This window comes from Xanthomonas nasturtii (assembly GCF_001660815.1).
GTDB classification, from domain to species: Bacteria; Pseudomonadota; Gammaproteobacteria; order Xanthomonadales; family Xanthomonadaceae; genus Xanthomonas; species Xanthomonas nasturtii.
In genome coordinates this window covers 57672-101995 of record NZ_LYMI01000007.1, presented here as the reverse complement: position 1 = coordinate 101995, position 44324 = coordinate 57672, and the positions used below count along the sequence as shown (strand labels likewise).

Annotated in this window: 35 protein-coding genes and 2 pseudogenes (1 of these 37 only partly in view); 15 read left to right on the top strand and 22 right to left on the bottom strand. The window is 66.2% G+C overall.

The annotated features are described in order from the left end of the window. A partial coding sequence (locus A7D16_RS03780; protein WP_153043120.1) for a transposase occupies nt 1-206 on the top strand: 206 nt, incomplete at its 5' end. A 437-nt stretch (nt 207-643) separates the two neighbouring features. On the opposite strand, the gene A7D16_RS03775 is transcribed toward A7D16_RS03780, so the two are convergent. The 3 genes from A7D16_RS03775 to A7D16_RS03765 all read right to left on the bottom strand — a co-directional run bounded on the left by A7D16_RS03775 (nt 644) and on the right by A7D16_RS03765 (nt 3992). Next, nucleotides 644-1645: an arabinogalactan endo-1,4-beta-galactosidase gene (locus A7D16_RS03775; RefSeq protein WP_064629974.1), complete on the bottom strand. Its 1002-nt coding sequence runs from the start codon at nt 1643-1645 to the stop codon at nt 644-646. A gap of 425 nt (nt 1646-2070) precedes the next feature. After that, the gene (locus A7D16_RS03770) at nt 2071-3396 is read right to left on the bottom strand and encodes an XVIPCD domain-containing protein (RefSeq protein ID WP_064629972.1); all 1326 of its coding nucleotides are present in this window, start codon (nt 3394-3396) and stop codon (nt 2071-2073) included. Beyond that, nucleotides 3393-3992, bottom strand: coding sequence for a hypothetical protein (locus A7D16_RS03765; protein ID WP_064629989.1), 600 nt, complete (start codon nt 3990-3992; stop codon nt 3393-3395). Before A7D16_RS03765 ends, A7D16_RS03770 begins: the two co-directional genes overlap by 4 nt. 137 nt (nt 3993-4129) lie before the next feature. Between A7D16_RS03765 and A7D16_RS03760 the strand changes: the two genes are divergently transcribed. From A7D16_RS03760 to A7D16_RS03745, 4 genes are all read left to right on the top strand, one after another. Beyond that, nucleotides 4130-6238 carry a SpoIIE family protein phosphatase gene (locus tag A7D16_RS03760; RefSeq protein WP_064629970.1) on the top strand — a complete coding sequence of 703 codons (2109 nt, stop codon included), beginning with the start codon at nt 4130-4132 and terminating at the stop codon, nt 6236-6238. After that, entirely contained in the window at nt 6235-6666 is a 432-nt protein-coding gene (locus A7D16_RS03755; protein ID WP_064629967.1) for an ATP-binding protein, read from the top strand. Before A7D16_RS03760 ends, A7D16_RS03755 begins: the two co-directional genes overlap by 4 nt. Continuing rightward, nucleotides 6663-7082, top strand: a complete 420-nt coding sequence (locus tag A7D16_RS03750) for an STAS domain-containing protein (protein ID WP_064629965.1) — start codon at nt 6663-6665, stop codon at nt 7080-7082. Before A7D16_RS03755 ends, A7D16_RS03750 begins: the two co-directional genes overlap by 4 nt. A gap of 92 nt (nt 7083-7174) precedes the next feature. After that, a complete protein-coding gene (locus A7D16_RS03745) occupies nt 7175-7807 on the top strand; it encodes an HAD hydrolase-like protein (RefSeq protein WP_064629963.1) in 633 nt (210 codons plus the stop codon). A 146-nt stretch (nt 7808-7953) separates the two neighbouring features. Here A7D16_RS03745 and A7D16_RS03740 read toward each other — a convergent pair whose 3' ends face one another. From A7D16_RS03740 to mdcA, 9 genes are all read right to left on the bottom strand, one after another. Further along, nucleotides 7954-8673, bottom strand: coding sequence for a GntR family transcriptional regulator (locus tag A7D16_RS03740; protein WP_064629961.1), 720 nt, complete (start codon nt 8671-8673; stop codon nt 7954-7956). A gap of 79 nt (nt 8674-8752) precedes the next feature. Then, on the bottom strand, nt 8753-10108 hold the full coding sequence (locus A7D16_RS03735) for an SLC13 family permease (RefSeq protein ID WP_064629959.1): 1356 nt from the start codon (nt 10106-10108) through the stop codon (nt 8753-8755). Between the two features lie 87 nt (nt 10109-10195). Then, nucleotides 10196-11116, bottom strand: coding sequence for a malonate decarboxylase subunit epsilon (mdcH, locus tag A7D16_RS03730; RefSeq protein ID WP_064629957.1), 921 nt, complete (start codon nt 11114-11116; stop codon nt 10196-10198). A 226-nt stretch (nt 11117-11342) separates the two neighbouring features. Further along, the gene (gene mdcB / locus A7D16_RS03720; protein ID WP_064629953.1) at nt 11343-12212 is read right to left on the bottom strand and encodes a triphosphoribosyl-dephospho-CoA synthase MdcB; all 870 of its coding nucleotides are present in this window, start codon (nt 12210-12212) and stop codon (nt 11343-11345) included. Then, nucleotides 12209-12850 (bottom strand): malonate decarboxylase holo-[acyl-carrier-protein] synthase, encoded by a 642-nt coding sequence (gene mdcG / locus A7D16_RS03715; RefSeq protein WP_064629951.1) that lies wholly within the window; start codon nt 12848-12850, stop codon nt 12209-12211. Before mdcG ends, mdcB begins: the two co-directional genes overlap by 4 nt. Before the next feature lie 2 nt (nt 12851-12852). Then, nucleotides 12853-13557, bottom strand: a complete 705-nt coding sequence (mdcE, locus tag A7D16_RS03710) for a biotin-independent malonate decarboxylase subunit gamma (protein WP_064629949.1) — start codon at nt 13555-13557, stop codon at nt 12853-12855. After that, nucleotides 13548-14450 carry a biotin-independent malonate decarboxylase subunit beta gene (locus A7D16_RS03705; protein WP_193395432.1) on the bottom strand — a complete coding sequence of 301 codons (903 nt, stop codon included), beginning with the start codon at nt 14448-14450 and terminating at the stop codon, nt 13548-13550. The genes mdcE and A7D16_RS03705 overlap by 10 nt, the downstream gene beginning before the upstream one ends. Before the next feature lie 127 nt (nt 14451-14577). Then, nucleotides 14578-14895 (bottom strand): malonate decarboxylase acyl carrier protein, encoded by a 318-nt coding sequence (gene mdcC, locus A7D16_RS03700; protein ID WP_064629945.1) that lies wholly within the window; start codon nt 14893-14895, stop codon nt 14578-14580. A 9-nt stretch (nt 14896-14904) separates the two neighbouring features. Further along, nucleotides 14905-16551 carry a malonate decarboxylase subunit alpha gene (gene mdcA, locus A7D16_RS03695; protein ID WP_064629943.1) on the bottom strand — a complete coding sequence of 549 codons (1647 nt, stop codon included), beginning with the start codon at nt 16549-16551 and terminating at the stop codon, nt 14905-14907. Nucleotides 16552-16737: 186 nt separating this feature from the next. Between mdcA and A7D16_RS03690 the strand changes: the two genes are divergently transcribed. Together A7D16_RS03690 and A7D16_RS03685 are read left to right on the top strand one after the other, a co-directional pair. Continuing rightward, a complete protein-coding gene (locus tag A7D16_RS03690) occupies nt 16738-17283 on the top strand; it encodes a PadR family transcriptional regulator (protein ID WP_064629941.1) in 546 nt (181 codons plus the stop codon). 590 nt (nt 17284-17873) lie between these two features. Next, entirely contained in the window at nt 17874-18662 is a 789-nt protein-coding gene (locus tag A7D16_RS03685; RefSeq protein ID WP_064629939.1) for a siderophore-interacting protein, read from the top strand. Between the two features lie 398 nt (nt 18663-19060). On the opposite strand, the gene A7D16_RS03680 is transcribed toward A7D16_RS03685, so the two are convergent. Then, complete coding sequence (locus A7D16_RS03680; RefSeq protein ID WP_082925715.1) at nt 19061-19789, bottom strand: YceI family protein; 729 nt, start codon at nt 19787-19789, stop codon at nt 19061-19063. A 225-nt stretch (nt 19790-20014) separates the two neighbouring features. Next, a complete protein-coding gene (locus A7D16_RS03675; RefSeq protein ID WP_064629938.1) occupies nt 20015-20605 on the bottom strand; it encodes a malonic semialdehyde reductase in 591 nt (196 codons plus the stop codon). Between the two features lie 134 nt (nt 20606-20739). On the opposite strand from A7D16_RS03675, the gene A7D16_RS03670 reads away from it, so the two are divergent. Genes A7D16_RS03670 through A7D16_RS03660 form a run of 3 tightly spaced genes read left to right on the top strand, consistent with a single transcriptional unit; the run spans nt 20740 to nt 23095 of the window. Then, complete coding sequence (locus A7D16_RS03670; protein ID WP_064629936.1) at nt 20740-21702, top strand: mitochondrial fission ELM1 family protein; 963 nt, start codon at nt 20740-20742, stop codon at nt 21700-21702. Nucleotides 21703-21719: 17 nt separating this feature from the next. After that, complete coding sequence (locus A7D16_RS03665; protein ID WP_064629934.1) at nt 21720-22589, top strand: DUF2145 domain-containing protein; 870 nt, start codon at nt 21720-21722, stop codon at nt 22587-22589. After that, nucleotides 22586-23095, top strand: a complete 510-nt coding sequence (locus tag A7D16_RS03660; RefSeq protein ID WP_064629932.1) for a hypothetical protein — start codon at nt 22586-22588, stop codon at nt 23093-23095. The genes A7D16_RS03665 and A7D16_RS03660 overlap by 4 nt, the downstream gene beginning before the upstream one ends. 295 nt (nt 23096-23390) lie before the next feature. Here A7D16_RS03660 and A7D16_RS03655 read toward each other — a convergent pair whose 3' ends face one another. Then, nucleotides 23391-25265, bottom strand: coding sequence for a S53 family peptidase (locus A7D16_RS03655; RefSeq protein ID WP_064629929.1), 1875 nt, complete (start codon nt 25263-25265; stop codon nt 23391-23393). A gap of 879 nt (nt 25266-26144) precedes the next feature. Here A7D16_RS03655 and A7D16_RS03650 point away from each other — a divergent pair. After that, nucleotides 26145-26702 (top strand): VUT family protein, encoded by a 558-nt coding sequence (locus A7D16_RS03650; RefSeq protein WP_064629927.1) that lies wholly within the window; start codon nt 26145-26147, stop codon nt 26700-26702. A gap of 87 nt (nt 26703-26789) precedes the next feature. On the opposite strand, the gene glnE is transcribed toward A7D16_RS03650, so the two are convergent. Further along, on the bottom strand, nt 26790-29615 hold the full coding sequence (glnE, locus tag A7D16_RS03645) for a bifunctional [glutamate--ammonia ligase]-adenylyl-L-tyrosine phosphorylase/[glutamate--ammonia-ligase] adenylyltransferase (protein WP_064629926.1): 2826 nt from the start codon (nt 29613-29615) through the stop codon (nt 26790-26792). A gap of 448 nt (nt 29616-30063) precedes the next feature. Between glnE and A7D16_RS03640 the strand changes: the two genes are divergently transcribed. Both A7D16_RS03640 and A7D16_RS03635 read left to right on the top strand, forming a co-directional pair. After that, complete coding sequence (locus tag A7D16_RS03640; protein ID WP_064629924.1) at nt 30064-30582, top strand: cupin domain-containing protein; 519 nt, start codon at nt 30064-30066, stop codon at nt 30580-30582. Continuing rightward, entirely contained in the window at nt 30582-31502 is a 921-nt protein-coding gene (locus A7D16_RS03635; RefSeq protein WP_064629922.1) for an SMP-30/gluconolactonase/LRE family protein, read from the top strand. Before A7D16_RS03640 ends, A7D16_RS03635 begins: the two co-directional genes overlap by 1 nt. Before the next feature lie 286 nt (nt 31503-31788). Here the strand turns inward: A7D16_RS03635 and A7D16_RS03630 are convergent. The 5 genes and pseudogenes from A7D16_RS03630 to A7D16_RS22880 form a co-directional block, all read right to left on the bottom strand. Beyond that, nucleotides 31789-33621: pseudogene (locus A7D16_RS03630) on the bottom strand (hypothetical protein); the annotation flags it as partial. A gap of 200 nt (nt 33622-33821) precedes the next feature. Beyond that, nucleotides 33822-34197 (bottom strand): annotated as a pseudogene (locus tag A7D16_RS24385) (hypothetical protein); the annotation flags it as partial. A gap of 201 nt (nt 34198-34398) precedes the next feature. Then, nucleotides 34399-36576, bottom strand: coding sequence for a translocation/assembly module TamB domain-containing protein (locus tag A7D16_RS03625; RefSeq protein WP_064629918.1), 2178 nt, complete (start codon nt 36574-36576; stop codon nt 34399-34401). A 684-nt stretch (nt 36577-37260) separates the two neighbouring features. Beyond that, nucleotides 37261-38334, bottom strand: a complete 1074-nt coding sequence (locus A7D16_RS03620; protein WP_064629916.1) for a 3-deoxy-7-phosphoheptulonate synthase — start codon at nt 38332-38334, stop codon at nt 37261-37263. 27 nt (nt 38335-38361) lie between these two features. Further along, on the bottom strand, nt 38362-38571 hold the full coding sequence (locus A7D16_RS22880; protein ID WP_147308500.1) for a hypothetical protein: 210 nt from the start codon (nt 38569-38571) through the stop codon (nt 38362-38364). 229 nt (nt 38572-38800) lie between these two features. On the opposite strand from A7D16_RS22880, the gene yjjJ reads away from it, so the two are divergent. Continuing rightward, nucleotides 38801-40213: a type II toxin-antitoxin system HipA family toxin YjjJ gene (gene yjjJ, locus A7D16_RS03615; RefSeq protein WP_064629914.1), complete on the top strand. Its 1413-nt coding sequence runs from the start codon at nt 38801-38803 to the stop codon at nt 40211-40213. An 87-nt stretch (nt 40214-40300) separates the two neighbouring features. Here yjjJ and A7D16_RS03610 read toward each other — a convergent pair whose 3' ends face one another. Further along, the gene (locus tag A7D16_RS03610; RefSeq protein ID WP_064629911.1) at nt 40301-43114 is read right to left on the bottom strand and encodes a TonB-dependent receptor plug domain-containing protein; all 2814 of its coding nucleotides are present in this window, start codon (nt 43112-43114) and stop codon (nt 40301-40303) included. A 501-nt stretch (nt 43115-43615) separates the two neighbouring features. Here A7D16_RS03610 and xopX point away from each other — a divergent pair. Beyond that, nucleotides 43616-44324, top strand: partial view of a XopX family type III secretion system effector gene (gene xopX / locus A7D16_RS03605; protein WP_064629909.1) — the 5' end (the start) only. 1397 nt of this gene lie beyond the right edge of the window; the window shows 709 of its 2106 coding nt (coding positions 1-709); its start codon is at nt 43616-43618; its stop codon lies beyond the right edge, outside the window.

Sequence of the window (44324 nt, the reverse complement as noted above, 5' to 3'; positions counted from 1 at the left end):
GGGGAGGACGCGCCTGCGTGCGGCAAGTGCTGTACATGGCGGCGCTGGTGGCGGTGCGCTTCAACCCGGCCCTGCGCGAGTTTTACCAGCGGCTACGCACGCAGGGCAAAGCGGGCAAGGTCGCCCTGGTGGCGGCGATGCGCAAATTATTGGTCATCCTCAACGCCAAGATGCGAGATCAACTGGCGGCTAGCGCCGCCAGTTGATCAAGACAGTTGCTCTCCCGGCGGGAGAGGGGCTTCGATACCAGCTTCGAGAGCTTCCCTTCTCCCGCTGGGAGAAGGTGCCCCGCAGGGGCGGATGGGGGTACGTGCGAAGCCTCGTGCAGCTGGAGTCACCCGAAGGCTTCGCCCCCGCACCCTCACCCCAACCCCCGCTCCGCGCCCCGGCCCGCGCTTACGGCGCGGGCGCTCCAAGGCACGCGCGCCGGTGGCGCGCAAGCCGTGCCTGCTCGCCCCGGCGGGAGAGGGGCTTTTCGCCGCTGACTGTGGGGTGCAGTGCGTGCTTCCCTTCTCCCGCCGGGAGAAGGTGCCCCAAAGGGGCGGATGAGGGTACGGGCGAAGCCTCGTGCGTTTTGAATGCAAGAGGGCTTCGCCCCCGTACCCTCACCCCAAAGGCGGGAGAGGGGCATTAGGGACACCAATCAGAACGCCTGCAGCGCTTCGGTCAATTGGCCGTTGTTGTTGACTGCGCCCATGGTGTAGCCCTGCCAGCCGGGGTGGGCGTTGGGTTCCCAATAGAACACGCCGAGCACGCGCGAGCCAATGGCGTTGCTGCGGCTGAGCAGGTTGGTGAGCATGGCGCGGGTGGTGGCCGCTTGTTGCCAATCCATGCCGACCTCGGCCACCACCACGTCGCTGCCGTAGCGGGAGATCATGTCGCGCATGTTGGTGTCCAGGCGGTTGTTGTAGTCCTGCCAGCTGCCGACCGGTGGGTAATGCGACATGCCGATGACGTCCCACTTGCCGCCGGCCGAGCGCAGGTTGTCGAAGAACCAGCGGAAGTTGGCGTTGTCGTAGCCGTTGGCCAGATGCACGATGACCTTGGCGTTGGGATACACCGCCTTGGTGGCGTTGTAGCCGCTGTTGATGAACTGGCCGAGGTTGGCGAAGTTGGGCGTCTTGCCGTCGTTCCACAACATGCCGCTGTTGATCTCGTTGCCCACCTGCACCCAGGTGACGGTGATGCCGTTGTCCTTGAGATATTTGAGAATGCCCTGGGTGTGGTTGTAGACGTCGGTATTGAGCTGGGCCACGTTATGCCCGGCCCAGGCGGCTGGTTTGTTCTGTTTGCCGGGGTCGGCCCAGCTGTCGCTGTAATGGAAGTCGATCATGATGCGCATGCCTTGGGCGGCGGCGCGCTTGGCCTTGTCCAGGGTGTCGCGGCCGTCGTTCCAGCCACCCGACGGGTTCACCCACACGCGCAGGCGAATCGCGTTGCCGCCCACGTCCTTGAACAGCTTGATGAAGTCGGTGGTGTTGCCGGCCGCATCGCGAAATACCTGCGGCGGATTGTTCGCGGCCTGTTGGTTGAGCCAGCTGACATCGGCGCCCTTGGCGATGCCCTGCGCGCTGACGCCGGCGCTGCATAGGCACAGCGCCAGCACGAGCAGCACGCGGTGGTAGTGGATGCGAAAAATAGTCATGAAACGCTCCTTGATCGATGGATGTCGCGCCGGGTGGCACCTTGCGTGATCCTGCGTTGCGGTGTGCATGCGGCCACGGTGCACGCACGCGTTGCTGCCTCACCGTGTGCCGCTGCGCAGCGGGTGAGATTCAAACACGGCAGTACAGGGCGGTTGAGGCCGCTATAGGTGCAGGGGTGTTGCGGCATATCTTGAGGCAGGAAAACATTGAGTCCGCCCGCGTTGTGCAGGCGCGTTGTTGTGCGGGTGCAGCAGCACCCGTGCGCGTTGTTGCGCGATTGAACGCGAAAACGCCGGGCAAGCCCGGCGTTTCGGTGGAACACGCGATGGTGGTGGTGTGCAGGCTCGGCGCCGTGACGCACCGCGCGCGGGGTGATGCACAACCGCGCGCGCATCCGCCGCGGCAGCACAACACAACTCATCCCTCAGCCCATGGCGCGCGCCCCTTGCTGCTGTTGCTGGCTCTGCGACTGTTGCTGCTCCAATGCCACCGACTGACGTGCGGCGTTTTCGGCAACACGTTGGCTGCTCTGCTCCAGCGGCGTGTTCATGGCGGTCACCGTCTCCACGCTGACGCGCAGTTGCGCCGGGTCGTCCACGCGCCCCTGCACCGCGAAGGTCCGTGCAGCGTCCGGGCTCATCATCACCGCGTCGATGCGTTGACCACCGGCGGCGTGCATTTCCGAGGCGAGCGAGCCGGATAGTTGCGCGCTCTGCTGATCCGGCGTGCGGCCAGCGCGGGCATCCTGCGCATGCACGCCGCGCTGGGCGTCCTGGAACAAGGCATTGCCTACGTGCCCCGGCTGATCGATACGCAGCGAGGTGTGGTCGTTGCCATGCTCGCGCGCGTCGCGCTTGGCCGGCTCGCCCGGCGCGAGCGGGCCACGGATGGCGTCGATGGCGTCCTGGCCGAGGCCCTTCGGCCCCCGACTCACCAAGGTGATGCCGGCACGGATCTCGTCCAGATCAGATCGATACTCGTCGATCATTCTCTTATTTTGATCTGCGAGTTGCCGCGCCTGCGGGTCATTGAGCGGAGACCGCTCATCCAGGAAGTTTTTGATGGTGTGCGACCCCAACGAATTCACCGCAGAAGCCACAGGTGAATCGGGAATCAGAAAATTCACTCTGCTGTTGCTGTAGCCCATTGCACTCAGCGTTGCGATCTCGTTAGGTCTGGCATAGACGCGCACGTCCCCGTAATGCGGAGATGCTGCACTCACCGGATCGGCAGCCATCACATGATTGACCACGCTGTGGCCACCTTCTGGAATGCGATACGCCAGGCTCGCTGCGCCATAGGCGTTGAAGGTTTCACCTTTCAAATCGAAGTGGTGTGCGCTGACCTGCGCAAGCGCTCCGCCTAGCGAGTGGCCGGTCACAGTGACCTCGGGTGCGTGCCCGGTGCGCTGTTCCTGCTTGGCCGCATAGCCAAGCGCACTTTTTGTCAGAGCGATCGCATCATCGGCCTGTGGGTTGATACGCTGCAACACCATGGAGCCATCTGCCTGCACCGCGTCACGCAGAATTTCCTCGGTGCCCCGGTGAGCGACGACGATATCTCCACCGCTGACGCGTTGATAGATCGTTCCCTGATAGCCCGTCTTTGGATTGTTGACGTGCTCCAGAATTTCATAGCTCTCGCCGCCAACATCCACTCGCTCACGGTCACCAGGCCCACGCTTACCGACCTTGTGATCGACGTAGCCCTCGTTAGAAAGAATGGCGTATTGCTGCGAGGTCGGCTTCACGGCGAGACCTCTTTGGCGACAAGGGTGACGGAGAACAATTGGTCGCGCAGCTCCGGCTTGAATTCCGAAGCGGATGGCAAACCGTTATCGGCGTAGTCTGCGATATCTTCCTTGGGGTAACCGCCCTTCCAGAAATACAGCGTGACCGGTTTACCCGCAACGACATCCTTGGCCTCAATGAACGGCAGAAATGCGGTTTCCTCTTTTTTCCCGCTGGCCTTCAGGGAAACCCGCGCACCCGTCATCGCCCAATGACAGACCCCACGCCCGTAATAATCTTCATCGAGCATCAGATCAAGGTAGATGACTCCTTGATATTGCTGCTCGGAGAATTTTTTAAGCGCAACCGGCTCGCTGCTCGTGATGCGCTGTCCGACGCCTGTTTGAGGATGAATCTGGCCGCATTCGCTGTCGTTGCTGACGTCGTACTGTGCATACCCATTCACTGCCGCGAACGGACCCGGCGCCTTATCCAAGGTAAGCGTCAGCGCGTACGCCTTGCGCGGGCTCGGATTCAACTTGGCAAGGCCGCGGCCGCCGGCCTCGACGTCGGCTTCTGCGGTGGCCTCGGTGGCGGGGGAAAGGGTCTGGGTCATGCTGGTCTCCGGGGCGTTACAGGCCGTAAGCAGTAGGGCCAGCAGGCTTGGGGTCAGAATCTGGCGCAAGGCCGGCCTCCGTGGCAGTGGGGCAGCCAATCTAGTCCGCCTGCGTTCGGGCGGTCAATCGAGACCACGTGAGGATGAGGCCGCTGCGCAGGGTTGTGCATGGCAGCAAAGCTGCCATCATCGAACGCAGCCGCCGCTGGGGAGAGCGTGCCACGACCAGCCATCCGCACTCACTGCCGCAACAGACGCCGGTCGCCGCGCGCGTGCACTGGCGCAACAGCCTGCGCATGCGCGTGCTGCTGGCGGCCACCGCGGTGCTGGTGATGTTGCTGGCGGCGCTGGGAACGGTGTTCTACGTGGGCGCACGCGCCGAGTTGGTGGAGGCCGCGCGCACCGAGGTGGATGGCTTGACCGAGCAGACCGCGCTCAGCCTGGCGGCGATGCTGGATTCGGTGCAGGTGAGCGGGCGCACCTTGGCGGCCAGCAGCGGCGGCGTGGGGCTACAGCCGTTCAATCTGCGCGCCTTGCTACTGGCCACGCTGACCGGCGACCCGGATATCGGTGCGGCGCGCCTGATCATCGAGCCGCGCACGCAGAAGGCCGGCGACAGCGGATTTGTCTGGTACGTGCATCGCAACGGCACGCGCGTGGTGGAAAAATCTGCCTTGGAACTGGGCTACGACTATCACGCGATGCCCTGGTATCTGCGCACCCAGCGCGAGGGCCGCGCGTGGTGGTCCGAGCCCTACCTGGATGCCAATGGCGGTGGCCTGTACACCAGTTACAACCTGCCCATGCGCCGGCCCGGCGATGCGCCCGATGCAGCGCCGGTGGGCATGGTCAGCGTGGAGCTGCCGCTGCAGCACCTGCGCGCCATCATCGACGAATTGCCGCGCGATATCGGCATCCAGCCGATGCTGTTGTCGCCGGAGGGCATGCTGGTCTTCAGCCCCGACCCGGCGCTCAATCTGCACCATTCGCTGGATGCCTATGTGGCCCGGTCACGCCCGGACCTGCGCCCGTTGCAGCGCGCGGTGGCGGCCGGCCAGCCGATTTCGTTTGCGCACACCGCGCCCGATGGCGAGCGCTTCCTGACCCATAGCGCGGCAGTGGGACGCAGCGGCTGGACCTTCGTATTGTCGGCCTCGGAAGGCTATGTGCTGGCCGGTTTGAACTGGCTGGCGGCGTGGGTGGCGCTGGCGGCGCTGCTGGGCGCGGTGGTGTGGTGGTGGTTGATGCGGCGGATCACGCGCAAGTTGACGCGGCCGATCGAAGAGCTGACCGATACCGCCGAGCATTTTCGTCGCGGCGAATTCGAATACCCGTTGCAGCACATCGAACGCGACGACGAAGTGGGCGTGATGGCACGCGCCTTCGACAGCGCACGCGATGCGATCCGCCACCACATCGCCGAGATTGGCGAGATGACCGCCGCACGCGAACGCATGCACAGCGAGTTGCAGATTGCGCGCGAGATCCAGCAGGCGATGCTGCCTTCCGGGCGCACCTTCGACCGCGCCAGTTCGCATCTGGAAACCTGCGCATGGCTGGAGCCGGCCAAGGCGGTGGGCGGGGATTTCTATCACTTCATCGAGACCGAACCGGGGCTGCTGTGGTTCGTGGTGGGCGATGTTTCCGACAAGGGCGTGCCGGCCGCCCTGTTCATGGCGCGCGCGGTGAGCGTGCTGGAAATCGCGGCGCGCCGCTACACGCGCCCGGACGCCATCCTGATTGCCGCGTCCACCCGGTTGGCCGAAAACAACGAGACCTGCATGTTCGCCACCGTGCTGTGCGGCCTGATCAACGTGGTGAGCGGCGACTACTGGCTGGCCAGCGCCGGGCACGAGCCGCCGCTGTTGATCGATATCGACGGCAAGGCGCACCCGTTGCCGCTGGAAACCGGTGCGCCGCTGGGGATCGAGCCGCAGGTGTCCTACCCTGTGCTGCAGGGCCGCATGAGCGCCGGGCAGACCCTGCTGGGCTACACCGATGGCGTGACCGAGGCGATGGACGAGCGCGGTGCCAGCTACGGGCTGGAGCGCTTGCTGGCCGCGCTGCACCCGCGCCGCAGTGCGGCGGCGCAGTGCAAGGCGGTGATCGCCAATATCGCCCGCTTTACCGGTACGGCCGACCCGTACGACGACATCACGCTGCTGGCGATCCGGCTGCGCCAGGAGCATGCTGGGCGGGTCGCAAACGCTGGCCGGGACGCGCCCGGAAAGGCAACGACTGCATGAAGCTCGATCTGGCCATCGCGCCCTCGCTGGCCCAGCTGGCCGGCGCCAACGACGCGCTGGAACATTCGCTCACGCGCGAGGGCCTGCACGCCGAACGGATCGGCCAGGTGCGGCTGATCGTGGAAGAGCTCGGCTGCAACGCGCTCACCCACGGCCGATGCACCGCGCAGCCGCTGCGCCTGCAGCTGCACCTGGACACCCAGGCGCTGGTGCTGGAAATGCACGACCCCGGCAGCGCCTTCGACCCCTGCGATGCGCCCATGCCCGACGTGACCGGCGCGCTCGACGACCGCGCCATTGGCGGGCTGGGGTTGTTTTTGGTGCATCAGTTCGCCGATCACATCGACTACCGCCGCGATGGTGCATATAACGTGGTGCGCGTCACCCTGCTTCACCCGTACGCCCCTGTCCCCGAGGCCTTGTCATGACCACGCTCGCCATCCAGATCGACCCGCCGCAAGACACCCGTCAACGCGTCATCCTGACCGGGCGGCTGGACACCCATACCTACCAGGACCTGGACGCGGCGCTGTCGCCATTGCTGGGCACCCGCATCACCACGCTGGTGCTGGACCTGAGCGCACTGGAATACATTTCCAGCGCCGGCATCCGCTGCATCTTCAAGGCGCGCAAGGCGCTGGCCACGCGCCAGGGCAAGGTGTTGGTGAGCAACCCGCAGCCGCAGATCCGCAAGGTCTTCGACATGGTCAAGGCGGTGCCGCTGAGCGATGTATTCGCTTCCACCGAAGAGCTGGATGCCTACCTGGCTGCGATGCAGCGCAAGGTCATCGAACAGAGCGCGCAGAGCGATGCGCCGATCGTGTCGCACTTCGCCGAAGCGTAAGCCGCATCGCCTGCGCGCACATGTGGGGACGTGTGTGCGTGGGCGCGGGCGCAATCCTGGTTAGGCTATGACGCCCTGCCCTGCGCGTTGCCATGCCCGCACTGATCATTTTCGATTTCGACGGCACGCTGGCCGATTCGTTCGGTTTTTTCCTGAGTACGCAGCAGCTGCTGGCCGAACGGCACGGCTTTCGTGCGGCGCAGGCGCACGAGGTGGACGATGCCCGTCGCTTGACCACGCGCGAGCTGCTCAAGCAATCGGGATTGCCCGCCTGGCGCGTGCCGCTGGTGGCGGCAGACTTCATCCGGCTGATGCGCGCAGCGCCGCCGGTGGCCCTGTTTGACGGCATTGCCACGGCGGTGACCGAATTACACGCAGGTGGCACGCGCCTGGCGGTGGTGTCGTCCAACTCGGTGGAGAATGTGCAGCGCGCCTTGGGCGCTGCGTTGAGCGCGAAGTTCGCGGTGATCGAAGGCGGCTCGCACCTGCTGGGCAAGCAGCGCGCCTTGCGCCGGGTCTTGCGCGCAACCGGCTGTAGCGCCGCGCAGGCGGTGTATGTGGGCGATCAGGTGGCCGACTGGGAAGCTGCGCAAGCAGTGGGCCTGCCGTTTGCTGCGGTGGCGTGGGGCTATGCGCATCCGGAGGTGTTCGCGGGGTTGGCCGGGACGCAGTTGATCGAGCATGTGGATGGGTTGCTTGCGTTGAAGCCGGAGGAGCTTTTCTGACGGTTGGGATTGCGGATTGGGGCTTCGCTGGGGCGAGGACTTTCAACTGCTACGTGCCGGCGTACCCTCATCCGCCCTTCGGGCACCTTCTCCCGATGGGAGAAGGGAAAGCTGCGCAGCGTAGCGCTGCGGCGACGCGGCAGCGCCTACACCCCACCCACCCGTGGCAACGGTGCCGGCACGTTCAACATGCCGCCCGCGGCCACGTACGCCGCCAAGGCCTGGCCCTGGCTCAGCAGATGCCCGTGCATGGTGCGCTCGGCGCCTTCGGCGTCGCCGCGCCGCACGCAGTCCATCAGTTCGCGATGTTCTGCCAGCGATTGCGCCATGCGCCCGGGGGTCAGCAACTGCCGGCCACGGTGCATCTTCAAGATGCGGTGCAGATCGTGGGTGACCCGGATCAACCACGGATTGCCGGCGTACTGCTGCACGGTTTCGTGGATCAGATAATTGTTGCGGTAGTACTCGGCCAGATCGCCTGCCGCCGAGGCGGCTTCCATCGCCGCATGCAGGTCTTCCAGCCGCTGTACGCCGGCCGCATCCAGGCGCTTGACCGCATCGTGCGCGCAGCGGCCTTCCAGCATCGCCATCACCGGGAATAGCTGATTGAGGTCTTCCAGCGTCAGCCGCGTGACCCGGCTGCCGCGGCCGGCATCCAGCTGCACCAGGCCTTCGGCGGCGAGCAATTTGAGGCTCTCGCGCAGCGGGGTGCGGCTGATGCCGAGCTCCTCGGCCAGGGCCGGTTCGTCGATCCATTCGCCTGGCGGCAGCGCGTAGTCGTAGATCTTCTGACGCAGGCGCTCGGCCACTTCCTCGTACAGCGGTACGCGCTTTTTGGACAGGCGCGAATCAGGGGCGAGGGTCATGGCAGGCAGGTCGTCGGCATCGGGTCTGGGGCGCCCATTCTAGCGGGGCGCCCCGTGCCACTGCCCGACGCCGCCACCCTCACAGCCAGCCCGGCACCACGAACAGCAGCCACGCCGCCAGCGGCCCCAACAGCACCACCAGCCCGCTGTAGACCAGGAAGCGGCGGAACAGGCCGTCGCGCTCCTCCTTCGCAGCCGAGGCCACCACCAGCGCGCCATTGGTGGAAAACGGGCTGACATCGACGATGGTGGACGACACGGCGAGCGCGCAGATCACCCCGGCGGCGCCCAACTGGCCCTGCATCAGGAACGGCACTGCCAGCGGGATGGTGGCGCCCAGCACCGCCGCAGACGACGCGAACGCGGACACGATGCCGCCCACATAGCACACCAGCAAGGCGCCCAGCAGCGGCATGCCGATGTGCGACACGCCGGTGCCGATGTAGTCCACCGCACCGGCCTTTTCCAGCACCGCGACATAGGTGACCACGCCGCTGATCAGCAGCACCGTGGACCAGCTGATGCCATCCACCGCGCCCTTTTGTGCATTGGGCGAGATCAATGCCAGCGCCACGGCGACGGTAATCGACACCAGCCCGACGTTGAGGTTGTAGACCAATGCCGCAACGCCCAGGCCGAGCAGGCCGACCAGGGTGATGACGCGGTCACGGGTGATGGAGACCGCCTCCAGCGCCAGCGGGTCGGTGGACAAGGTGCCGCCGCCGGCCGCCACCAGCGCGCCATGGCCCTCGATGGCAAAGCGCCGCTGCGAGGCCTGATCGCCGCTGACCGGCACGTATTGCGCATCGGCCAGCGAGACCTCTTGCCGGCGCATCAGCTTGAGCCCGCCGAAGGCGCAGAAGCAGATGATCGCCATCATCAGGTTGAAGCCCAGGCTGGTGAGGAATACCGCCGTTTCGGTGACGTCCAGCCCGGCTTTTTCGACCACCTTGTTGGTGATGCCGCCATACACGCTGATCGGCGAAAACCCGCCACCCTGCGCGCCGTGAATCACCAGCAAGCCCATCATCAACGGGTTGATGCGGTACTGCTTGGCAAAGCGCAACGCCACCGGGCCGATGATGGCCACCGCCGCCGGCCCCAGCGCACCGAAAGCAGTGAGCAGACCGGTGATCACGAACATCACCCACGGGATGGCGACGATGCGCCCGCGGACCGCGCGTACCGCCCAGTGCACCAGCAGATCGATGGTGCCGTTTTTCTGCGCGATGGCGAACAGATAGGTAATGCCGACCAGGGTGAGGAACAGGTCGCCGGGAAAGCCGGCCAGCACCTCCTTGCCATCCAGCCCCACCCACACGCCGCCAACGATGAACGCCAGCGCGAAGGCCACCGCACCCATGTTGATGGGCAATGCGGTGGCAACGATGAACATGATCACCAAGCCAAGAATCGTTGCAATTTGCGGGGTCATGCGCCCTCCCAGACACCTGATACGCGTACAGCACGGATGGCCACCCGCCACCCCGGGGTCACGCCGTGTGCAGCACCTGCCTGATCGTCATGCCGCACGCTCGCACGCGGCGTTGACCCACTCCACAACACCCTCGGTGCTGTGGAAGTCGTCCACCGAACGTGCTTCGCACGCCGGCAAGACCTCACGCGCCATGCGCGCCAATGCGCTGCCGGGCCCGAGTTCGAGAAATACGCGCGCGCCGCGTTCGGCGGCCTGCACCAGCACGTCGTACCAACGCACGGTCTGTGCGATCTGCCTGGACAACGTGTCGATCACCAAGGCTTGCGTGCTGACGGCACGCGCGTCGATGCCTGCCAGTACACGCAGTGTGGGCGCGATGGGTTGTGCGGTTGCCAGTTCAACGGCGAAGCCGTCTGCAGCCGCGCGTAACCAGGGCGTATGCGCGGGCACGCTCACCGGCAACAGCGTGACACGCGCACCTTGCGATGTTGCAGCATCGCCAAGCTCCTGCAACGCATCGCGCGAGCCGCCGAGTACGGCGTGGTCATCGCCATTGATGATGGCCAGCGCTGCGCCGTGTGTCTGGCATAGCATTTCCACCACGCGCAACGGCAGCCCGACCACCGCCATCAGCCCTGCGTGCTGTGGGCTGGCGGCATCCATCAACCGGGCGCGTGTTGCAGCCAACTGCAGGCAGGTCTCGATGGACATGCTGCCGGCCACCGCATGCGCGGCAAGCTCGCCGACGCTGTAACCAAGCACCAGTAGCGGCGTGGGCAGCTGCGCGCGCAGTACCTGCCAATGCGCAAGCGTGCCAGCGCACACCAACGGTTGTGCGATGGCATTGGCGTAGCGGCCCGGATCTGCGGCTAGCGTCTGCGGCGCGGTACCAAGCACGCTGTGTGTGGCGGCGATGACGGCGGCGGCCGCAGGCGCATCGGCAACACGCGCGAACATCACGGCGTGCTGGCCACCTTGGCCCGGACAGAGCACGGCCAGGCTCATGCGGTGCCCTGCCCGATTTTGTAAGACTGCCTTGTACGCGCACTGCCGTGCGCCGTTGCGTGGCCTATGCGCCCGGATACATCGATGCGCGATTCTGCTGATGGCAAACGTACATAAGTCGCGGCGAATGCCCGACGCACAGCGTGCACCGCATCTGCGTTCAAACCGGCGCTGCCGTGCATGCGCAACTGCAGCGACGGTTCGGCAACGATCAGGCGCACAGCGCTCATACCATCGCCTGCCGATGCAGGAACCACGCGCACGCCAGCAGATCCGCGCTGCCGCCGGGGCTGAGGCGACGTGCGACGAACTGCCGGCCGATGGCATGCAAGCGCGCGCGCCACTGCGGTTGGGTAATGCCGCCATCGGCCAGGAACGCGGCTGCCTGCGCTTTGGCAAATGCCAGCCCCTCGGCCCCACCGCGATGCAGCAGATTGAGATCGTCCACCTCGGCGACCAGCTGCAGCAGGGTCTGTGCCAAGGCGGCTTCCTGCGTGGCGCCACCGTCCAGCGCAGTGCGCAGCGTGGGCAGCGCGATCTCGCGCAGCAACGGATATCCTGCGGCGGCTTGTTCGCGCACGCCGCTGATGCGGTACTGGGCACGCACGCGCTGGCCATTGCTGTGCGGGTTCAGCGGCGCAGCCTGCAATGCCTCGCGCCAGCTGCGCACACCCTGGCAAACCTGCTCCGCAGTGGGCGGCCGCCCGTGCGCAACGCGCAGGCGTGCCGCCTGTGCAGTGAGCAAGCCCAGGCTGAAGATCGCACCGCGATGGGTATTGATGCCGGCAGTGGCACGCAGCATTGCCGCCTCGGCATCGAGGCCCAGCTGACGCAGCCGCTCGAACGGCGCGTAATCGATACCCGCTTGCGCGATGGCGACAAAATAGCCACGCAACGCGAACAGGCTACGCAAGAAGGTGGATGCATCCATGTCGGTATGGCTGCCGCTGTCGAACGGCGTCACCAGCCCGGGCTTGGGCGCGCACGCCAGCTCTGCATGCAGGGCGCCAACCGCCAACCGACCGAGCCGATACGCGGCCTCATGCGGTGCTGCAGGCGCGTCGGCAACGCATGTGTCTTGCGCCTGTGCCCTCATGCTGCACTCCAGACCGGAAACAGCGCAGCACGCGGCAACAACCGGCAGCCGTGATTGGACTTCACCAACACCTGTGGCGCGTTACCGGCGTATTCGCGCCAGTTCACTGCGTTGTCGTCGGGCAGCAGCAATTCACCATCGGCGCGCAGCCCGTGCCGCTGCTCCCAGCGCTGCACCAGCGCGATGACCGCGTGTGCCTGCTCGGGCGTTTGGATGGACCACAACAGATCCAGATCCGACTGCGCGTGCACGTAGGTCAGGCCCGTCAACGCCTGCCAGGCGAAGCTGCCGAACACGCGCGGGTGCAATGCATGCGCGCGGGCCTGGGTGAGCAAGGCCTGTAATGCCGGCTGCAGCGCAGCAGGCGCATGTGCCAGCACTGCATCCAGTGCCAACGGCGCGGTGCAGCGTGCGATCTCGCCAACGTGGGTGTGCAGTGCCAGCCGCTGCTTGTCCTCGCCGGGTGGCAACGGCACCCCAAGCCGCAGGGTGCCCGGCGCCTGGCTGCCATCGCCGCGCGCCACCACCGCTGGCAGGCCCGCGCCGAACCACTGCTGCAGCCGTGCTTGCGCGCCAGGCGTGACTGCCTGCCACTGCGCATCATCGCGCAACCACACCAGGGCGTGGCGGCCGGCCATGCTCAGGCCTCGCCCGCTGCCACGGCGGCAGCGACATCGCGCGCCAGGATGCGGCCCCCGCGTTGCGCGCCGAGCGCGCGGCGTTGGTCGCCATCGGTGGGCGCGGCCAATGCATCGAGCAGTGCCTGCGCCAGATCGCCGTCCCACAGCGATTCCACCGCCCCCATGCGCACGTAATTTTCAACGCCCGGCGCGAACACCGGCGAGCTCTTGCTCAGCGCCTGCAAGGTGTCTACCGATTGCTTGGTCACACGCGCCATCGCGCGCAGGTCCATGACCCGAATCTGCGCATCGGGCAATGCGTGGATGTGGTCGGCCATCAAACCGAACGACAGAAAGCCACCACTGACCGACTCGCCATAGACCAGCGTGACCAGCTGCGCGCCGCGCTTGCGTGCCAGATCCAGCGTGCGTGCCAGGTGCGCGAAGTAGCCGTTGATGCCGAGCAATTCGTCGCGCCGCGCCAGCCGTTGCCCGGCAGTATCGGCCAGCATCACGATGGGCCGCTGCGGGTGCGCGCGCGTGCTCGCCAACACGGTGGCGGCCAATGCCAGCGCATGATCGACACCCACTTCGAGCTTGTCGGCGGTGCCGATCACGGTGACCTCGCCGGCCGCGGTGGTGGCGCTGCCGGTAAGTACATCGTCGTTGCGGGTGATGGTGTGACCGAGCGGGAACAGCTGGTCCAGCAAGCGACTCAGTTGCATGGGATGCTCCGGTCTGCGGTCGCGGCGAGGAAGGCTTCGGTGTCCAGCAGCGGCAAGCGTTCTGCATCGACAATGCCCTGGCGCTTCCAGATCTGCAGCCCGTCGCGGCAATCGCCGTAGGCGTCGACGCGTGCGGATAATTGCTGCTGCGCGTGCTCCAGCGCCTGCAACGCAGCCTCGCCAGTCGCTTCGTTGCAGGCATCGAGTGCTGTCAGCGCGGCATCGGCAAAAGCGCCGATGCGGTCGGCCACCAGCGTTTGCGCCTCGCCGAGCAGATAGCGGTGTTTGCCGCCGGTCACGCGCCACACCAAAGCACGGTCGCGCGCATCGAATTCTTCCACGCCACGCACGGTTTCAATCACGTCCGGGCCGGACAGCGATAAGCGGCCTTCTTCGGACATGATCACCGCGCTGCAGCAGCGCGCCACGATGCCCATGCCGCCGAAAGCGCCGTTGCCGCTGCCGATCAAGGCCAGCACCGGCACGCCGGCGGCGCGCGCGTTCAAGGTGGCGCGCATGATTTCGGAAATGGCGATCAGGCCGGCGTTGGCTTCATGCAGACGCACACCGCCGGTGTCGAGCAGCAGCAGCACCGCATCCGGCTGGGTTTTTGCAGCGCGTTCGAGCAGGCCGGTGAGCTTGGCGCCATGTACCTCGCCAACGCCACCGCCCATGAAAGCACCTTGCTGCGCGGCGATCAGCACGTTGCGGCCACGCAACGTACCTTCGCCCACGACAATGCCGTCATCGAACGCGCCGGGGGTGTCGAGTTGCGCCAGATGCGGGCTGATCAAGCGCCGACGCGGGCCGACGAATTCGCGAAAGCTGCCGGCGTCCAGCAGGCCGTCGATGCGCTCGCGCGCATCGGCTTCGTAGTAGCTGCGCTCGGCCATGGGAATGGTGGTGCTCATGCGCGGCTCCGGCTGACTTGCGTAGGCGCGACCGAGGCGTTACTGGCCGAGCGCGTCGCGCCCGAGTGCGCGCCTACGCGATGGGTGGGGTGCGCTGGATAGTGGCGGCTCATGCCTCGGCTCCTTGCAGTACATCCATCGCCTGCTCCAGGCGCAAACGCACCACCGCCGGCGTGGCGCCGACATCGTTGATGCTGATGCGCACATCGCGCAGTGGATGGCGCGCAGCGAAATCGTCCAGCACCGCCTGCCAGATCGCGCCGAAGCCGCGTGCGGCGGTGAGAATCTCGATCTCCATCGCGCCATCCAGCGGCACGCGCTCGACCAGCACTTCCAGGTTGCCGGAGGCGACCACACCGACCAGCGCGTGTTCCAGCCCGGCGCGTGCACCGTGCTGGCCATCAAAGCGATATCGCAGGGTTTCCATGCTGAGCCCTTACCAATTGCGAAAACGTTTCGGCGGGTCGTACAGCCCACCGGACCAGCGCACCAGATCCTTGACCGTGCGCGCAGCGAGCAGGTCGCGCGTGGCATCGCGCGGACGAATGCCCAGGTCTTCCGGCCGCTTGATGACGCCGCGATCGCGCAGGTTTTCCACCATGCGCTTGTCGCGTCCCAGGCCCACGGCGGTGTAGCCGGACACGCCACGGATCGCCTGCTCGCGTTCTTCCGGCGTGCGGCACAACAACAGGTTGGCGATGCCTTCTTCGGTCAACACATGGCTGACGTCATCGCCATAGATCATCACCGGTGGCAGCGGCATGTTGGCGCGTTCGGCCAGTTCCCACGCATCGAGCCTGTCGACGAAGGCCGGCGCCATGTGCTCGCGGAAGGTTTCCACCATCTGCACCACCAGCTTGCGCCCGCGCGGCATCTCGCCCGGTTTTGCCGCTTCGCGCCCGGCCTTGAGCCAGGCGGCGCTGGCATGCCGGCGGCCGCGCGCATCCGAGCCCATGTTCGGCGCGCCACCGAAGCCGGCGATGCGGTCGCGCGTGGCGGTGGAGCTATTGCCCTGCAGATCGATCTGCAAGGTGGACCCGATAAACATGTCGCAGGCGTACAAACCGGCGGTCTGCGACAACGCACGGTTGGAGCGCATGCTGCCGTCGGCACCGGTAAAGAACACATCCGGGCGGGCGGCAATGTAGTTTTCCATGCCCAGCTCGGAGCCGAACGAATGCACCGAGTGCACGAAGCCCGATTCGATCGCCGGGATCAACGCCGGGTGCGGATTGAGCGCCCAATGCCGGCAGATCTTGCCCTTCAGCCCCAGCGATTCGGCGTAGGTGGGCAGCAGCAACTCGATGGCTGCAGTGTCGAAACCGATGCCGTGATTGAGCCGGTCCACACCGTATTCGGCGTAGATGCCCTTGATGGCCATCATCGCCATCAACACCTGGATCTCGGAAATCTGCGCCGGGTCGCGGGTAAATAAAGGCTCGATGTAATTGGGCTTGGGCGCCTGCGTGACGAAGTCCACCCAGTCGGCCGGAATATCCACGCGCGGCAAGGTGTCGAGGATCTCGTTGACCTGCGCAATCACAATGCCGCCCTTGAACGCAGTGGCTTCCACAATGACCGGCGTGTCTTCGGTATTGGGCCCGGTGTAGAGATTGCCGTGGCGGTCGGCGGCCTGCGCGGTGATCAGCGCGATGCGCGGCGTGAGGTCGATGAAATAGCGGCCGAACAATTCCAGATAGGTGTGGATTGCGCCGATTTCGATGCGGCCTTCGCTGACCAGGCCAGCAAGGCGCGCGGCTTGCGGGCCGGAGAACGAAAAATCCAGGCGCTTGGCGATGCCGCGTTCGAACACATCCAGGTGCGAGGCCAGCGACAGCACCGACTGCACCATGTGCAGGTCGTGCACGCGTGCGGGATCCACCTCGGTGAGGCAGCGCGCCAGGAAATCGGCCTGCTTCTGATTGTTGCCCTCCAGGCAAACGCGGTCGCCGGGTTCGATCACGGCTTCGAGCAACGCCACCACATCGTCGGCAGCCACCACGCGCCCCTGCGGCGCGAGCGCGGCGGCGCGCTGCAAGCGCTGACGCCGGCTCTCGGCCTGGGTGTCCCACTGTCGACTCATCGCATTGCCTCAGCGGGCCGGGCCCGTAATGTCGAAGTAATTACATCGTAATTATGGGACTCGTTGATGTCTAGTCGCGTTGCAGCATCGGCGCTTGCGGCACGATGCCGGTCAGCGACGCGGCACCGAAGCACTTGCCCGCAGTCACGCTTCGATATATCGTTTCTCTATGCTTCGATATATCGAATGAAACCGCGCACGCGCCGATCCGGCCCTTTGGCCGATCTCGATCCGTCTCCGGCAGACGCACGCGGCCGCGCGGCGAGCGGTCGGGCGCGGCCGCTGGAGCACGGCGATCTGCGTCTGCTGTTGCTGGCACTGATCGACGAGCGCCCGCGCCATGGCTACGAGTTGATGCGGCAGATCGCCGCTCTGTTCAAAGGGCTGTACACCCCAAGTGCCGGCGCGATCTATCCCGCGCTGGCGCAGCTGGAAGCCGATGGGTGGGTGCAAATTTCGCTGGATGCCGGCCGCAAGCGCTATCAGGTCACCGACGCCGGCCGCGGGCATGTCGCCCAGCAACGCGATGCACTCGATGCGGCGCTGGCACGCACGCATCGGCGCGCACGCGAATTGATCAAAGCACAGACGCCGGCACCGATTCGCGATGCGATTCACCGCATCAAGCACGGCCTGTTTGCGCGCCACGGGCAGTGGAGCGAAGCGGAAACTGCCCGCATTGCGGCATTACTCCACGCCGCCGCCGACGGCATGGAGCGCGATGACGGCTGAGTGGGTGTGCTGCGATGGATCTCAGGAAAGGCGATGCCAGCGTGACTGTGCTTGGCGACGACAACCATGTCACTGCAGCGACGTCACTACGACAGGTTGCGTTGCTACTGCGAGTGGCGTGCACGAATGGCGGTGGATGCGCCGTTTGCGCGTTCGCCACTCTGCAAATTTTCCAGGGCAGTCGTGTCTCGCTGCAGTGGCCTGGTTGTCTGTCTTGAGCAAAATGCAATTTCAGAATCTCCAAACAATTCAGGCGCCGGCCATCAAGCCCCTCTCCCGCCGGGGCGAGAAGGCACGGCTTGCGCGCCACTGGCGCGCGTGCCTTGGAGCGCCCGCGCCGCAAGCGCGGGGCGCGGAGCGGGGGTTGGGGTGAGGGTACGGGCGAAGCCACGCGGTATTGCAACTGCGCGCGGCTTCGCTCGTCCCCTCATCCGCCCCTACGGGGCACCTCCTCCCAATGGAAGAAGGAATCGCCAACAGCCGCTTTCCGTCACTGATTACTGACCTGTTTGTTACCTCGTCGGTTTTGCTCCTAACCTCCCACCTCCACCACCACGCATCTGCAACGTCTCTCCAGGAACTGCACCCCCATGGCACTGCACACCAGCACCCAAATCCGTCGCGACCCGCGCCTGCGCTCCGCACAGGTGGTGCGTTGCGAAGCGATCACTCCACAGATGCGCCGCATTGTCTTTGGCGGCAACGAGTTGGCCGGCTTTCAAAGCGATGCGCCCGACGATCACGTCAAACTGTTCTTTCCCAATGCCGATGGCGACTTCGTGCTGCCGACCATGACACCGGAAGGCCCGCGTTATGCCGAAGGTGCGCTGCCCTCGCCGGGCCGCGATTACACCCCGCGCCTGTTCGACCCGCAAACGGGTGAGCTGAGCATCGACTTTGTGTTGCACGGCGACGGCGTGGCGTCCAGCTGGGCCGCGAACGCCCAAGCCGGCGACCCACTGAAGATCGGCGGACCGCGCGGCTCGTTCCTGGTGGCCGACGATTTCGATCATTACGTGCTGATCGGCGATGAAACCACACTGCCGGCGATCAGCCGCTGGCTCGAAGCGATGCCCGCCGACCTGCATGCCGAAGTCTTTATCGAAATTGCCGATGCCGCCGAACGCCAGGAGCTCTTGAGCGCCGCCGACGTGGACGTGTACTGGCTGGAACGCAACGGCTTCGATGCAGCCAGCAGCACCTTGCTGGAAGACAGCCTGCGCGATTACGAGCCGCATGACGGCGACACGTTTTACTGGATCGGCACCGAGTCCATGCGCGCGCGTGCGATGCGCAAGTTCCTCGAAGAACACATGGGCGTGGACAAGGAATGGGTACGCGCCAAAGGCTATTGGAAGGCAAACCCGGGCGCCGAATAAGGCATATCGTTGCCGGTCGTGCGTGCGCACAGGTAGGCGCGTATCCGTGTGCGGCGGAGGCCTGCTCGACCGAAAACCTGCCGCCGGGAACGCGGTCGGCAGTGCATCGCGGCCAGGTCCGCTGCTACCCATCCGTGCTTTCTTACGTGAGAAGACCACACGCCTGTAAGCGGACCTGGGCGCGATGCGCCTTGCGCGAGCAGCAGACTTACCGCTGATCATCTTTCGACAACGCATCAAGGCTTAGCCCCTACATGCGCATGACTGTCTACATGCGCATGACGGTGCGCCGAGGCCGCACCCCGCCACATAACGCAAAAGCCCGCCAATCGGCGGGCCTGCTTGTGCTTTTCACACATCGCCGCATCACGCGGCGATGCGATCAACTGCGCAGCGAATTATTTCGCAGCAGCAGGCGCGTCGCCGGCCTTAGCCTGCAGGGCTTCGGTGGTGATGCGGATCTTCACTTCGTCGCTGACATTCGGGGCGTACTGGCCCACGCCGAAGTCGCTGCGCTTGATGGTGGTGGTGGCGTCGAAACCGGCCGCCGGCACCTTCTTCATCGGGTGCTCGCCGGCACCGTTGAGGGTGACGTCCAGCACGACCGGCTTGGTCTGACCCTTGATGGTCAGATCGCCGGTGACGGTCAGCTTGTTGGTGCCGGCCGCTTCGACCTTGGTGCTCTTGAAGGTGGCGGTCGGGAACTTGGCCGCGTCGAAGAAGTCGCCGCTCTTGAGGTGTTCGTCGAACTTGGCGGTGAAGCTGTTCAAGCCGGACAACGGCAGGGTGACCTGCACGGTGGACTTGGTCACGTCGGCCGCGTCGTACACCAGCATGCCGTCGACATTGCCGAAGTGCGCGGTCGGGTTGGAGAAGCCGAAGTGGCTCCACTGTGCCAGCACGTCGGTGTGGCTCGGGTCGAGCGTGTAGGTGCCCGACGCCACTTCCACGGCCGGGGCGGTCGAAGCAGCAGCAGCCGGTGCCGGCGCAGCAGCGGCGTCGGCCGGTGCGGTGGCAGCGGCCGGGGTTTCGGCGGCCGGAGCGGCGGCGTTGTCGGCCGGCTTGGAGCAGGCGGCGATGGCAACGGTGAGGGCGAGCGGCAGCAGTAGCTTGTGGGCGATTTTCATTGAAACTCCATGTGATGAGAGACGCGTTGGATCAACGCGGATGGGACCAAACGCAGACGGACGAGGACTGCAGGAAAGCACAACCGAACGCCGAAGCAGGCACTGCCCAGCGCGTGATCTTGATTGGTACGGCCGTGCACAGGAACCGGAGTGTACGTGGGGACACGGCACCTGCGTGCCGGTTGCGCCCGCTTGGCGGTGAGCGCAACCAGCGGGCAGCCGCGGTTAATCGATGCGTGCGGCTTCGTCGAAGCTCAGGCGTGGCGAACGCGGGAACAGCCCGGCCGGGTCGCCGTAGCCGAGATTGACCAGGAAGTTGGACTTGATCGGGGTACCGGCAAAGAACGCCGCATCCACCTTGGCGTTGTCGAAGCCGGACATCGGGCCGGCATCCAGTCCCAGCGCGCGCGCGGCAAGGATCAGGTAGGCGCCCTGCAGCGAGCCATTGCGGAACGCCGATTCGGTGCGGCCCTCGCGCGGGCCGTCGAACCAGCTCTTGGCATCGGCATGCGGGAACAGGTACGGCAGCTTTTCGTGGAAGTCTTCGTCATGCGCCACGATCACCGTCACCGGTGCGGCCAGCGTCTTGGCGGCATTGCCCTCCGACAGCGCCGGCTTGAGCTTGGCCTTGCCTTCGGCGCTGGTCACGAACACAAAGCGCGCCGGACAGCTATTGGCCGCAGTGGGGCCCCACTTCACCAGCTCATACAGCTCACGCAGCACCTCGTGGCTGACCGGCGTGTCGGCAAACGCATTTTGCGTGCGGGCGGTGCGGAACAGCTGATCCAGTGCGGTGGCGTTGAGCGAGTCGGACATGAGCACTCCAGGGGAAGGGGTGGTGCGACGGTAGGCTGCGGCGTCGGCGCCAGTGTGAAGACCCGCAGTGTAGAGTGGCGCGATTGCCGCCACACGCGTTCAATCTGAAACAAATCTATGTCGGATCTGAAACGATGGCGCTGACCTGGGCACTGAGCGACGGCCGTGCCGGCAATGCGCGCCAGGCCGAGGCGCTGGCGCGTGCAGTCCAACCCGATGCCTACCAGCCCCTGCACCTGCAGCCCACTGCGCCGTGGCGTTGGGCGGCGCCGCGGCGGCTACCCGGCGCACGGCAGGCCTTTGGCGCAGCATTTGCCCGGCAACTGCGGCAGCCCCCGGCGCTGGCCATCGGCTGCGGCAGGCAGGCGGCGCTGGCCACCCGATTGCTGCGTGCCCACGGAAGCCGCAGCGTGCAGATTCTGGATCCGCGGTTGGACCCGCGGCACTGGGACCTGCTGATCGTGCCCGAACACGATGCACTGCGCGGCAGTAACGTGCTGACACTGCTCGGCAGCCTGCACCCGGTGGACGATGCGTGGCTGGCGGCCGGGCGGGTGGCCTTCCCCGCAATCGGCCGCTTGCCGGGCCCGCGGCTGGCCCTGCTGGTGGGTGGGCCCACCGACCAGGTGCCCTGGACGCCACAGGCGCTGGCAGCGCTGTGCACGCGCTTGAGCGCCCAACTGCGCGCGCTGGGCGGCAGCCTGCTGGTGACCACCTCGCGCCGCACACCGGGCGATGCAATCGCAACGCTGCGCGCGGCCTGCGCCGGCCTGCCGCATCTGCTGTGGTGCGACGAACGCGATGGGCCCAACCCGTATGCCGGTCTGCTCGGCTGGGCCGATGCCATCGTGGCCACCGCCGATTCGGTCAACCTGCTCTCCGAAGCCTGCGCCACCCGTGTGGCGGTGGCCGCCGCGTTTGCCGAGCAGGCGAGCGGGCGCGTGGGCAGCTACCTGCATGCGTTAGGACAACGCCAGCGCCTGCACCCGGTGGATGAAGTTCTCGCCGGTGCTGTCGATATCGTTGCAGTGCGCGAAACCGAGCGCATCGCCATGCAGGTGCGCTCGCGCCTGCTGCCGTGGCCCCAGGGCCACTGAGACTAAGAACGCTTCGCATGACAGGGACAATTAACGCGCGATGGATGGGGCACACCCGGCGCCGGGCAATCGCGCTGCTGGTCCTTGCCGCATTACCGCTGGCTGCCACCGCAGCAGCACCGCCTTGCGTGCCGCGTTACCCCTCACCGCAAGCCACCGCCGCGATGTTCGACCTGGCCAGCTCCACCGCGCAGGCACTGGATGCACTGCCTGGGGCACGGGTGGCGGTGTTGGCGCGCGGTGGCCAGGATTTGAGTCGCTATGGCCTGAAACACAGCCACCTGGCGTTCGCCATGCGCGACGACGATGGCATCTGGCGCGTGCGCCACCTGCTCAATCGCTGCAAGCGCGACGCCTCGCAACTCTATGTCGAAGGCCTGAGCAATTTCGTCGGCGAAAGCGCGGTCAGCCACGCTCTGCGTATCGGCGTCCTGAAGCCCGCGCTCCAACAGCGCCTGCAGGCATTGTTGAGTGACGCCGGCGAGCTCGCGCATCGCCTGCATGAAACGCGCTACAGCATGGTCGCCTATCCCTTCTCCACCGATTACCAGAATTCCAACCAGTGGGTGCTGGAAGTGCTGGCCGCGGCGCTGGCAGCCGATGCGCAACCACCGACGGTCATCGGCGATCGCCGCGCAGCGCAGGCCTGGCTGCAAGCGGCGCGGTATCACCCCAGCATCCTGCATCTGGGTGTGAAGCAGCGCGTGGGCGCACGTTTTGTCGCCGCCAATGCCACCACCACCGATCATCCTGTCGGCGAGCGCGTTTCAGGCAACTATTCGGTGGTCACCGTCGAATCGGTGTTCGATTTCCTGCATCAACGCGACGCCCTTGCACAGGAGCTGTCGATCCCGCCCGCCACTGCCACGACTGGAGCCACGCCATGACACGCCTGCTGTCTTCCCGGGTTGCCGCTGCCCTGTTGCTTGCCGCCCTGTCACCAACCTGCGTGCAGGCCGGGGAGATGACCACCCCGGGCGAGAAGTCGCAGTTCTATTCCGCCCTGGCGATGTCTGTCCCGGTGGTCGTCGGCAGCGCTATCGTCGCTTCTCCGTTCGTTGCCTCCTCCACGGCAGTAGACGCGATGCGCAATGGCAGCGGTCAACCGCGCACAGGCACGCTGCCACCGATGCGGGTCGATGCGGTGCAGACCTTGCCCGCGGGCGAACGCGAGGTCAGGCTGCAGGATCCGCAACAGTCTGAGGCCACCGTGATGCTGCGCTGGCCCGCGCGCCAGGACGACCCGGCAGCCGGGTTTCGCGTCGGCGACATGGTGTCGTTCCAGCCCAGCCCGGCCGGCAGTGGCGGGACCGTGCATGCGCCGCAGGGCCAGGCCCTGGCGTTCCTGCCAACCAGCGACGCGGCGGTGTACAACAGCAGCCGCAGCTGGTGATTTCAACGCGCTGAGCAACAACGCTGCCTGCACGGCGATCACCTGCACGCGGGCGCGCTGCGGGGGCAAGCGTCGGCCCGCAGCGGCCACCGCCGTGGACCAAGGTGCTGTCTATTCGAGTCGCGATGCGTGCGTGTTGCCTTGCTGCGGGCGGCGGTGACCTTGCATCGCCCATCGGTCGCGCCCCCAACCCTCGAAGCGGAGCAAGAGCGCACAGCACTACCACGCACTGTGCGCTCTCCCGCTCCCTCACCGCACCGACAAGACCCGCCCGCCAGCGCAGCGACACTGCCCGTTACGGATTGCTTGGAGAACGCGGAATGCCTGCCGGCGCCGCGTCCAGCGCGCCGATCATCAGCCGCACGATCGGGGTTCCCAAGCCAGTGGTGTAGTTGTACTTGCCGGCCATCGGCACGTTGTTGCCGACGACCCCGTTATTGCCGGGGATGCCGCGGTGGTAGGCCTGCGGGCCGTTGGCGGCCAGGCGATACAGGTAATCGTTGAGATTGCCCTGCCGGCCCTGCTTTTGCACCAGCAACGCGGCCACGCTGGCGAACTCCGGCGCCGCCACGCTGGTGCCGATCAAATTGGTGATGGCACCGGCCACGTAGATGGACACCGAGCTGGTGCCCTGCTGACAGGGATGCACGGCGATTCCCGGGCAACCACCGACCAGCATGCCGACATCGGGCAATGCGCGCATCGAGGTGCGTGTGCCGCCCAGCGCGCGCAGCTGATACGCCGGACGCTGGAACAGCGTGCTGACGCCGCCACCGGCACCCCAGTAGCCGCCGCTGAGCAGCGCGCCCACGCCATACGGGTCCTCGGCCTGCAACGGGTCGGCAAACGCGCTTTCGCTGAGGTAGCTCGCATCCAGGCTGCCCTTCTTGTAGGCAGTGAGCAGGTTGCCACCACCGACCGCGGTCACATACGCATCGGCGGCAGGCCAATGCACGCTGGGGACGTACCGGCCGTTCTTGCCCTCCACCAGGTATTGCGTGTCCGGGCAATCCAGGCCGGCATTGTCGCCGCTGGAGGCCACGAAGCTGATGCCCTGCGCGTTGCCTTGCTTGAAGACCGAATCGAACACGCCAAGGATGGAGGTGGCGTCCTTGCCGTTATAGGCTGCGGTGAAAACCTGTTCGCAGAGCCCGAACGAGGAGCTGACCACGTCGGCCTCATTGTCCTGCACGATCTGTCGGTAGCCGGCCAGGATGGAATCGATGGAGAGATCGGGGATCACGTACAGCAGCACGTGCGCGCCCGGCGCGCCGCCAAGCGCCATGTCCACATCGAGCGTTGCCTCGCGCGCCGCAGCGCGATTGCCATCCTGCACTCCTGGTTTGGCACCGGCCACATAGCGGCGCGCATACAGCGTGGGATTGGCATGGTTGCCGGCATACCGGCTGAAGCGCTCGTGGTCGAACATCGCGGCGATGTCCGTGTCCAGCACGTCGCTGCCGATCAACACGGCGATCGTGCTGCCGCTACCGTCGAGCCGCTGCTGCTTCCCCGGCGCACCAATCATCGTCTGGTAGGACGGATAGCCGTAGGCCTGCTTGAGATCGTTGTACCAATAGCTGGTGGTGCCATCACCAGAGCGGTTGCCGGGGTCGGCAACCAGCATGCGCGAATCCATGTGCGCCGCCGGCAGCCCGCGGCTCAGGCCGGTGACGGTGACACCGTTGGCACGCAGCGCGGCCGGCAGTTGCAGCGGAGCGGCGGCCGCCAGGCGCACCTGCTGGCCGGCCTTCAGATCGGCGACCAACGGCGCGGCAAACAGCCGCTCCACGCTGTCTGCATTCGCGCTGACATGCAGGGTTGGCCCCTGCTGCACCACGGTCATGTGTGCGGCCTGCAGGGCGGCGCGCACCTGCGCGAGCTGTGCAGGCGCTGGACCAAAACGCCGCTGGAATTCGGCCGCCGACAGCCACTTGTGGTACTGCGGCGACAGCGGGTCCTGGATGTCGGCCAGCAGCGCATCCAGGGCCGCCTGGTCGCGTGATGGCAGATGCACGTCGAAGGACATGGGCGCTGCGCGCAAGCTGGCCGTCATGGCGTCAAGCCTGGCATCGGGGACGGTTGTGGCAGCGCTGGCGCTGCCGAAGGCGAACAGCGAAGCGGACAACACGGCAGCCAGCAGCGGCCGACAGCGGATGCGAGTAAGCATGGATCTCTCCGGGGGAAAAACAGTGAGCGAGGCGCAACGGCATCGCAGGGGCGTGCACAAGCGCTCGCGGACCAACGGCGCGCGCATGTCGACACGGAAGCAGGAGGCAGGTGCCGGCTGCGCTCGATAGCCGCGGCGGCCGCACTACGCACGCCTGGCCGCTGCCACAGACGACAGCAAGGCCAAAAGCTGCCAGTGCATCATCGCGACACTGCGCATTCGGCGGCTATCTCCATCGGCATCGGCAGGTCGCGTGGCGTGCAAGGGCCGCCATCAATCAGACGACGGGGTCAGGAGCCGGAACGATACGTGCGATGTCTACAGCTGAATTTCCAGCGGGCGAGATTGTGTCGCCACCAGCGAGGTGCGCGTGTCTGCGGCTGCAGGTGCCGCGGCATGCCAGCTCACCGCGCGTGGATGTCTCAAGCTGCACGCCGTTGCCGCGAGCACCTGCAAGCCCCCATTGCGCGCACATGCGCCCGCTCACACCACCCATGCATACGTCGAGGCCTGCCGCGCGCTTTGCGATCACCACGTGCTGCCGATGCGGGTGGGCGGGCGTCATGCGCACACGTACCCGATGACGCGCCGATGGCGTGGTGCAGGCGTGCCCCCTGTGCACATCGCGTGCCGACACTGCCGCCGAGCGTATGCGCCACCACGAACGCAGGCGCACGCACTTTTCGATTGCGGCCGCGATGTGCGCACGCGTCAGCTCGTTCGCCGCTCGCGATACAGGCACGGCCCGCCGGCAGGCGCTTGCGCAATACGGGATGCGGATCGTCGCGTGCCGACGCCATGGCCGGCGAGCGCATCGCTGCGCTGGTCCATCCCTGCCGTCGAAGCGATAATTGCGCGCCCCATCAACACCGTGCCGCCATGCGTCTTGCCTCGCCACCTGTCTTCGCCTCGCTCACCGCCCGTGCATTGACCTGGGCGGTGTTGGCGATGGGTGCGGTGGTGCTGTTGTCCAACATCCTGGTGCAATACCCGATCAACGACTGGCTGACCTGGGGCGCATTTTCGTACCCGCTGGCGTTTTTGGTCAGCAACCTGATCAACCGCCGCTTCGGGCCACGCGCCGCACGCCGTGTCGCCTGGTGCGGGTTTGCGCTGGCGGTGCTGTTGTCGTTCTGGCTGGCGACGCCACGCATCGCGGTGGCCTCGTGCAGCGCGTTCATCGCGGCGCAGTTGCTGGATATCCGCGTATTCGATCGCCTGCGCAACGGCAGCTGGTGGCGCGCGCCGATCGTGGCGACCACCTGTAGCGCCACGCTGGATACGGCAATCTTCTGGAGCATTGCGTTTGCCGGCGCGGCGCTGCCGTGGGTGAGCTGGGCTGCCGGCGATCTGGCCGTGAAACTCGGCATGGGTGTGTTTCTGCTCGGCCCCTTCCGCGCCCTGCTGTGGCGAAGTGCCCCGCGGGCGAACCGCTGACCTCGCGATAGCGAGCACATGATCGGTCCGCTTGCTGCGCAAAGGCCTCGCAGTGCAGCGCAACTTGGCGACGCTGCACACGCGTCGCTACAACGCCACCGCATCCTTACCGATGGGAAAGTCCAGGCCTTGCGCACGTGCGGTGTCGAAGACCACCCTGCGCGCCTGTTGAATTGCCGGCGTGGGCGCGATCAACCGTGGACGCCGATCCAGCGTGCAGGCCAGCCCTGCATCCACCAGCGTGGCGTGCGCGTCATGCAGCGGCGGCGCGGCAGAGGCGGGCAACCACTGCGCCAGCACCAGTGCATCGATCAATGCTGGCGTATCGCAGCACGCCAGCAAGTGCGGATGGTCCGCTGCCAGCCCCAGCACGCCGGCCTGCAGCACGAATTCCAGATCCACCAGGCCACCGGCGCCTTGCTTGAGATCCAGCCGGCCGGCATCGCTGCGATCCAGCTCGGCGCGCATGCGTGCGCGCATCTTGCGCACGTCTTCAAGCAGCTGCGCGGTGTCGCGCGCCCGCATCAACGTGTCGCGGCGCACCTGTGCGAAGGCATCGCACAGGGCAGCGTCGCCAGCAACTGCACGCGCACGCACCAGCGCCTGATGTTCCCAGGTCCAGGCGCGTTCGCGCTGGTAGTCGCGGTAGCTGGCAAGCGAGGACACCAGCGCGCCCTTGCCGCCGTCCGGGCGCAGCCGCACGTCGATGTCGTACAGGCGGCCGGCGCCGGTTTCGGCCGCCAGCAATGCCATCACTTTCTGCGCAAGCCGCGCAAACCAGCGCCCGGCGTCCAGTGGCCGCTTGCCGTCGGAGGCATCCACATCGCGCGGGTGATGGTAGAGAAACACCAGATCCAGATCCGAGCCGAATCCCAGCTCCAGCCCGCCCAGGCTGCCGTAACCGATGATGGCAAAGCTGCCGCCGGGCACCTGCCCGTGCGCTGCCACCATGTCGCTGCACGCCAGGTGCAACACGGTCTGCACCACCGCTTCGGCAAGCCAGGCCAGTTGCCGGGTGCTCTGCACCGCCTGCTGGCGTCCGTCCAGCGTGGCCAGCGCAATGCGGAAGCTCAACGCAAGCCGGCGCTCGTTGAGCTCACGCAGCGCCGCTTCGGTGTCGTCGATGTGCAGGGTGTCGGCGCAGGCCGCATGCAGTGCCGCGCGATCCGGCAGCGGGCCGCTGATGCGGGTGTCGAGCAATTCGTCCAGCAGCAACGGATAGGCCGCCAGCCGCTCGGCCAGCAGCGCACTGCGCGAAAGCACATCGACCAGGCGTGCGAGCGCGCTGGGTTGTTCGTCGAGCAAGGCCAGATAGCTGGTGCGGCGCAAGGTGGCCTGCAGCAGACCGAGCATGCGGCGCACGGCCGCATCCGGTTGGCTGGCGCGGGCGGCCGCGTGCAGCAGTGCCGGCATCACCCGATCCAGCCGTGCACGCGCGCCATCGGAGAGCGCGCGCACGCCGGAGGAGTGCGCAAAATCGGCCAGCACCTGATGCGCGCCCTCGGGATCGTGCAAGCCAATCCCCGACAACGGCGCTGCATCGGCCTGCGGCAGCGCGCGCCAGTACTCGGCAAGCGTGTCCGGTGCAGTGGCACGCACGCGCGGGGCCAGCAGCTCGGCGAACTCGGTCGCAACGCGCGTGCGCTGTGGCGTCAGCGCCTCCAGCAGTGCCGGCCAATCCGCGTACCCCAGCCCTAACGCAATACGCTCGCGATCCAGCGCGGTCTGCGGCAAGGCGTGGGTCTGCGCATCGCGCAACATCTGCAGGCGGTTTTCCAGGCGGCGTAGAAAACGATAGGCCGTGGTCAGCGCCTGGCCGTTCTCCTGATCGATCTGGCCTGCGGCGACCAGCGCCTGCAGGGCAGGCAGCAGCCGGCGTTCGCGCAGAGCCGGCTCGCGCCCACCGCGAATCAGTTGCAGCGATTGCGCCAGAAACTCGATTTCGCGAATGCCCCCAGGCCCGCGCTTGATGTCGTCCAGGCGGTCGCGTCGCGCCACTTCGGCAGTGATGGCCGCCTTCATCTCGCGCAAGCCATCCAGCGCGGTGAAGTCCAGATAACGCCGGTAGACGAACGGCCGCAATGTGTCCAGCCAGGCTTCGCCGGCGTCGATATCGCCGGCCACCGCGCGCGCCTTGAGCCAGGCGTAGCGTTCCCAATCGCGGCCTTCGCGCTGGAAATACTGGTCCATGCCGGTGAACGACAACGCCACACGGCCGGCAGTACCGAACGGACGCAGGCGCAGATCCACACGATGGCTGAACCCATCGGCGGTGGTTTCGTCCAGCAACTTGGCCAGTTGCTGACCCAACCGCGCGAAGTATTCTTCTGCGGCCAACGGGCGCGCCCCATCGGATTGGCCGCCCTGCGGATAGGCGTACACCAGGTCCACGTCCGAGGAAAAATTCAGCTCGCCACCGCCCAGCTTGCCCAGCCCGAACACCACCAGAGGTTGCACGCTGCCGTCCTCTGCAACGACCTTGCCATGGCGGGTGTCGAATTGCTGCTGCAACGCCTGCAGGCCACAGTGCAGGCAGGTTTCGGCCAGCCGGGTCGCGCCGGCCAGGGTGGCATCCACGCTGTCCAGCGCGAGCACATCGCGCCACACCAGGCGCGTGGATTCGGCGCTGCGGTAGCGCCGCAATTGCGCAGGCCACAGCTGCGGCTGCGCTGGATCCAGCTGCGGCACTGGCAGCGCTGGTGGATCGGGCTGCGCCAGGTGCTGCAGCAATGCCGGTTGCCGCGCCAGGGTATCGAGCGCGAAGTCGCTGGCGAGCGCGACCTGCGCAAGCTGCCGATCGAAATCGCCCCCCGGCCACGCCTGCTCGGCAGGCAGCGATTGACGGACGCGCGCCACCGCCCGCTCGATCAGGGCGGTGAGCGCAGGAGACACCGGGGCAGTAGGCAGCGACATGGCGGGATTCTGGCATTCCTGCGCGCAAGCGGCACGCGACTGTCGCCGCAGCGCAACGCAGGTGGGCAACAGTGCGATGACTGTGGCTGTCACGATGACTGCAATTGCCGTGTGCGATGTTGCCGTGTGCGATGAGGCATCCAGCCAATCGACGTCGTGCGATAGGCGCAGCGCGCAGCGCTTGCTTCGATGCCTCCACACAGTGGCACGGCACGCACCGGCAGCGGTGCAGAGGCGGGCGCGCAGTCCTGTCGATGGCATACACCCGGCACACACCGCGCTCGGTCGGATACCGTGTGCCACTGCAGGCACAGCAGGCAGCACCTGCGGGCGCGCACCACTGCACCGCTCGCCGCGGCATGTGCAGCCTTTCGGCGCTTTGAACATCTCGCTTACGCAGCCCTGACGAAGCGCATGCTGCACTGCGGCTTTCGCACGAGGCACCGCCATGTCGCCCACCACACTCCCCGCACAGTCGCTGCCCTCGCAGGTCCCGCTCGACACCGACGGCAACGACCCTGCACTGCCGCCCAGCCTGCCGTTCCTGCATCTGTGGACCGGCCCGGATGGCGACAGCCGCCTCAATCCCTCGCAATTGCCCGGCTTCGGCAGCAAGAGCGTGGGCGGCGGTGCGGCGCCGCAGTGGTTGCGGCCGTTCCCGGGCGAGGTACTCGGCATCCAGTTTGCGGTGCTGCCGGTGGGCTGGGTGGGCGACTGGCACGAGAGCCCGCACCCGCAATGGGTGATCCCGCTGCGCGGCCGCTGGTTTATCGAAACCGGCGACGGCACACGGGTGGAAATGGGGCCTGGCGACATCCACTTCGGCCAGGATCAGGGCACCACCGATGCGCGCGGCCACCGCTCCGGTCAGTTGGGCGACGAACCGTGCCTGCAGATGCTGGTGCAATTTGCACGATCGCCGGGGGCTGCCACTGCGCATCCGTTCGGCCACCCGGCACCGCGTTGATGGATAGCTACTGCCGCGTTCGCGCACCCGGCGCTGCCCAGCCAGCCGTTTGCCCGCCCCCCATCACACAGCACGCGGCCCTGGCTGCGCGGCTGGGTGACTCGCGCCTGCAGACTCTCTACGACCAGGCCACCTGGAGCGAGGGCCCGGCCTGGTGGGAGGCGCAGCGCACCCTGGTGTGGAGCGATGTGGTCGGCCGCCGCGTGCTTGGCTGGCGCGAGGACGGCGCGGTGGACGTGTTGCTGGACGCCACCGCCTTCACCAACGGCAACGCGGTGGACGCGCAGCAACGGCTGGTGCATTGCGAACACGGGCGCCGCGCCATCACCCGCAGCGATGGCGATGGCCGTGCGCATCTGCTGGTGGGGCGCTTCGAGGGCAAACGGCTCAATTCGCCGAACGATCTGATCGTGGCGCGCGATGGCGCGATCTGGTTCACCGACCCGCCCTTCGGCCTGCTCAAGCCCAGCCAGGGCTGCCCGGGCCCGCAGGAACTGGACCATCACAGCGTCTACCGGCTACCGCCCGACGGCGGCGCCCTGCAGCGCATGGTCAGCCTGGATCACCCCAACGGGCTGGCGTTCTCGCCCGATCAGCGCGTGCTGTACGTGTCGCAGACGCCCGAAGGCGGCCCGGGTGGGCCGGAGATCACCGCCTTCGACTGGCACGATGGCGCACTGCACAACCGGCGACGGTTCGCGGTGGTGCCGGACGGCCTGGCAGACGGCTTCTGTGTGGACCAGCAGGGTTGGCTGTGGAGCAGTTCCGGTGCCGGGGTGTGCATCTTCGACCGCGACGGGCAATGGCTCGGCCTGGTGCCGACCCCGGCAACGGCCTCCAATTGCACGTTCGATCTGCAGCAGCGGCGGCTGTTCGTTACCGGCGGCAGCGCGCTGTGGTTGCTGGAGCTGGGGCAATAAGCCACGCGGGTCTGGCGATTGCGGTGCGCGCGGGCGGCAGCCCATCGTTGTCTGGTGAGGGCTTGCCGAGTTCGCTATTTCGCGGCTCAGCGCTTGACCCGGCAACGTTCAGGCAATAAAAAAGCCCGCTTGCAGCGAACTGCCAGCGGGCTTTGCTCCCTCCCCCACGTCGGGATGCAGGATCATAGTGCGCGCCCCGAATGCGACTTGCACGCTGCACTGCAAAACAATACCAGGCAGTACAGAACTGGCGCTCTCCTTCACCCCAGCGCATGCGCTGTGGCGATCAACGCAACAGGTCCGGCTGCGCGCGATACCACTCCGGCGCACGCAGCAGATGCCATTCGGGCGTGTCGCCGCGCAGGCCCACGGCCGCGCTCAGTAAACCCCACCGTGCCAGCAGGCTGCCGCTGCGTTGATTGCCCTGCAGACGCAGACGCGCATCGACCTGAAAACGTGCGTTGTGCGCCTGCAACCGGTCGATAACGACGGTTTCGCCTCGCCAGTGCGCGCGTGCGGTCAACTGCGCCTGCCCGGCATCCACCAGCCGTAGCATCCAGCCCGGAATCGAACGGTCGCGCGTATACAACGCCATCAAAAATGCCAGGTCGCGCACCTGGATCCGCACACGCCCATCCACCCCAACCGGCTGGCGCCATTGCATGCGCGTGTTTTCCAGCACGATGCGCGCCCACCAGCCATCGCGGCGCTGTCCATCCGGGCCGGTGAAGCCGACATTGCGCAGCTGGATGCTGCTGGCATCCAGACTGAAATTTTCCGCGTGCAAATCGCCGCGTTGCAGGCGCAGATCCGCATCCACATCGCCGCGCAACGCCAGGCCGGCAAACTGCAGCCGCGCCGCACGCGCCCCGATGCGCAGACCGCCCTTGCCGATGCGCCCACCCGGCTCGATCTGCAGATCGCCGCTGAGCACGCCGTTACCGCCATCAAAGCGCAGTTGCTGCTGCGGGAGATAGCGGTTGTACGCACGCAGGTCCGGGACGCGGGCATTGGCAAACACCAGATGCGCGCGCGTGGCATCGCGCAGACTGCTCAGGTTGCGCGCATCGGCACGTGTCTGCAGATCCAGGCGCAGATCGCGGCCTTGCACGAATGGGCGCGTTGGCGCATCGCGATGAGCAATCGAGAACTGCTGCATCTGCAAGGCGAGCGCAGGCAGCAACTGCCCGTTGGCATCGGCGTCCACACGCAGGTCCGCACTGGCCTGGCCGGTGATCGCATGCCCCATCACGCCCACTTGCGCCTGCACATGCGGCACCTGCAGGCGGCTGCCGGCACCGAGCTGGCCACGATCGATCCGCAGATCGGCATCGACCAGGCCATCGCCTTCGAGCGTGAGCCAATCCACATCCGGAAACAGCGCGGGAATCCAGCTGAGCGAAGACAGCTGCCAATGCAGCCGCGCGTGCCCGGAGGTGCGCGGCAACAGGCTGCGCAGTGCCTGCAGCGGCAATTGCCTGCCCTGCACGCGCAGGTCGGCGTCCAGTGTCAGCCCGGCATCGGCCGGCTCGGGCATGCTCACCTTCAAGCGCATGTTCTGGTCGACCTGCAGCTGCGCCGTCAGCTCGCCCAGCAATGCGGCCGGTACGCGCGTGCTCTCGTGCAGCGGCGCACGCCATTGCAGCCGACTACCAGGCTGCAAGGCACCGCGTACCCAACGTAGTTCGCCATCTGCACGCCCCTTGCCGGCGCGCGTTGTGAGCGTGTGGCGGCCCTGCGCATTGCGTCTGACATCCAGTGCCGCCGTATCGCCATGCATCGCTACCAGTGCATCGGTGAGCTGCAGCACCGCCAGCCCGCGCGCCTGCTCCGACCCATTCCGCGCGATGCTGGCTTCGATGCGCAGCTGCCCATTGCGCATCACTTCGCTTCTGCCCCAATGCACACGTGCGGCTTCAAACACCGCACGCGACGGGAAGATTTCCAGCGGCCCGCCGCGCAGTTGCTTGAACAGGCCGAGCTGCACCTGGCCATTGCCTTCGATCTGCAGCTGACGCAGCGCCAGTGCCTGCACGTTGTCGGCGACGATGCGATCGAACTGCAGGGTCCACGCAGTAGCGATCGATGGGACGCCGGCGTGTGCGTCGGCAACCTCGGCGGCCGGAGCGGATTGCGGCGTGCTGGTGGGTGCACCGGATATCTGCCTGGGCGGCTGCGTGCTGGCTGAGACCTCAGCCCTGGTGGTCGGGGCAGGGAGCTTGTCTTGCGTTGGCATTGGCGTAACCGCTGCGCCAGTCACCGGGGCAGCGGCCACCTGCGTGCTGGGCGCCGGCGCTTGGACCACCGCAGCATGTGCGTTCGGCACGGCAGCCTGCATCCCGCCGCGCACGCCGGATGCATGCAACTCCGGCACCAGCAGCTGCCGATGCAGCAACGGCACCAGCCGCACCTGCCCGCTCATGCGCTGCGCGCTGACGTTCCAGCTGTTCCGCGTCGAGCGGCCTTGCAGGTGCACATTCCACAGCGCCAGGCGACCCGGCCACCAGGTGACGCCGGGGCCCCAGTGCATGCTGAATGTGTCCGGCTTGCGATTGAGCGCGGCCGGCCCGAGTGGTGTGTTGAGCACCAGATTGCCGAGCAGCAGATAGCTTGCGTACAGCGCAAGCAGCGTCAGCACAGGCCAACGCACTGCGCGCGGCAAACGCTGCCAGCGGGCGCGAACAGGCATCGTCATGACGGCAGGCTCCTGAAGACCGCGCACGCGGCGTGGCGCAGTGTGCCAAGCGGGCCGTGAGTGCGATGCGCAGCGGCTGGCTGCGCCTGGGCAGCATTGCGCTGTCCGGTGCGCCTTCGGAGTGCTGCACGCGCTGCAGCGCTTGCCCTGCAACGGCCGCCGGGCTGGCCGCAGTACGCATGGCCTGAAGCAGCTAGCGGCTTACCTGGCTTTCGACACCGCCGGCAGCAGTCCCGGCTGTGCGTCGTACCACTCGCGTGCGCCGGCCAGATGCCATTGCCGCTGCTTGCCATCCAGTTCGATGCCGGCACCGAGCACGCCCCAGCGCAGATATAAGTCGCCGCGGCGCTGGGCATCGTTCAACGCCAGCCGCGCACGTAACGACAGCCGCGCATTCTCTGCATGCAGGTCATCGACCAGCAGCTGTTGCTTGCGCCAACGCAGCCGCCCGGTGGCATCCAGTTCGCCGGAATCCAGCAAGCCCAGCACCCAGCGCGGGTAGTCTGCGCGCTGCGCGAACACCGATAACAACGGCGCAATATCGCGCATGCGAACGGCCGCATCGGCATCCACCTGGAATGGCGCGTCGGCCTGGATGGTGCCGGCACCGACCTGCAGCTCGCCCCACCAGTTGGCATCGCTACCGTCGTCGCCCACACGCATGTTGCGCAGGCGTACCCGCGTACCGCTGAGGTCGAAGAACTTGTTCTTGAAATCGGCGCGTTGCAGCCTTGCCTGCAACTGCGCATCGCCACGCATCTGCACGCCAGCCAATGCCAGATGCGCGCCCTGCCCGCGCAGATTCGCATGCCCGTTGCCGACGTCGCCAGATGCATTGAGCGCCACATCGCCGGTCAGGCTGCCGCTGCCACCGAGCAGGCGCACGTTGTTGCCGGGCAGATAGCGGTTGTAGACAGTCAGGTCGGGCACACGCGCATCGCTGAAACGCAGCTGCGCCTTGAGCGTTTCACTCAAGCGGGCCAGTTCGGCATCGCCATGCATCGCCAGCTGCAGATCGCGGCCATCCAGCAGGATCTGTTTCGGCGCGTCGCGTGGCGCAGCCTTGAAGGTGGGAATGCTGACGTCCAGATGCGCCTGCGGCGTGGCGGCATCGTCGATGCGCCCGTGCGCCCTGGCGATACCTGCCAGGCGCGTATCGAACACCTGCGCCACGGCCTCGACGCGCGGGATATCCAAGGTGCTGCCACTGGTCAGGCGGCCCTGCGCAAGACGCAGATCCGCTTCGACCAGACCGCCGCCTTCCAGCTGAAACCACGGCTTGCGCACGAACAGCTCGGCGATCCAGTTCAACGATTCGAACTTCCAGCGCCCGCGCACCTGCCCCGACAGACGCGGCAGCACCTGTGCCGGCTGCTCGAACGGAATGCTGCGCCCGGCGATACGCAGATCGGCCTGCAGTTCGCTACCGGTCTTGTCGTCGTGCGGCAGGCGTGCCTGCACGCGGATGTCGTGCGCCACATCCAGCTGCAATGCCAGCATGCCGCGATCGGTGGCACCGACACCGGCCAGTAACGGCAGCCGCCACACCGCACGGCTACCCGGCTGCAGCGTGCCACCGTCCAGGCGGATATCGGCCTCTACGCGCGCCGCCGACGGCCCGCTGCGGATGTCCACATGCGGCGCACCGGTATCGATCTTCAACGCCACCGTCGCGGCCTTCAACTGCAGCCGGGCGCGGGTGATGCCGAGCTTGCGCAAGCCCGGCGCTTCATCACGGTAATGGCGCGGAAACTGGAATTGGGTCTCCAGCTGCGCGCCGTTGAACACCTGCACCCCGTCGTAGCTGACCACCGCATCGGTAAAGCCCGCTTCGGAGGGAAACAACTCCGACGGACCGCCCTTGAGCTGCTTCAGAAAACCGACCTTGCCGTGACCCTGCCCGGCGATCAGCAGCTTGCCCAGGCGTGCGCTGCGGATGCTGGTGCTGGTGATCGCGTCAAAGCGCAGGGTCCAGCCCCGGTCGCCTCGTGGCGGCGGCGGGATGGGCTTATCCGAGGTTTCCACCTCCGCGCTCAGGCCGGTGGCATGCAGCCACGGCAGACGCACCTCGCGCCGGAACAACGGCAGCAGCGCCACGCGTGCATGTGCGCGGTCGGCGTGGAAGACATACACGGTGCGATTGGCCTGCCCGCGCATGCGCACGTTCCAGGCCATCACCTGCCCGGGAAACAGCGTCAGCGCCGGGCCGGTCTGCATGGTGAACTTGTGCGGCTGCCGGTTGGTGGCAGCATCGAACAACGGCGTGTTGAGAAAGATGTTGCCGGCCAGCAGATACAGCGCGTACAGCGCCGCCAGGACGACCACTGCAAGACGCCATGGCCGTGGCCAGCGCTGGAAGCGATCGCGAAGTGAGGGCATGGGCGCAGGCAGGAAAGAGTCCGCCGCCACTATCGCGGTTGCGCTGACGGCGAGGTGTGAACGTGGTCAGGGCCCGTTGTGGGGATTGGGGATTGGGGGTTCGCAGTTCGCGGTGGAGCTTGGAGCGGCACTGCTGGATGACAATTGCAGCAAAGTCGCGTCGTGACAGTGCGTGCATCGACGGCTTCCTGGAAACGCCGGGATCCATCACCCCGCGCCTTTAACGCTTCTCGAACTTCATTGCCGCCGCCGACATGCAGCGACATCGCAACGTCACGTGCCGAGCGGATAACGTTTCTGCCCGCTCGCTTGGTGTCGCAGGAAGGCTCTCTCCCCCTCCTTCCGATGAGCGTGCCGGGCCATCACTGGGTGGTGTCCAATCCGTCGGGCCGGCTCCCTGCGCCGGCCCGACGGATTGATTTGAGGGGTTGACGCTGCTGGCTCATTGCCAGGCTGTCGATATTTTTGTTCGTCATCGCTAACGGCACAGGTGCGCTGGATTGGACGTGCTGCAGCTGGATGCCTTGCGCATCGCGTTTCGCAGATTGAACGTGGCAAGCGTTGAGTGTGCTGCGCTCGATCTACGATGTTGGATGGCTGTCTTCCGCCGTACCCTCACCCCAACCCCTCACCCGGGGGGAGAGGGGCTTACGCATTCGACGCGTAAACATCATTGCAGGCGCGTCACGCCGCCTCGGCGATCCGTCGCGCACGACGCGCGCGCACTGCCATCGCCAGACGTTCCAGCACCTGCACCGAGCTGTCCCAACCGATGCAGCCGTCGGTGATGCTCTGCCCGTAGGTCAGCTCGCAGCCTGGCAACAGCTCCTGACGCCCACCAACCAGGTGGCTTTCCACCATCACCCCGACGATGCGCGTTTCGCCGGCTTCCAGCTGACCGGCGATATCGTCGACGACCTTGGGCTGGTTTTCCGGATTCTTGCTGCTGTTGGCGTGGCTGGCATCGATCATCAGGCGCGCCGGCAAGCCGGACGTGTTGAGCACCTGACTGGCCGCTTCCACACTGGCCGCATCGAAGTTGGGCACCTTGCCGCCACGCAGGATCACATGGCAGTCCGGGTTGCCCGCCGTCGCCGCCACCGCGGTGTGCCCGTCCTTGGTCACGGCCAGGAAATGATGCGGATGCGAGGCCGCACCCACGGCGTCCACCGCAATCTTGACGTCGCCGCCGGTGCCGTTCTTGAAGCCCACCGGGCACGACAGCCCGGAGGCCATTTCGCGATGCACCTGGCTCTCGGTGGTACGCGCGCCGATCGCGCCCCAGGCCACCAGGTCGGCGATGTATTGCGGGGAAATGATGTCGAGAAATTCCACACCGGCCGGTAAGCCCAGATTGTTGATATCGCGCAGCAGCCCGCGCGCCACGCGCAGGCCCTTGTTGATCTGGAAGCTGCCGTCCAGATCCGGATCGTTGATCAAGCCTTTCCAGCCGATGGTGGTGCGCGGCTTTTCGAAGTACACCCGCATCACGATTTCCAGCGCGTCGCCGAGCTGATCGCGCAGTGGGCGCAGGCGCTGCGCGTAGTCCATCGCAGCGACCGGGTCGTGGATCGAGCAGGGCCCGATTACCACCGCCAGGCGGTCGTCGCGCCCATGCAGGATCTCGTGCAACGCGGCGCGCGAGTTGGTCACGGTTTCGGAGGCGCGCTCATCGCACGGCAGCAGCGACAGCAGCTGCGAAGGCGGTGCAAGGGCTTCGATCTTGCGGATACGCAGGTCATCGGTCACAGGCGGCATAACAGTGTCTCGGTGGGCGGTGTTGCATCAGGGAGCCAGGCATTGCGGCAACAAAAAAGCCGCCAGTGTGCGCTGGCGGCTTTTCGGGAATGCTGCTGAAGTTTCCTTCAGGGTGAGCGCACTCCTTCCTCCGCCAGCGGCATCGGAAAACCGTAGTACCAAAAATAAAACTGGCTGCGGGGTGCGTTCATGGGATGCATTGATACCACGCACTTTTGCGCGTTGCCACTGTTTCATCGGCAACGGACGAGCGCGCCGGTCTGGCAGTTCTTGGTTTGACAGCGCCGCCGCTGCACGCGTGTTTCCCCAGCGTCGCTGCAGCCGTCCGGGTCCATACAAGTACTGCTTCCCGAACAAACTTCTAGCGCCAAGGCACCAAAAGTATCGTTTCACTTACGGCGCTTCATCTAGCCTTGATATGTAAATTTTTCTTGTAAGTCAGACAGTTGTCAGTCCTTATAACTTGATGTATCGTTTCACCAATCGTTTCAACGGCATCTGCATGCCACAGCCCGACGCAATAGAACGCCTGGTCGCCACGCTGCGCATCAATGGCCCGTTGCGCGGCGCCGAGCTTGCGGTGCGTTTGGGAGTGAGCAAGGCAACACTTTCGCGTCTGGTTGCCGCTGCAGGAACTGCGGTGCGGCGTTACGGCAGCGCACGCGCCACCAGTTACATCGCCACGGGCGAGGTGCGGGGTGCGCGCGCCTGGCCGCTCTACCGCATCGACAGCGATGCCCGCGTTGTGGCGTTGGGCCAGTTGCATGCGCTCCATCAGGACCACTTCTTCGTGGAGCTGCTGCAGGAAAACCCCGTGCTGCTGCATTCGCCACTGCATCTTGGGGTGTTCGAGTCGTTGCCCTGGTTTCTGGATGACCAACGTCCGCAGGGATTTCTCGGGCGCAACCTGGCACATCGCATCTCCGGGCCGTTGCGGCTGCCCGAAAATCTCACGCTGTGGTCGCCGAGTGACGCGCTCATCGCGCTGCTGTCCGACGGTCACGACCAGCTCGGCGACCTGCTCGTTGGCGAGCAAGCGCTGGCTCGTGCGCTGTCGTCGGTCGACCAGCCTGATGACATCGACATCCAAGCGCGCCCGGAGGCGTATCTCGCGCATGCCGATGCCGCACTGCGCGGCGAGGACGTCGGCTCGTCCGCTGCAGGCGAACAGCCAAAGTTCACTGCGGTGCTGCGCGAAATTGGCGTGTATCGCCCGGTCATCGTGAAGTTTTCCGACCGCATCGATCAGCCTGCCGGGCGCCGCTGGGCAGATCTGCTGCAGATGGAACATCTAGCCAACCAGGTGCTGCTTGCCGGTGGCATCCCTGCCGCAACGACGCAGCGACTACAGGCAGGCCAGCGCGTGTTTCTCGAATCCACACGCTTCGATCGCACACCGACGTTGGGCCGACGCGGTTTTGTCTCGTTGATGGCGATCTTTGCCGCGTTCTACGGGCAGTCGCAGGTCGGGACATGGCGCGCGCTCGCGCCGCTGCTCAAGCGCGATGGTTGGCTGAGTTCGGAAGATGCCGAGCGCCTGGAGGTGATCAGCTGGTTCGGCGCGCTCATCGGCAACACCGACATGCATCTGGGCAATGCAGCATTGATCCTTGCCGACACGCGACCGTTACGGTTGGCTCCGGTGTACGACATGTTGCCGATGGCGCTGCGGCCGGCATCCAGTGGCGAAGTCGTGCCCAGGGACATCGAGATTCCAGCGCCCACGGTCGGTCACTTCGCGCAGTGGCGACGTGCCGCAGAGATGGCCGAACAGTTCTGGCAGCGCTGCATCGACGATGACGCCTTGAGCGATCAGATGCGCGACATCGCCGTGCGCGCCTTGGCAAGCCTGCGCCGCACCGCAGCGCGTCTTGCCTGAGGGCGCGCTTTGCCTGCGCATGCCACCGCAATGCGCCGCTGCACGCCACGGCGATGAGGCCGTGGCGTGCCACACGGCAAACCTCACTCAAAACGTAAACACGTATTCCGCCGCCACTTCGCGGCCGATGGGGTTGAACAAGGTGGTGTTGTAGAAGCCGTAGCCGTAGAAGCGCTCCTTGTTTTCGTAGCCCACTTCGTTGAACAGGTTGTTGACGTAGAAATTGACCTTGGCGTGGTCGGTGATCTTGTAGCCGGTGCTCAGGTTCCAGTAGATCGCCGGGCCTACGCGGCCGAAGTAACGTTTGCTGGTTTCGCCCAGATGTACGTTGGCGGTATCGGTCACCAGGCACTCGTCGGAGGCGCTGGGTTGATAGCCGTCGTCGAAGCGCGCGCAGGTGCCCCAGTTGACGGCGCGCATCGAGCCAAGCCGGCGGAAGTACACCGTCCAGTCCCAGGCGCCGCCGTTGTCCCAATGCACGCTGCCGCGCACACGGCTGCGCACGCGTTCGTCGCGGCGGTTTTCATCGCTGTCGGTGCGGTAGATCTGCTCGCGGTAGGCGATCAGGTTGTTGTAGTCCAGCGACAGCTGGAAGTTGCCCCAGCCTGCAGTGGCAAGGCGGTATTTCAGCGCGGCATCGATGCCGGAGGTTTCCATCTGCGCCAGGTTGATCGGGCCGCGCTCGATGCTGGCCAGGGTACCGTCGGCATTGCGTGTCACCCGCGAGGTGATGGTGTCGCAATAGCCCGCGCCGCCCGGATTGTTCCAGGTACCACCGCTGATGGTGGTGCCGGTGCGGCAGCCGGCTTCGGCCGACAGGATTTCGTCGCGATCCAGGTCCTTGATCATTTCCTCCAGCTGGATGCGGTAGTAATCCACGCTCAACGACAGCCCTTGTGCGATGTCCCACACCACGCCACCGGTGAACGAGCGGCCGGTTTCCGAGCGCAGATCCGGGGTGCCGCGACGGTTCACATCCACGGTGTAGAAGATGTTGTTGTTCTCGTCGTTGCAGCCGCCGGTGAGGTAGGCGCCGGAGGAAATGCAGCGGTACTGGTCGATCACGGTCTGGTTGGTGGAACTGGGTTCGCCGAGCACGTAGTGCATGTCCGGTGCGCGGAAGCTGGTGGCCACGGTGCTGCGCACCAGCAGGCTCTCCACCGGCCGCCATTCCAGGCCCGCGCTCCAGGTGGTGTCGCTTTGCGTGCCGACATCGGTCGGAATCGCGGCAGATGAGCGGTAGTTGCCGTAGCGGTCGTAACGGCCGGCCACATTCGCGCTCAATGTGGAAAGCAACGGAATCTGAAATTCCAGCCCGGCCGAGCTGCGCAGGCGTTCGCCGCCACCGCTGTCCACCACGTCCACCGGGTAGCACTCGTTGGCGCATGGGTCCGGCGAGAGTTGATAGCCCTGCTTGGCGACCTCGGCCACGGTGGCAAAGCGGATCGGCCCGGCCCAGCCCTGCATCACATCGCCGCTCAAGCTGAAACTGGCTTGATTGACCCACGAATACGCCGAGTTGCGCGACTTGGCCACCAGGTCGTCGTACTGGTTCGACGACAGCGGCGAGTACAGCCGCGCTTCGTTGATCGCATAGATCGGCGCGCCATCGGCTGCGGTGCCGGTAGGGCTGCCAAGGAAGTACTCGGTGGCGCGCGCGGTATCGACGGTGCGGATGTATTCGTCCACGGTGTAGCGCGAGCGGCCCACGCTCAGCTCCCAATCGAAGCGGTCTGCCCAGACCCCGCGCAGGCCGGCACTGAGGTCCCAGGATTGTTCCTTGTTGTAGTTGGCCAGCCGGTCCCAGCCGCCGGCTTCGCGCCGGGTCAGCTGGCGGATCAGGTTCAATGAGCGCCCGGTGGCCGCGTCCTGGAACGGGCCCAGATACGCGTACGGCGGGTCGTAGGTCCAACGGCCGATGCTGCGGTTGGCCGAGAGCGTGGCCCAGGCTTCGGTGGCCTCGCCGAATTTCCAGGTGCCGTAGAGATAGGCCGAATAATCTTCGCTGCCGGTGACCAGGCCCCAATCGCCGTAATCGCGCGCCACGCCACAATAGTTACCGGCATTGCTGAGCGCGCCACTGTTCTGGTCGTAGCTCAGCCGCTGGGCATCGACGAACTCGCCGCCGAAGCGCGCGCAGGTGCCCGCAGGCGGCGCCAGGCGCTCGTTGGTGTTGGCATCGACCAGGCTCAGGCCGGTGAACGGGTTGAAGCCGTGCAGGCGGTTCTGGCCGGTCCAGTTGGAATAGGACATGTCGTCCGAATCGTCCATCTGCGGGCGATCACGCCCGCTCAACGGGTCGCGCCTGGTGGCCTGCAGCGCGTAGGTCAGGCTCCAGTTCTCGCCGGTGCGCCCACCTGCCCAGGAGACGTCGAAACTGTCGCGCCCCCCTTCGGTGGCGGTGCCGCCGCGCAGCCGCACCTGGTCGCCCTGATAGTCGCGCTTGAGGATCACGTTGATTACGCCGGCCACCGCGTCGGAGCCGTAAATGGCCGATGCGCCACCGGTGAGGATGTCGATGCGCTCCACCGCTGCAGAGGGAATATTGCTGTAGTTGGAGAAGTTGCTTTCGCCGCCGTACGGCAGCGGGTAATCGGCCACGCGGTGGCCATTGACCAGCAGCAGGGTGCGGCCCGGGCCGAGGTCGCGCAGATTGATCGGTGAGGCGTTGGGCGTGTGCGAGCCCCACCGCGTATCGGCTTCCACCGAGCCTTGCTGATTCATGCTGTTGAGCACGTCGTAGACGGTGGCAAACCCTTCCTGCTGGATCTGCTGCGCAGAGATGGTGACCACCGGCTGGGCGCCTTCGACCTGCGCGCGCTTGATGCGCGAACCGGTGACGCTGACTGCATCCAGGGTGGAGGTGGCGCGCGGTGTATCCGGCTCGGTTTGCTGGGCCATGAGCGGTGGCGCGACGGCGGCCGTCAGCGCTAAGGACACGGAAATCGACAAGGCAAGACGATGACTGCGGCAGTTCATAAGATCCCCGGGAGAAGCCGGACGTGGCCGGCGTGGCAGTGCACTGCAACGACGTCCGCCAGCGATGCATGCACCGCTGCCCCTTGTCCGATGGCCCTCCGACCGCTCGGCGCAAACGCCTGCCCAGCGACGCTAAGGCTGCGATGACATCGGTGTCAACAGGTGGTCGCAGAGTGTGACGGCGATCGACGATGCGGCGGGCTGGGGGTGCCCCCACCACGATTTCTGCGCACCCAGCGCACTCGACCCTGCGCAGGTGGCAACAGGTCATGCGAGCACAAGTTGCCACCGTCCTGCGTTGCTGGTTCTTCCTGCAACGCAGGAGTTCGCATCGCGTTATGCCGGCCGGGCAGGCTTGTTCGAATGATGCATGTGCGCCAGCCAGTAGCCGCTGGCCGCTCCCTCCCATCAAGGAAACCCCCCATGGAGATCAAGAAACAGCAAACCGCAGGCCCCTCTTCTCTGGCGCCATTGCACGACACCCATACCGACAGCGCTCCGGTCGCCGACGCCACATCGCCGACGCAAACGCCGCTCCACCCCAGCCTGTCGGCGCTGACTCCGCGCAGCCGTTCGCGCGCGTCCACCGCCGACTCCGAACACGGCGCTTCGCCTTTGCCCTCGCACGACGCCGAACCGCCAGCCCATTCACCCGAACACGCCTCCGGCCCGTCCACCGCCGCCACGCTTGCCGCCCGCGCAAACGCTGCATTGGCAAGCGGCGTTCAGCAGGCTTACGCTGCGGTATCGAAGGGGGCGTCCAATCTTTGGTCGCTGGCGGATCTGCGCACCATGCTGCAGATCCATGCGGACGATCCTGCATTCCTGCAGATGGTGCGTCACACCGACCCGGAACGGCACGCGCCGCACGGTCTGGCCGCGTGCCGCCAGCAGATCACCCAGCTGCGCGATGTCATCGAAGCGGCAACCGGTCTGGAAGCGCGCTTCCGTCAGCAATTGCTCGGCGACATCAAGGCCGTGGAAGACGCGCTGCAGCCGCTGGAGCATGGCACACCTGCGGCCGGGCGGGCGCTGAAGTCGCTGGCCAACCTGGTCAATCTGTGGCCACTGGTCGTCCCCAGTCCGTTTCTGGGCAACCAGGCCAAGACCTTCGCCTATTCCATCGCCGCGG

Coding starts and splice junctions, on each gene's coding strand:
- A7D16_RS03775 (WP_064629974.1), bottom strand. CDS start 1,645: ATGACTATTTTTCGCATCCACTACCACCGCGTGCTGCTCGTGCTGGCG.
- A7D16_RS03765 (WP_064629989.1), bottom strand. CDS start 3,992: ATGACCCAGACCCTTTCCCCCGCCACCGAGGCCACCGCAGAAGCCGAC.
- A7D16_RS03755 (WP_064629967.1), top strand. CDS start 6,235: ATGAAGCTCGATCTGGCCATCGCGCCCTCGCTGGCCCAGCTGGCCGGC.
- A7D16_RS03750 (WP_064629965.1), top strand. CDS start 6,663: ATGACCACGCTCGCCATCCAGATCGACCCGCCGCAAGACACCCGTCAA.
- A7D16_RS03745 (WP_064629963.1), top strand. CDS start 7,175: ATGCCCGCACTGATCATTTTCGATTTCGACGGCACGCTGGCCGATTCG.
- A7D16_RS03740 (WP_064629961.1), bottom strand. CDS start 8,673: ATGACCCTCGCCCCTGATTCGCGCCTGTCCAAAAAGCGCGTACCGCTG.
- A7D16_RS03735 (WP_064629959.1), bottom strand. CDS start 10,108: ATGACCCCGCAAATTGCAACGATTCTTGGCTTGGTGATCATGTTCATC.
- mdcH (WP_064629957.1), bottom strand. CDS start 11,116: ATGAGCCTGGCCGTGCTCTGTCCGGGCCAAGGTGGCCAGCACGCCGTG.
- mdcB (WP_064629953.1), bottom strand. CDS start 12,212: ATGAGGGCACAGGCGCAAGACACATGCGTTGCCGACGCGCCTGCAGCA.
- mdcG (WP_064629951.1), bottom strand. CDS start 12,850: ATGGCCGGCCGCCACGCCCTGGTGTGGTTGCGCGATGATGCGCAGTGG.
- mdcE (WP_064629949.1), bottom strand. CDS start 13,557: ATGCAACTGAGTCGCTTGCTGGACCAGCTGTTCCCGCTCGGTCACACC.
- A7D16_RS03705 (WP_193395432.1), bottom strand. CDS start 14,450: ATGGCCGAGCGCAGCTACTACGAAGCCGATGCGCGCGAGCGCATCGAC.
- mdcC (WP_064629945.1), bottom strand. CDS start 14,895: ATGGAAACCCTGCGATATCGCTTTGATGGCCAGCACGGTGCACGCGCC.
- mdcA (WP_064629943.1), bottom strand. CDS start 16,551: ATGAGTCGACAGTGGGACACCCAGGCCGAGAGCCGGCGTCAGCGCTTG.
- A7D16_RS03690 (WP_064629941.1), top strand. CDS start 16,738: ATGAAACCGCGCACGCGCCGATCCGGCCCTTTGGCCGATCTCGATCCG.
- A7D16_RS03685 (WP_064629939.1), top strand. CDS start 17,874: ATGGCACTGCACACCAGCACCCAAATCCGTCGCGACCCGCGCCTGCGC.
- A7D16_RS03680 (WP_082925715.1), bottom strand. CDS start 19,789: ATGAAAATCGCCCACAAGCTACTGCTGCCGCTCGCCCTCACCGTTGCC.
- A7D16_RS03675 (WP_064629938.1), bottom strand. CDS start 20,605: ATGTCCGACTCGCTCAACGCCACCGCACTGGATCAGCTGTTCCGCACC.
- A7D16_RS03670 (WP_064629936.1), top strand. CDS start 20,740: ATGGCGCTGACCTGGGCACTGAGCGACGGCCGTGCCGGCAATGCGCGC.
- A7D16_RS03665 (WP_064629934.1), top strand. CDS start 21,720: ATGACAGGGACAATTAACGCGCGATGGATGGGGCACACCCGGCGCCGG.
- A7D16_RS03660 (WP_064629932.1), top strand. CDS start 22,586: ATGACACGCCTGCTGTCTTCCCGGGTTGCCGCTGCCCTGTTGCTTGCC.
- A7D16_RS03655 (WP_064629929.1), bottom strand. CDS start 25,265: ATGCTTACTCGCATCCGCTGTCGGCCGCTGCTGGCTGCCGTGTTGTCC.
- A7D16_RS03650 (WP_064629927.1), top strand. CDS start 26,145: ATGCGTCTTGCCTCGCCACCTGTCTTCGCCTCGCTCACCGCCCGTGCA.
- glnE (WP_064629926.1), bottom strand. CDS start 29,615: ATGTCGCTGCCTACTGCCCCGGTGTCTCCTGCGCTCACCGCCCTGATC.
- A7D16_RS03640 (WP_064629924.1), top strand. CDS start 30,064: ATGTCGCCCACCACACTCCCCGCACAGTCGCTGCCCTCGCAGGTCCCG.
- A7D16_RS03635 (WP_064629922.1), top strand. CDS start 30,582: ATGGATAGCTACTGCCGCGTTCGCGCACCCGGCGCTGCCCAGCCAGCC.
- A7D16_RS03625 (WP_064629918.1), bottom strand. CDS start 36,576: ATGCCCTCACTTCGCGATCGCTTCCAGCGCTGGCCACGGCCATGGCGT.
- A7D16_RS03620 (WP_064629916.1), bottom strand. CDS start 38,334: ATGCCGCCTGTGACCGATGACCTGCGTATCCGCAAGATCGAAGCCCTT.
- A7D16_RS22880 (WP_147308500.1), bottom strand. CDS start 38,571: ATGAAACAGTGGCAACGCGCAAAAGTGCGTGGTATCAATGCATCCCAT.
- yjjJ (WP_064629914.1), top strand. CDS start 38,801: ATGTATCGTTTCACCAATCGTTTCAACGGCATCTGCATGCCACAGCCC.
- A7D16_RS03610 (WP_064629911.1), bottom strand. CDS start 43,114: ATGGCCCAGCAAACCGAGCCGGATACACCGCGCGCCACCTCCACCCTG.